Annotated in this window: 32 protein-coding genes, 1 pseudogene and 2 other annotated features; of the genes and pseudogenes, 11 read left to right on the top strand and 22 right to left on the bottom strand. The window is 37.4% G+C overall.

Annotated features, from left to right (window positions below; translation table 11 throughout):
• Nucleotides 1-115 precede the first annotated feature (115 nt).
• The 21 genes and pseudogenes from FTV09_RS18040 to FTV09_RS04775 form a co-directional block, all read right to left on the bottom strand.
• Nucleotides 116-861: pseudogene (locus FTV09_RS18040) on the bottom strand (IS3 family transposase); the annotation flags it as partial.
• Nucleotides 470-586 (bottom strand) — a sequence feature (AL1L pseudoknot). (Overlaps the previous pseudogene by 117 nt.)
• Before the next feature lie 118 nt (nt 862-979).
• Nucleotides 980-2,899, bottom strand: coding sequence for a tetracycline resistance ribosomal protection protein Tet(M) (gene tet(M) / locus FTV09_RS04870; RefSeq protein ID WP_000691727.1), 1,920 nt, complete (start codon nt 2,897-2,899; stop codon nt 980-982).
• 15 nt (nt 2,900-2,914) lie between these two features.
• Nucleotides 2,915-3,031: a tetracycline resistance determinant leader peptide gene (locus FTV09_RS04865; RefSeq protein ID WP_001791010.1), complete on the bottom strand. Its 117-nt coding sequence runs from the start codon at nt 3,029-3,031 to the stop codon at nt 2,915-2,917.
• A 104-nt stretch (nt 3,032-3,135) separates the two neighbouring features.
• Nucleotides 3,136-4,355 (bottom strand): IS3 family transposase gene (locus tag FTV09_RS04860; protein ID WP_180057021.1). Its coding sequence is split into 2 segments (ribosomal slippage): nt 3,136-4,079 and nt 4,079-4,355, totalling 1,221 coding nucleotides; the frame shifts between segments, so codons are not numbered across the junction.
• Nucleotides 3,964-4,080: a sequence feature (AL1L pseudoknot), on the bottom strand. It overlaps the preceding gene by 117 nt.
• Nucleotides 4,356-4,495: 140 nt before the next feature.
• Nucleotides 4,496-4,978, bottom strand: coding sequence for a hypothetical protein (locus FTV09_RS04855; RefSeq protein ID WP_159123899.1), 483 nt, complete (start codon nt 4,976-4,978; stop codon nt 4,496-4,498).
• Nucleotides 4,979-4,986: 8 nt separating this feature from the next.
• The gene (locus tag FTV09_RS04850; protein ID WP_159123900.1) at nt 4,987-5,775 is read right to left on the bottom strand and encodes a hypothetical protein; all 789 of its coding nucleotides are present in this window, start codon (nt 5,773-5,775) and stop codon (nt 4,987-4,989) included.
• Nucleotides 5,729-6,301 (bottom strand): hypothetical protein, encoded by a 573-nt coding sequence (locus FTV09_RS04845; protein WP_159123901.1) that lies wholly within the window; start codon nt 6,299-6,301, stop codon nt 5,729-5,731. The genes FTV09_RS04850 and FTV09_RS04845 overlap by 47 nt, the downstream gene beginning before the upstream one ends.
• Nucleotides 6,302-6,573: 272 nt before the next feature.
• Nucleotides 6,574-7,005, bottom strand: a complete 432-nt coding sequence (locus tag FTV09_RS04840) for a hypothetical protein (protein ID WP_005005806.1) — start codon at nt 7,003-7,005, stop codon at nt 6,574-6,576.
• Nucleotides 7,006-7,014: 9 nt separating this feature from the next.
• The gene (locus tag FTV09_RS04835; protein WP_373687691.1) at nt 7,015-14,241 is read right to left on the bottom strand and encodes an LPD1 domain-containing protein; all 7,227 of its coding nucleotides are present in this window, start codon (nt 14,239-14,241) and stop codon (nt 7,015-7,017) included.
• 265 nt (nt 14,242-14,506) lie between these two features.
• Entirely contained in the window at nt 14,507-15,166 is a 660-nt protein-coding gene (locus tag FTV09_RS04830; protein ID WP_005028677.1) for a hypothetical protein, read from the bottom strand.
• Between the two features lie 83 nt (nt 15,167-15,249).
• A complete protein-coding gene (locus FTV09_RS04825) occupies nt 15,250-22,536 on the bottom strand; it encodes an LPD1 domain-containing protein (RefSeq protein ID WP_151532484.1) in 7,287 nt (2,428 codons plus the stop codon).
• A 208-nt stretch (nt 22,537-22,744) separates the two neighbouring features.
• A complete protein-coding gene (locus FTV09_RS04820) occupies nt 22,745-23,986 on the bottom strand; it encodes a hypothetical protein (protein ID WP_005028681.1) in 1,242 nt (413 codons plus the stop codon).
• Between the two features lie 12 nt (nt 23,987-23,998).
• The gene (locus tag FTV09_RS04815; protein ID WP_005028684.1) at nt 23,999-25,189 is read right to left on the bottom strand and encodes a hypothetical protein; all 1,191 of its coding nucleotides are present in this window, start codon (nt 25,187-25,189) and stop codon (nt 23,999-24,001) included.
• A gap of 5 nt (nt 25,190-25,194) precedes the next feature.
• The gene (locus tag FTV09_RS04810) at nt 25,195-26,031 is read right to left on the bottom strand and encodes a hypothetical protein (protein WP_005028686.1); all 837 of its coding nucleotides are present in this window, start codon (nt 26,029-26,031) and stop codon (nt 25,195-25,197) included.
• 12 nt (nt 26,032-26,043) lie between these two features.
• Complete coding sequence (locus FTV09_RS04805) at nt 26,044-27,006, bottom strand: hypothetical protein (RefSeq protein WP_005028689.1); 963 nt, start codon at nt 27,004-27,006, stop codon at nt 26,044-26,046.
• 25 nt (nt 27,007-27,031) lie between these two features.
• Nucleotides 27,032-27,832, bottom strand: a complete 801-nt coding sequence (locus tag FTV09_RS04800; RefSeq protein ID WP_024160804.1) for a hypothetical protein — start codon at nt 27,830-27,832, stop codon at nt 27,032-27,034.
• Between the two features lie 9 nt (nt 27,833-27,841).
• Nucleotides 27,842-28,270, bottom strand: a complete 429-nt coding sequence (locus FTV09_RS04795) for a hypothetical protein (RefSeq protein ID WP_005028693.1) — start codon at nt 28,268-28,270, stop codon at nt 27,842-27,844.
• A 68-nt stretch (nt 28,271-28,338) separates the two neighbouring features.
• Nucleotides 28,339-29,232: a hypothetical protein gene (locus tag FTV09_RS04790; RefSeq protein WP_005028694.1), complete on the bottom strand. Its 894-nt coding sequence runs from the start codon at nt 29,230-29,232 to the stop codon at nt 28,339-28,341.
• 2 nt (nt 29,233-29,234) lie between these two features.
• Nucleotides 29,235-33,677, bottom strand: a complete 4,443-nt coding sequence (locus FTV09_RS04785) for a hypothetical protein (RefSeq protein WP_005028696.1) — start codon at nt 33,675-33,677, stop codon at nt 29,235-29,237.
• A 312-nt stretch (nt 33,678-33,989) separates the two neighbouring features.
• The gene (locus FTV09_RS04780; protein ID WP_005028698.1) at nt 33,990-40,622 is read right to left on the bottom strand and encodes a strawberry notch C-terminal domain-containing protein; all 6,633 of its coding nucleotides are present in this window, start codon (nt 40,620-40,622) and stop codon (nt 33,990-33,992) included.
• 31 nt (nt 40,623-40,653) lie between these two features.
• Nucleotides 40,654-42,288, bottom strand: coding sequence for a hypothetical protein (locus FTV09_RS04775; protein ID WP_180057017.1), 1,635 nt, complete (start codon nt 42,286-42,288; stop codon nt 40,654-40,656).
• A 1,692-nt stretch (nt 42,289-43,980) separates the two neighbouring features.
• Between FTV09_RS04775 and FTV09_RS04770 the strand changes: the two genes are divergently transcribed.
• The 6 genes from FTV09_RS04770 (at nt 43,981) to FTV09_RS04745 (ending at nt 50,317) form a co-directional block, all read left to right on the top strand.
• The gene (locus FTV09_RS04770; RefSeq protein ID WP_005005780.1) at nt 43,981-44,457 is read left to right on the top strand and encodes a hypothetical protein; all 477 of its coding nucleotides are present in this window, start codon (nt 43,981-43,983) and stop codon (nt 44,455-44,457) included.
• A gap of 167 nt (nt 44,458-44,624) precedes the next feature.
• Nucleotides 44,625-46,415, top strand: a complete 1,791-nt coding sequence (locus tag FTV09_RS04765) for a hypothetical protein (protein ID WP_005005779.1) — start codon at nt 44,625-44,627, stop codon at nt 46,413-46,415.
• Nucleotides 46,408-47,010, top strand: coding sequence for a hypothetical protein (locus tag FTV09_RS04760; protein WP_005005776.1), 603 nt, complete (start codon nt 46,408-46,410; stop codon nt 47,008-47,010). Before FTV09_RS04765 ends, FTV09_RS04760 begins: the two co-directional genes overlap by 8 nt.
• 125 nt (nt 47,011-47,135) lie before the next feature.
• Nucleotides 47,136-47,981: a hypothetical protein gene (locus FTV09_RS04755; protein ID WP_024160863.1), complete on the top strand. Its 846-nt coding sequence runs from the start codon at nt 47,136-47,138 to the stop codon at nt 47,979-47,981.
• A 685-nt stretch (nt 47,982-48,666) separates the two neighbouring features.
• Entirely contained in the window at nt 48,667-49,797 is a 1,131-nt protein-coding gene (locus FTV09_RS04750) for a hypothetical protein (protein WP_005005771.1), read from the top strand.
• Nucleotides 49,798-49,804: 7 nt separating this feature from the next.
• Nucleotides 49,805-50,317, top strand: a complete 513-nt coding sequence (locus FTV09_RS04745; protein WP_005005767.1) for a hypothetical protein — start codon at nt 49,805-49,807, stop codon at nt 50,315-50,317.
• A 65-nt stretch (nt 50,318-50,382) separates the two neighbouring features.
• On the opposite strand, the gene FTV09_RS04740 is transcribed toward FTV09_RS04745, so the two are convergent.
• Nucleotides 50,383-51,036, bottom strand: coding sequence for a hypothetical protein (locus tag FTV09_RS04740; protein WP_005005764.1), 654 nt, complete (start codon nt 51,034-51,036; stop codon nt 50,383-50,385).
• Nucleotides 51,037-51,200: 164 nt separating this feature from the next.
• On the opposite strand from FTV09_RS04740, the gene FTV09_RS04735 reads away from it, so the two are divergent.
• Genes FTV09_RS04735 through FTV09_RS04715 form a run of 5 tightly spaced genes read left to right on the top strand, consistent with a single transcriptional unit; the run spans nt 51,201 to nt 54,359 of the window.
• Entirely contained in the window at nt 51,201-51,623 is a 423-nt protein-coding gene (locus FTV09_RS04735) for a hypothetical protein (RefSeq protein WP_005005760.1), read from the top strand.
• A gap of 5 nt (nt 51,624-51,628) precedes the next feature.
• The gene (locus tag FTV09_RS04730) at nt 51,629-52,138 is read left to right on the top strand and encodes a hypothetical protein (RefSeq protein WP_005005759.1); all 510 of its coding nucleotides are present in this window, start codon (nt 51,629-51,631) and stop codon (nt 52,136-52,138) included.
• 9 nt (nt 52,139-52,147) lie between these two features.
• Nucleotides 52,148-52,636, top strand: a complete 489-nt coding sequence (locus FTV09_RS04725; RefSeq protein ID WP_005005757.1) for a hypothetical protein — start codon at nt 52,148-52,150, stop codon at nt 52,634-52,636.
• Nucleotides 52,629-53,408 carry a M48 family metallopeptidase gene (locus FTV09_RS04720; RefSeq protein ID WP_005005756.1) on the top strand — a complete coding sequence of 260 codons (780 nt, stop codon included), beginning with the start codon at nt 52,629-52,631 and terminating at the stop codon, nt 53,406-53,408. Before FTV09_RS04725 ends, FTV09_RS04720 begins: the two co-directional genes overlap by 8 nt.
• Before the next feature lie 15 nt (nt 53,409-53,423).
• Complete coding sequence (locus FTV09_RS04715; RefSeq protein ID WP_005028393.1) at nt 53,424-54,359, top strand: hypothetical protein; 936 nt, start codon at nt 53,424-53,426, stop codon at nt 54,357-54,359.
• The last annotated feature ends 88 nt before the right edge of the window (nt 54,360-54,447 follow it).

The following is a 54,447-nucleotide window of genomic DNA, read 5'->3' as shown; positions in this document are numbered from 1 at the left end:
CCTTTTCCATAACGCTCACGACCGGGACTTTTGATCCAAGCCGCTTATGGTGGTTTGCTACCTGCTCCTGCAAGCCGATAGCGAGGGGCCATACCCTCATCTCTTACGCCGCTTGCTGCGGCACACTAAAGTCAGCCACCCACAGCTTGTTTGGGCTATCTGCAGTAAAGTTGCGTTTGACCAAATCATCGGGACTTTGTTGTCCTGGTCGCTGTTTGGTGGTGATTTTGCCTTTGCCTCGCCATACGCCTTGAATACCTAGCTGTTTCATAAGGCGTTCAACGGTACAGCGACCAAGCTTTGGCATGCCATCTTGCTTAAGCTTGTGCCAGACTTTACGAATGCCGTAACGACAGCCACTGTCTTGCCAAATCTGTTTGATTTGTGCCATGAGGTGTTTGTCGCTTTGTTTGCGTCGACTTTGCTTCTCTGGGTTTTCCTGTTCAGCTTTGACGCGATAGTAGCTAGATGGGGCAATTGGCAGTATTCTACAAATCGGCTCGACCCCATATTTTTCTTTTTCATCATCAATGAATTTGACCATCACTTGTGTGGGCGGCCGAGCTCCGCCTGGGCGAAAAAAGCGGCTGCCTTTCGAATAATTTCGTTCGCTTGTTTGAGTTCTCTGATTTCTCGCTCAAGCTCAGCGATACGAGCCGCTTGGCTTTCAGTGCTAACGGTCACAGGATTTTGCTTAGCTAGGTGCTTTTGATGCCATGAGCGTAGGGTTTCGGGTGTGCAGCCAAATTTGGGGGCGATGGCTTGGATAGCCGCCCATAATGAGGGATAATCTTTTTGTGATTCAATCAGTAATTCGACGGCTCTTTTCTTAACTTCTGTTGGGTATTGTTTGCTTTTCATAAGGGTATTGTCTCAGAGTTTTAGGTCTCCGACAATCCCGGGACGGTTCAAATCTTTATTAAAAAATATTTCATCTTATTTAACAAGAAACCATATTTATATAACAACATAAAATACACTAAGTTATTTTATTGAACATATATCGTACTTTATCTATCCGACTATTTGGACGACGGGGCTGGCAAACAGGTTCACCGGTAGTAACATGGTACCCTTTTAACTCTGTTAAACAAACACTACGTCCATTTGTAAAGAAAGTTAAATCACTACGATATTCTTGAATACACCGAGCAGGGATTTCTCCACTAAGAATGACCTCATTATTTTTCAATTGAGTGTCTACGATGTTCGCACAATATTTAGGAGCATCGTTGTATGCTCGTGAAAGATATTCCTGTGGCGCATAAATTTTAAAACTAAGATATGGCTCTAACAATTCTGTTCCAGCTTTTTTTAAGACTTGTTCCAATACAATAGGAGCAAGCATCCGAAAATCTGCTGGGGTACTAACAGGGCTATAGTATAAGCCATACTTAAAACAGATTTTACAATCCGTCACATTCCAACCATATAATCCTTGTTCGCAACCATAGCGTATCCCTTCCATAACTGCATTTTGAAATGATTGATTTAAGTATCCAAGAGAAACCGAGCTCTCATACTGCATTCCACTTCCCAACGGAAGCGGTGATACAGATAAACCAATGGAAGCCCAGAAAGGATTTGGCGGCACTTCGATGTGAATGGTATATTCTGCATTTTTTAACGGTCTCTCCATATAAATGACTGTAGGCTCTTTTAGTTCTATCTCCACATGATACTTTTCTTGCAACAGTGCACTAATCACTTCCATTTGTACTTTCCCTAAGAAAGAAAGTATAATTTCATGTGTCGTAGAATCCACGTAATATCGTAGAAGCGGATCACTATCTGAGATTTCCAAAAGGGCATCAAGCAACATTTCTCTCTGTTCAGGTTTACTCGGTTCAACAGTTGTTTGTAGTAGAGGGTGCGGATTTTCAATCTTTTTTCTCTGTGGCAATAGTTTTGTATCTCCAAGAACACTATTTAACTTCAAAAACTCATTTTGCAAAATAACAATTTCTCCAGAATAAGCTCTATCAATCTTACATAATTCACCATTTATTGAAGTATACATTTCTGTAACTTTTATTTTTTCTTTTTCTGATACTCTAACCGAATCTCGTAAATGTAGTACTCCACTATAAAGGCGTATATATGCAAGACGTTGTCTTTTTTTTGTATATTCAATTTTGAAAACATTTCCGCAAAGTTCAGACGGACCTCGATGTGTTGATGAATAAAATTTATTCGTAATCACTTCTATAAGGTTATCAATCCCTATATTGTTTTTTGCACTTCCGTGATAAACAGGGAACAGGGAACAATTATGAAATCTTATGCTTTCCTCTTGTTCGAGTTCCAATGCTTCTAATGATTTACCGGACATATATTTCTCTAAAAGGTCATCGTTTCCCTCTATTACCGTATCCCATTGTTCAGATTCGGTAAAGTTCGTCACACACATATTAGGATACAGTTCTACCTTCTGTTTGATTACAATTTCGGCAGAAAGTTTCTCTTTAATATCCTGATAAACCGTTGATAAATCAATTCCATTTTGGTCAATCTTATTGATAAAAAAGATTGTGGGAATCCCCATTTTCCTAAGTGCATGAAATAATATACGAGTTTGTGCTTGTACGCCATCTTTTGCAGAAATCAGTAGAATTGCCCCATCTAAAACTGATAATGAACGATATACTTCTGCTAAGAAATCCATATGTCCTGGCGTGTCTATGATGTTCACCTTCGTATTTTCCCACTGAAAAGAGGTTATTCCTGTCTGAATTGTAATTCCTCTCTGACGTTCTAAAAGCGTATTATCCGTCCTCGTTGTACCTTTGTCCACGCTTCCTAATTCTGTAATCGCTCCACTGTTATATAATAAGCTTTCTGTTAAGGTAGTTTTTCCTGCATCAACATGAGCTAAAACTCCAATATTAATAATTTTCATGTGATTTTCCTCCATTCAAAAACCCAAAAGGGCATAAAAATCCCAGTGATAAATACTTTTATCACTGGGATTTTTATGCATAACCATAGGTATACAAAGCATACAGATATTCTCTGGATACTTTAGAATCACATGATAAAGGTATTCTTAAACTGGGTACAAAAAACTAAGCCCTCCTAAAAAAGGACATCTAATTATGAACCGTACCGGGTTTGTCGGAGACTTTTTTATTTAAGTTAAGCCACCTGACCTAACGGGTTAATCTTATCATAGTACATTGCTTCAAACTCAAAAGGCGATACATAACCCAGTGCACTGTGTACACGCTTTTTATTGAACCAATCTACCCAGTTTAGTGTCGCAAGTTGTACATCTGCTAAACCTTGCCAATCTGCTTTTAAATATTCAATCACCTCTGTTTTGTATAAGCCATTCACCGTTTCAGCCAAAGCATTATCGTATGAATCACCAGTTGTACCGACTGATGCTCGTAAATTTGCTGCTTCTAAACGATTGGTATAGCGAATCGAAAGATATTGCACACCCCTGTCGGAATGATGAATCACATTCTTTGGCATGCCTCGATCGTGCAATGCTTGCTCAAGTGCATCGAGCACCATATCTGTATTCATCCGTGTAGATACTTTCCATCCAACAATTGCTCGTGAGAACACATCAATAATAAAGGCGGTATAGACCCAGCCTGAATGAGTTTGAATATACGTAAAGTCACTGACCCATAATTGGTCAGGTCGATCAGCACTAAAATTACGTTTCACTAAATCATCTGCTCGTTTTTGATCATCTCGGTTGCGGGTAGTTTGTTTGTTCTTACCACGCCAAACACCTTGTATATCTAGCTTCTGCATCAATCTAGCAACTGTACAACGTGCAATAACATAGCCTTCACGTTTCAATTTTTGCCAAACTTTACGTACACCATATCGACCTAAACTTTCCTTCCAAATTCGTTTAATTTGTTCAGCATGATGCTTATCATGTAGATCTCGTTTCGCTCGATGTTCTGGATTGTCAGCGAGATCTAAAGTTCGGTAATAGGTTGAAGCTGCGATCGGTAAAATCCTACAAATCGCATCAACACCATATAAGTCTTTATTGTTATGGATGAAATCCACCATTATTTGTGTGGGCGGTCGAGCTCCGCCTGGGCGAAAAAAGCGGCTGCTTTACGTAGAATTTCATTGGCACGCTTTAATTCTTTAATTTCACGCTCCATTTGCTTCATTTTTTCTTGATCAGATATCTGTTGTACTTTAATAGGATTTTGCTGATCTAAATGCTTTTGATGCCAGGCACGAAGTGTTTCAGAAGTACAACCAATCTTAGGCGCAATTGCTGTGATTGTAGCCCAAGTAGAAGGATAATCTTTTTCAGATTCAATTAGTAATTGAACCGCTCTTTCTCTAATTTCGGGGGTATAGGTTGGTTTTTTCATCGGAATAGTCTCTCAGAATATTGAGTCTCCGACAAACCCGGTACGGTTCATACTTTAAACCACACCCTTAAACTATTACTAACAAGCATATAAGTTTTAAGAGAGGGTTTAAAGTTAATTTTAAATATATTTAATGGAGTTTAAGACATCGGGCTTTGTAAGCGCTCTACATTTGATGAAAGGTCAGAAACATCTTGCTCTAAAGTCATTGCCTGGTCTATCGCACGTTTCATTAAATATTCTTGATTAATTTCTTTAGGCTCTTTACGAGTAGCATTCTTTTGTTCTTCTTCTAATTTGAAACGTTCAAAAGCGAAAATAGAACGAATAATACATAAGCTATCTTCAAGTAGGTCTGAATGCACTTTAGGAAAAATTAGATCAGGATCTAAATCAGATGCGACTTGGTTAAACAGCATAAATTGATCGCGATGTTCGATAAGAAATTCATCATATGTACCGAACTCAGATTCGATCATATCTGGAAAATTTGCGAGAGTTGAGACTTTCGTATCTTGTGATAACAGAATTGAATCACCTGATGGCGCAACTAAAGCATGAATAGGTTGTTCTGCAATAGGAGCCAACAACACTACAGTAAATGGGCGTGTTTGGTTTTTCATGGTTAGTCCTAATTAGTATAAAAAAAGCTTTGGCCAAAAAGTCTATTTTGAAATTTTGGTAGGTTAATGGAATCGAATGGAAGGTCCGTCTCTTTAGTACACTTCTGATTAATTAGATAAATGATATTTTGAAGAAGTGCAATCAATTTAAATGGACTGTTGTATTCATTGAATATGGGTGCAGCGATGCAAAGAGTCTTTTTTCTATCGGTTGATAATGCCCATGGGTTCACCAGGGTAAAGCTCACCTTGGCATTATTATGTTCAATTGGTCGTGCATAAATATCAAGAACATCGGATAAAGTAGATACCTTTAATTCTTTTGAAATGTCAGTAAGAATCTCACTGACTTGAAGCGCTGTTTTATCATGAATATCGCTTATAGTGATGCAAACACCACTATTACTATTCATTAAATTTGCATAAAGAACTTCAATAACCATGGACTCGTCTTTGGATAAATCCTTTAAATTGGCATTGACTAAATCTATGGTCCGATCTGATTTTTGTTCAAGTTTAATTTGAAGCAAAAGCGGTTCATTCTTTTTTGAAACAGGGAGTACTTTATAATCGCTAAGATTGTACTTTAACCGCTTCATTTCAGTAATCAGCGTTTCTTTGGCATTATCAAAAAGCTTCTGATCTCTCTTGGTTAAACCAATAACAAAATTTGTGGACATGAGTATATTCATGATCCACAAAGCAGTAGATAAGGATAAAACACTATCCTTAACAACTTCTGAATCTGAATCAGAAAACCCAGATATTTGCTTGATTTTGTCGGTTATCGAAATCATGTGAACCCTTGTTTAATTCGGCATTTTCATCTGAAACTTTGTCAAAAAGATTAGTTTGATTAAGTACGTCTTGGATATTTTTTTGTGGATCATCACTGAGTAAACATTGGAATAGGGCACTAATTAAATTAGCAAGTGATGTGCCATAGTCATTGGTACACTTGATTAACTGGCCAGCATCTAAGCAAATTGGTGTTTCATCATCATAAAGCAAGTGTAATTCTGGAGATTCAGCATAAACCAACTTTACATGAGTATCCGTGATGATTAACTCAACTTCTAAGTACTCATTATTTTCAACAAAATATTTAAAGCGCAACATCAATGCATCATCGCCACGTTCTATATATACAATTTGTCGATCGGTCGTATTGGTATGGGTGACGAATCTATTCTCTTTTGTGATCTGATCAATGTAGTTCAAAAAGATGGTTTTGAGTGACGCACTTAAAATACCTTTGGCAGCGAGTTCACTTTTCAAGTAAGGCAGAAAGTTTTCAAGATTTTCATGCAATGGTTTTTGCATTCGATCATCTCCAATGGGATTAATAAAAGGGCATACACATCAAATGTACAGCGACTCAATTATGACTATTTCATTACAACAGTTACTTAAAGGACTGCAGACTGTTTGACTTATAAAACTGATACTTTCGCCACACTTTTAATTCAGAAATATCTAACTTGTTTCTAAATCAATATGGCTTTATCTGATTATAAAGCCATATTGAAAGTTTAAATATTTAAAAATTATTTTTAGTATATACCTAAATCTAAGATTTAAAATGGATCTAACTTTTAACTGGCAAACTTTGTTGCTTTGGTTAAAAGGGTTAAGTCTTCATGGAATTGATTTTTTAAAAACCCATAGTTAAAAACGTAACTAATAAAGGTGAAAAACTCTAATTGGTTCGGTATTTTGTCTTCAAGAATACTGACCTCTAATTGTAATGTTCCTGTTGCACGTTTCTTAGAATGAAACTTAAGACCATCAAATGTTTGACCGTAATAAGTTGATATTTCCAAGAAAACTAAACGGAAAAAATAAGGGAAGATTTGAGAAACAACACGCTCAGGATCATCAATTTGAGTTAAACGTCTACCGTTGTGATATTTAAACTTAATACCATCAGCCATACTTTTTTCTACCAACAGGCGAATATAGGCATGACTACGAGTAATCATGCTTTTAAGTGGCGTTTTTGCTTCATGAATATTTTCGTATTGCATTTAGTTATCTCACATCTCAAGTCTTAATTGGTCAGCTTCATTTTCTTTTTCAATCGAAACTTCAGCAATAATTTTTTGGGTATTTTCGTTTTGCAGATCTTGATCAAATATTTCATTCACACAAGTTTCGACTAATTGTTCAGTCAAGTTTCTGCAGATCTCAAACTCTAAACCTTTAGGTTGTACGGTAGGGTAGCCGTCAATTAAAAATGAGTTTTTCATTTCATTTTCATTTGAAACTTTAGAGTACAAATAAGTCTCAAAATAACGGGCAAACATTTCGGTACTGGTCGCGTAATACGGCGTTGCACGATTTTCAGCACTGTCGATATTTAAACAATCCTTTTTATAACGCGATAGATTGTCACTAAAACGAATATCACCTACGTTAACTTCAACGTCTTGCGACTTATCAAAGAAGTTTTGCATTTGAGTATGAGGATTTTTAACTCCCTCAGGCATGTACTTCTCTACCAGGTTATAGAACTTGTATTTAGATGACTCTATCAAGTATTCAGATAGGTTTTGCGATAGTGTTTTTAAATCCACATTCGCTGCGTTCGCAACACCTGTAATTTTTTCTTCCAAACCGGTTGTAGGTAAATGATGTTCTGGCTGGCGCATATCATTAAGTTTTTGCTGATAGCGCTCAAACGACTTAAAGCTTATAGCATTAATGTCAGTGTTAATTTTAGAGACAATGACATCCACCTTGTCTTGAACTGTACCGAAGAAAGATAGGTTTGTATCAGCTTTATATTCACGCTCATACTTCTTCAAGTACTCTTCAATTTTCTCAAACTGACGGCGAATGAGATCTTCATAGTGCTTTTGGTGCCAGTCAAAGAAGCTGTTTAAGGTTTTGCGCGTAGAATTAGGATAATTCTCTTTATTCTTAATCACTTCATCATGCATTGAATCAGCAACAGTGTGGTACGCCTTGATTGCAGTCTCAGCATTCTCATGAAGTACTTGACCGTAATTTTTCATTGGCTGAACTGGCTCATTCATCATCGCACGATGTACCTTTTCAAAAGCACGACCGGACTCAGTAACAGGGGAGTATCCAACATCCAACATATTTGATAAGAAGTGTCGTGCACCTGGTATCTCAAAATTAGGAATGTCTTCATAATAGTCCTGAAGTACAGAACGATTCATTTGAGCGTGATTTTTATATACTTCCGCTTTTTCCAACATCCCTAAGTGTGCATCTAGCGCATGGCCATACTCATGAGCCAAACTTCCAGATCCGCTATCACGAGTTAAGTTAACCACGTTCTTAGACAGCTCAAAATGCGCTGCAGATCCTTTAATTCCGCGTGAAGCCAAAGCAACACCCAAGTTCAATAAACCATTGTTTGATTTAAAGCCCATGAGTTGTTTTAAGTCAGCCAATGAGTCATACACGGCATTAACCAACTGTTGAGCCACAGGACTAACTTTATTGCCTACTTCAACACCACGGATAGAAAAGTCATCTTTAAGCTTGAATGAATCCACATCGGCACCTTGGCGGTGATCAGGACCAGTACGAGAGTAATTTAACAATCCGTAAATGCTTGATTGGACTTTTTCAGTCACAAAACCATTTTCAAGTTTTTTCACTTCACTGGTAAATGACGGCAAACGTGGTGCTTTAGGTGTATTCACAGCTTCAGTCGTTGCTTCTATAACTGGTGCAACAGGATCTTTAACATAAATAGGCGCAGATTCAGCTTTAACTAAACCACTTTCAATCGCACTTTTCAGAACGTATGGTTCAAGCACAGTTGAATATAAGCCAGTACGTTGCATGTTGCTGATCGCATCGCTCACATCTTTAGTGACTTTCGACTTACCGTAAAAATCAAAGATCTTACCTGTTGATAGAATCTCACTGAGTTCTTTATCAATCGTTTTTTCGATGATTTTCTCAAGCTGAACACTGATACCGCCTGTATGTTCTGGCATAATGTAGTACTCATTCAAATTGCTAAGCAATTGGAAGTAGTTTTTGTAGTTGTTCTTGGTACCTTTACTATAAAGCCCGATATAGTCTTTACGTTGGCGATCAGTCATACCAAGACTTTCAGCAGATAAGCTTTTATTGTTTCTTACCGCATGAATCAACTCTTCTTGAGTATCTACCATCAAATTTCTGATGTTAGAAACAACAGCCACATACGCACGTAATTCTGTCGCACGTTGGCTATCAAGCATCAACGCATTTTTAGAGAATAACGGTTTAGTTGGGCAGTAGTCATACATTGCCTTTACGAATATTTTATCATCAATACCGAGTGGCGTATTGGTGTACCAAGCTTGGAATTCTTTATTTGCAACGATTTTTGCTTTTCGATAGTCCGTAGCTGTTTGATCGGCTGATGTCGCTGAAATATATTCCAATGAAATATATTCACCGTAGCGATCTTTATGTGCACCGCCAAACTTGGCACCTACATCACCTAAGTACGTAGCCGGGGAGTCACTTGGCTCTACCTTTACATCAACAGGCACATATTTGTCTTTTGGTACCAATTGATCGATAAACGTGAAGTCAGTAAACACACGGTTTTGAAGTTGTAAGACATCTTCAACTGAGCGCATACTTTTAACAGGAAAAACGCACAGAGACTTGTAATCACCGTGAATATCGGCTTTATCACCAAAAAGTTTAACCGATGCATATTCATTGTCGGTCGATGGCTTGATGGCCAAAAACAATTTGTGATTTTCAGTTTTGATATACGGCTTTATGTGTGCGGTTTGATCGTATAGAGCACCAAGCGTATTCGTAATCAAAGTTTGGAAATGCAAACTTGCTAACCGCTTATTCTCAAAGTCAGTTTTGTGTTTAATCTGAATTTCAGGCAAGTCAGATAGTGCTAATTGCTCTAAAGTGGTACCGAAATTAACCTTAGATTCGATAGCATTTAAGATTTCGTGACTATACTGGTCTACATCATCAAAACCAGTAATCAATTGATACTGAAAGTCATGAGACGGTATACGAAGAAGCACGGCAGTCAATTGAGGCTCATAGTCCGTATCAACCATAAACAATTGCGGTGTTTCATCTTGTTGAGATGATTTGTTTAGCAACTTGTATTGGTGAACTTTAGGGTTGGAACCTACAAAATGCTCAGCATAAGCCTGTTTAACCGTATCTTGTAAAGCTTTGACATGCTCAAGCATGACGGTATTGACTTCATTTAATGCGGTTAAGGATTTATATTTTTCTGCAAACGCCTCATTCACGGCGATCTGCTCTAACATAAATCTAGGCTGAATATCCTCAAGTTCTGGATTGCCTACACGCTTTAATACAACACTAAATTTAAGGTTATTAATGAATGGATCAGGTTCACCATTGATACCATTGCTAAAAAGTTCTTTAAGATCGCTTTTCTGCAGTTTAGAGCTCACCAAATCAAACGGATGAACTTCTTCAAATGCCTGAACATCAAAAACTTTGGTTAAGTTTTTAGGCATGATTGCTGTCTGGCCATCTACATGAGCGATAACATAGGTGTACGCTGGAGAGATGTTGCTCAGAAGCTCAGTGACTTCATTCGGTTTTTTCTCGTAGCTAAGATCCTCAAACTTTTCGTATGTTGCAGAATTAAGATTGCTGATGAAATCTAATTTAGAGTTGAAATTAGATGGATGATCAGAAATGTACTGGAACATCTTGTTTGGTAAAGACGTAAACACTTTATTGATTAAAGTTTGCTGACTGTCTTTAGCTTTGAAGAAGTTGAGATCTGACTCGTAATATTTTTCAAAAGTGAACTTAGCTGGAGGCATAAACGTCATGCTGTTGCGTGAAGTCGATAACTTAAACAAAGCATTCGCAGACGTTTTAACCGCATCTCTATCATTAAAGCCAGTAGCCTTATGCATATTGGCATCTAGGGAAACTGAATGCCCAATAAACGGCGCATTTTTGTCTTTATGATTGTAGAGGCGTATATACTGAAGATCATTCTTTTGAAACACGGTGATAAACATATCATGATCAGGGATCTTGATTGCGCCGTGGTGATCTTCATAGTGCTTTACAGCATTTTCTAGCTGAGTGTTAAAGTATTCAGATTCACTATTGAACTGTACGTTCTCTTCTTCAGCTGATAGCGAAAAATATTTAACGTTATTCTGAAAAGCTACATTAGGTTTGAGAAGATCCTTAATCACCTCAAATTCTTTTTGTACTTCAACATCAAATTTGCCAAAAACTGTACGCTGATTAATATCAATCAGGTTCAGATAGTTGAATAGCTGAATGTTGTTGTAGTTGTGGTTCGGTAGGGCAGTTTTGTTTAACTGGAGCTTACCATCTTCTAACTGCATGCTTTGGACTTGCTTTAAGTCATCTGCAGTCAGCTCTACACCAAAGACTTTCTTAGTTTCTTGTTTGAGCTCTTTATCTTCACCAGCAATCACTAAGGCAGCTATTTTTTGTGCCTTGTCATAATCGCCATCTTCTAGATATAGGGTTTTCTCAACAAAATACTTGGCAATGTTCGCATACGCTTGATTTGTTGCTTTGTAGCCATCGGTAGACAATGAAAAATGTTTGTTTTCATCAAATTCATTTGATTTAACGGTTTTAACTTTTAAATCGTCAATGTCACCCGTTGGTTTAATCTGAACATAGATTTCATCTGCAGCGAGATCCATATTCGAGACAAATAAGGTCGAATTTTTAGAATAAAACTGACGTTCGATACTCGACAACAGATCCTTTGCATCTTTGCGGTCTTCTTCCATGTCAGACTGCATATCTTCAGCAATCGACTTGATGTTTTCGCCACGTTCATCCTTTGTGATAAATGACCAGTCTTGTTGCGGATATTTGGCTGTTAATGCCTTTTGGAAGCTTTGAACCTCAACAAAGCGATTGAACTGACGGTCCAGACTAAACCCATCTGTATGTGATGAAGTTTTAGCAAAAATATCCTCAGGAACAGAATCAGATTTAGTCTTACGATTGAAGTTTTCACTTGCATTTGGCACCAATAAATTACGGAATAAAATCTCATTTACACCGTTCTTTAAGAATGACGCACTTTTAGTTTGTGATAGAGATTGTTTTAAAAATGCTTCATCAAAGTTTGATTCATCAAGAAGCCGAGTAAACTCTTCAAAATACGCTGAAGCTAATTTATCGTTATTAGCAAGATCAGCCGTGCACAGATCGCTTAACTCTAAACGCTGTGCATCTTGCTCTAGCGATAACGGCGCAGAAAAATCACCAGCAACAAAATCATTGATATTTTGCTCAACATAACTGTTCGTGCGTGACATCAACATATCAACTGCAGTTTCATTATTCACAAATTCCTGAAGCTCAGGCGTGTTAATTGAAACCAATTGATTGTCGAATTGCTTAGACAGTAATTTGAACAGATCCGCTTTGTGTTGATTGCTTTCTACTTCAGATTCAAAACCTACAAATTTGCCGTTTTCATCTTTAGCGTAGTAGAAGCTGTTTTTATTAAACAAAAAGGTATTTGTTGCAGACGTAATGCCAGATACCAAAGTTTCACTTTGCCATAAGACTTTTTTAACTTCATTGTACTGTTTTGAGATCTCAACATTGTGTGTGTCGATTTCGTCAGAGATCGCTTGAATATCATCTACGCTGAAGTTTTTTGTTTGTGTAGCTGAGCGCACGACATCTTGAATTTCAGCATATTTCTGATTTAGATAATCACTATATTGCTTCTCAATTTGTTGAGCTTGTTCAGTAGCCTTAGGAATGACATAGACATCCAAGATCTGTCTAATTTCAAGCATAGACGGCGCGAAATCACGCACCTTGTCATTGCCTCTTGCATCCAATAATTCTTCAGGAAACTTTAAGAGCTCTTTAAGTACGGCAACATCATCAATTTCTGGAGTAGGGAGGTCATTTGCAATGTTGAGTAGATCAGACTCAGTAATAGATGCCTTCTCAGTTGCCTCAAAATTAACATCAAGGTCATTCAAGATCTCGTTAACATTTGATTCATTGAGTTGTTCTTCTAGTTTACGCTGTTTGATTTCAGCAGATTGGTGATCATAGAGCGCATTAAACTTAGGAACGATGTTTACAGAGAATTCAGAGAACTCTTGGCTCAGATCGGCAAAGAAAACTTTACCTGTTGGCATCTGGCGTACCATTTGTTGTAAGACATCATGGCGAAGCATGGCAGCGTCATACACCATCTTATCTACAAGGCGTGTTTCAATACCTTGTTTAGACGCCATCCATGTGCCGTGTTCATCTTTATAAAAAGCTGGAATACCTTGTTTAGCTGATTCTAATAGCTTTGGATACGGCAATTGCTGTTGATTAAACACACGGTCTATCACAACAAGATCAGAAGCTAATTTTTGTACATAAGCATCAACATCTTTAAAGCTCATGTTAAACATTCTGTTGCCACGGCCATGCTCAATCAGCTGATTAAAAGTGGACTCGTATTCATGAGCAAAATGCACCAGGTTAATATTGTCATTTAACCCCAATGCTTCATACGGATCATGAGCAAAGATTTCAGGAATATGGCGCAAGTCATCAATAATCAGTAACGAACCATCTTTTTCGTAATTGACGGGTACTGCAAATGGAGACAACTTAATTTTGGCTAGATTATCTAGACTTTCGCCACTGGCCATCGCCGATTCTTCATCTAGATAGACTTTAGAGAAGATATTTTCATAGCCATAATCTTGAAGACGATTAAAAGGAATTTTTGAAGACTGAAATTGAGCCAAGTAGGATTTGTTCGATTCCTGAAGACTGGTTTTCAGCGTATCAAGGATATTAGATCCATTGTTTAGCTTACTGACATACACTTCAGGGAAAGCAGAAAGGCGTTCGGTCGCTGATGCGAAGTAACTTTTCCAGTTCGGAATGTTCTTCTTAAACGGTAGATTGGTGAGATAAATATCTTCTTGCTTAGTCGGTACTTTCATATCGTTGGTAAACGCTGGAAAGACCTTCTGAAGATCGTTTAGATCGATACCAGACTTTGCCGGGTTCTTATAGTAGTACGCATGAATACCATCATCATTTTGCACTTCATAAAAATGGGCATCCATTAACACTTGTTCAAATTGCTTAGAACTGTTTTGTTCAATAGATTTTTTGAATTGCTCAAATTCATTAACAACAAGCATCGCCGTTTTTGGGCGAAAATTGTTGGCTGGCGATACTACAAGACGCGCACCAAGACCAGTTAAATTAGGCCATTTAACTTCATTCACTTTATAGTCTCCTACTTGGTCACATAGCATGATCCAAGACTTTAAAACGACTCTTACGAGTACTTATATGTGCTTATATTAAACTAAAAAATTAACTTTGAGGGAGGGTTTAGGCGTTATTCTTTAAAATAGTATATACCGAGTAAATAGCACTGTTTAAATACCTATCATTTTTAATAAAACCATCTAAAACCGTGCACTATTCTTTCTTTTTTTATAAATAAAAATGCCACCGTATAGGTGACATCTTGCTTAAAGCTGATGGTTACATTTTAACAAATTCGTTTTTAGCGAGTTCGTCTGGTTGGGTGCCATCTTCTACACCTACAATAATTCCAGTACCACGAATAAAGTAGCCACTATTATTCGGATATTGGACCAAGGTAACATTATGCTCAAGGTTACTTTCTAAAAAGGTAGTGCCGTATCCCCAAAACTTATTTAATCCTTGCCATGGAGCATCCTTAATATAATTGTTTTGGGCATATTGAATGGTGTATTGACCAATTGGAAGAGATATATTGACAGTTTGCTTTTTGGGTACCTGAACAACGGCTCGTAACCTTTTAGTGGCCTTATCTCGAATGATAAACACAGTATCAACATTTTGAGATTCCATTGAAACAGGACCAAAATGTTGTGTGTTTTCCATACTGGAAACATTAATCACTTCTTTTTTAAATGGCATGGCTGCACTATTGGCTACCATTTTTTGATGTTCAGCATAGTCTTTTGCCATTTGTAGACCGTTTTCAGGTTCATTCGGTTGGCCTGGATTGGCTGACTCTACTGATTGAGCTTGTTTCGATATTGCCCGTGTAGCACTTTGAGCAAAGAGATCGACCAATCCGAAATGATTAGCCACAGATATAATTGCAACTGCTAGACCAAAACCAGCAAATTGCTTTGGAATTGCTATTGCCATAGTGCCCCCTGATTCCATTTATAAGATTTAAATAAAAAAAAGATGCCACCCACAGGGGATAGCATCCAAGATCTCAAAATTGCTTATAGTGCCAATTCAGGATCGCTATTCTTTTGTTTGCTTAATTCTGGATCTGCTTGTACTTCAATGTTGGTCATGAGCTTAGTCCAATATTCATCGTATTCAGCTTGTGACATCTCATTAATGACTTCATTCCATTTAACTAGGTTCTCATGTTGATCTGTACCCGGTTGGAAGAAGTGCATTGCATTTCTGACATACTGCTGATGATCAGCAAAACGCAGTTCAGCAATATTTTCCTGAATATAGTCCAGGCCTTTCACCGTAAATTCGCGAATCTCCTTCATGATTGCATCTTTTTCTATACCATGCGGTTGAGTTACAGAAGATGAACCACCTTCAGGACATGGGTAAACAAGCCAATCATTACGCAAGTTCATTTCTGCTAAGGTCACTTGTAAGTACTGCTCACCACTACGGGCAAACATTTCATGTGCGGTCGTCCAATACGGCTTCTTAGCACTTGTTAAGCCCTCTAATACCATCGCATTTTTGTAGAAATCAGTTTTTAGCTGAGATTGATTAGTTGATGTTAAGCGATCGTTCGTCTGTAAGCTTAAAGAAATTAACTTTAAGTGTTCATCTGACAATGGTTTAGGGCTGTTTTCTTTGATGAAGTCGAGTGCACATATCGCAAACTGACTACGCAACATTTGTCGATAATCACGGAATACAACTGATCTAAAGACTGTACTGTTCGCTGCACCAAGTACTTGCGCTGCAAAGACACGATCATGATCAATTTCAGAACGAGATTGCGAGATATATTTGTTGAGCTCAGTCCGTGGGATTGGATACTCATTTTCAGACAAGAACTTATGCAAGCCTTGGGCAACGTGCATATAACGTCTATGTTGTATGGCGTCCTTTTGGAAAAGTTCAGGATCTTCATGACGATTAGCGAAGTTAATCAATGAAGATAGTTCAGTATGCAACTTGCCACGTTCCGCAATAAACGTATTAATTTTCTCTTTTATGCTGTCTCTATCTGGCGTAAACAAATCAACAATGTCAGGTTGATCTACCAATGTTTTATCCAAAATCGTTTTGATGCTGGTTTCATAAAACTTGACTTGATTCTCAAGATTCGTGCGAAGTACTTCTATCGAGTCATCCTTTTTCATTGGCAAGTAATACATCGCTTGATTTACTTTGGCTGCAGCTTGCAACAAATCTTGGTTAATGTTGGCATACTTCTCAGACTTAATGTTATTCAATTCTGCAAAACGAGTTAGATAAGGCTGTACGTTTTCCATCATCATTTTTGGTTGATTGCGTGTCATCGCACTAAAAATGAGATGGTCATAGGCATGGAAAAATTCATGACCAAACGAGCCAAAACCTGAATTCTTGGTTAAGTTAATCACACGGTTAGATGGCTCGTAATGTGCCATCGCAGCGGAACGTCCACGCGAACCAAAAGCAACACCCAACATACCGTTAAAGCCAACAAATTTCGGATCTATATCAAGTGCCTTAGCAAGAGCGAAACAACCGTCATATGCGTTATTTAATGCGATTTGACGATCGCTCTGGTTCAAGTACTCGCCAAACTCTACGGCTTTAAATCCAAAGGTCGCTTGCAAGGTATGTGCTGTAACATCTTGGCCATTACGTGAAGCAATGTTTTCCGTCACAACCACATCACTGAGCTTGAATGCCTTACGCATAGTACGAGGCTTAGCATACTCTTTGAATAGGGCATCTAAGGTACTCGCCGTGTCATCTACAATGTTCGATACATTCTTTTCAGATAACGAGACTTCTTGAGTATCATCATTCTCTGCAGTTGCGTCTTTGGTTTTTTTAGCAGTTAACAGATCCATTACTTGTTCAGATAGACCAGCATCAGATCTGCTAAATAGCGTACTCGAATCTATAATGTTGCCACTTCTAAAAGTAACAGTCGCTTTTACTTTGTCTTGGAACGGTTTGGCATCAATCGCACTACGTATTTTTTTATAGATAGAGTAGGTGCCTTTAACTGGCGGTAACTCTTTCCGTAAATGATGAAGTGCTTCAGTGAGCGTTTTACGTGCTTCACTACTATCGGTTTTCGCCAATTCAGAACTAATAATCATGTCAGTGGCAGCATATTCAGCATAGCTTTCTACCAATGAAAATAATGACCGATCTAATGATTTAAACGCCGTGAACAGATCTTTGTCTTCATTCAAACGAACGTATAAATCACATGCATTAGGAATAAATTCACGAACTGTTTTTGCTTCCATTAAAGCATCACGCATACTTAAAACAGCGTCATAGTATCCAGCACCTACTTTTTTAAACTGTTCTTCAGTGGCATTTTCAAGCGGATAACGTGGCTGATCATTCGTCATCTTGCGTACAGCGTCAGTCAGCAAGTGAATGTAAATATCTCGACCAGCTTCTTTTGCTTGTAAAACCGATTCCTTTTTCCAAATTTTGTCACGCGTAATTAGGTTTTTGACTTGCAAAAGCGACATATCTTGAATCTGACTGAGCGATAAACGTGGACCATACAGATCCTTTTTCGCACCAGGCATTTTCATACCCGTATCTTCAATAAGTCCAACTTCAGAACGTGACTCAGTGGCTTTCGGTTTGGTTGTTTTTGGCTCTTTTGGTGCTTCAGCTTCAGGCTTACCCTCAGACTCAAACAGTGATGTTTGCTCTGGAGCAACTGGCTCAGTCGGCTCTACAACTTCTACCGTTGCTTCCTGTACTTCTGGTTCAGTAGGCTTTTGAACTTCAGGTTCAGTTACGATCGGTTCTTCAACCAATGGTTCTTGGGCAACTTCTACAACAGGTGCGCTTTGAACCATATGTTCAGGTTTATATACTTGATCGCGAGACTTAAATAATTCTGCTTTTTTGAATGATTTTGCAAAATCAGTAATTAAGAAGTTCTTAGAGTTCGGGTGCTTTGGCGTAGGAAGAATTTTATAGCCTTGATCAACAAATTGCTGATGTTCGGCATTATTCACAATGGCCAGTTTTAACGGAGATTGATCATCGGCAACTTTAATCGCGAGATCGAACCGGTCTTTAGATTCAAGTAGCTTTTCACCAAAGGTAAAATCAATTTTATTGACCAATGTTGAAATATTAACAGCCACAATCTCATTAAGGCCTTTAACATCAATATTTTCAAAACCGGGTGATAATGGCACCTTGATTGTCTGCAGTATGTTTTCACGTAACCCAAGATCATTTAATACTTGGTCCACAAGATGCGCTTTTATCCCGTTTAACTGGAAGTCTTTAAACAATCCACCACGCTCGTTGAATTTAGCAAACTGCTCAACATTATCAAAAACCCGTAATTGATCATGCTGTAAAACTGGTGTGTCTTTATCTATGACAGAAATCACTAAATCAGCACCGTCATTGGCCACAATAATTTTGGAGCCGTTTTCAAACGCTTGATCCATTTCTTTTTGATGGATGTAGTCGGTAAAGACGTTCATCAAATCAACATTGGTCATCACATCATTGCTTTTCACAAAATCGATTAGATCTTGTTTCGCCGTTGGATCGATGTATTGATTATCGGCATCACGCAAAGTTAATGCCTTGTAATCGTCCAACTCAGGGTTAAACAATACCTTTTCTTTAAGGTGTAGGTTTTCGATCGACTGGAAGATCTGATAGCGTTTTTCTAATGAGTCGATCAAGTACTGCATTTGCTCTTGCGTACTTAAAACTGAATCATTGCTAAGCGTCAAAGCTTTAAACAGCGCCTTATCGTCTGCAGCTAAGTCATTCAGACTTGATTTAACGATTAAGCGATCGGTAGACGGAATCTGTTCACCGCTGAAATATAAGTTAATCGCACCGTGCTTTTGTTCATCAGCTGGTGAAACCGTGAGATAAAAATTTATCTCAGGAAACTCAAACTCTTTGATACGTTCTGGATTGGTGATAATGCTTAAAAGAGATCCCGTTTTTGTCTCGAGAGATTTATTTTTTAGTGCCGTCCATTCTTCAATAGAACGATTTTCAAATGACTGCAGTAGGGCAGAATTGATTAAATCACGGTTGAGGTTAAATCCATTCTTGAGTGAGTCTGGAGTCGATTGTAATGCTTCAAGCACAAGCCCATGTTTAAAGAGATTGCCAAAGTCATTTTCACTGTTAACATCGGTCTTTTCAAGTGGCAAGAAACTTGATGCATGCTCATAGACATTCTTAACTTCAATATCAAGCTTTAAGCCTTTTTCATATTTCGGTACCGCTTCCTTGGTCAAAATACGATTAAGAATTACATTCTTAAGGTCATCATAGGTCAGCTTGTTTTTGCTGATCGGATTAGAGCTCAGGATATGTTCAAACGAAGAAGCACCATTAATCATAATGGTTTTTTGCTTTTGTAATGAACTAACCTTTTGACCTAGATCCATCGGCAGTAAGCGAATGAAGTTCTGATCAGATGCTATCGTACTGCTATACACCGCCAAAGAACGTGCGCTAACTTCAGGCTCAACCATCAAAGCGTTACCTTCAGCTAGGTAGGTTTTTACCGCTTCTTCAGTCAACGTGACGACATTTTCAATTTTCGAGTCTTTTGGCGCCGTGACTTCATTGTAGGTCGGTGTTAGATAACCTAGTGCCATCAAAATATGCTTGTGCTCATTATTAATAATGGCAGTAACCGCTTCAGATTTAGACTCTTCACCCACGGCATTTTGATAAAAGTCTTGTAGATAGCGCTTATACGCCATACTTACCGCGACCTTTTTATTTAAGGCAAAAAGCTGTTCTTGTGTATTTGAGTTGAAGTGGTCTTTATGTATCACCTTAGGCAGATAGTTTTGAAAGCTGTCTACCACATAGATTTCATCTTTTTCGAGTGTTTCTTTTAAAGACAAAACTTCATTGGTCGCAGCAAAAACAATCGCGTTGGCCAGTGCATTACCAGGATTCGTGCGTACACGTAATTCCTCATTTATCGCATGATTGAGTTGCGACCTAATATCAGGTAATCGGTTAAGGATAGGGGAGTCAGGATTGTTGCCAATATTGCTACTCAGCTCAGAAAGCACATGAGCCACATCGATACGCTTATTAAAACCCTTGTAGTTACCGTCCTGTTCTAACAGGTTATAGAATCGCTCTAAGCTTTCATCCGATAAATATTGTGATGCAATGCTATGGGCATCACCATCACCAAGCGCCGTAAATTGGCTATTAATACTATGCAGTTGTTGAAGAATACGAGGCATTTGCTGATGAAATGAAAAGTAGTTTTTACCTACATTTTCAGCACTGGTCGCAATCATGTCCTCAATACTGTTATCCAGCACTGATACAGCATTCGAGAACACCATATCGTTAAAATCTGGCATTGCAGATTCTTGAGATGGTGAATATCCCAAAATAGAATATTCAAACTTTTCGACTGCAGATAACTCTTGATCTTGTTCATCATAATAATGAACCACATCAAACTGGTTAACAGCTTCATTCCAAAGCCCGTTAGGTTCTTCACCTAGATCAACGTTGAAATGATAAATGTCAATGTCATTTGAGGTGTGAGTAGCTTCAAACTCGTTCGCCTCATCCAATAGACGTTGCATTTCATCTTGCAATTCATCATCGGTGACAACGCTTTGTAGGAAGTTATCCAGATCCGTGCCGTATTCTTCACGGTCTATCACTGAATCAAAAAAACTATCATAAAGATTGTTCAGACGCGTAGAAGCAATGTTTAACTGACTTAATGCCAATTCCATTTCATAAGCTTGATCGTCATAGGCTTGCTGATCCAAAACATACGCATTTTCAGTAGCAACAGCGACTTGAATCGCAACCGCTTTTTCAATACGCTCACTGATGGTATGTGTTGCTTTCGCTTCAACAATCGCTTGACGTTCTTCTTTGAGCTTTGCAATTTTTTGTAGGTATTCTTGCTTAATTTTTCGCATTAAAGCGAGTTTAGTCAAAGAGTCCTTAATGACTGGTTCTGGAATGTTCGGCTTAAACTTGGTGTGTCTAAAAAAGTGATCAATTCGATTGAACAAACGTTTTACTGGAACCTTAGGTTCAGGCGGTATGGTTTGCTTAATTTGATTGAGATCCAAGCTTTCTAAACTTGTACCGATGTCATCCAAACTTTCATAAATTAATTCACGATCAAAACTGCTATCACCAATTGAGTAGGGATCAAATGTTCTTAAATTATTAATATTATTTTGAACGCTTTGGATCAGGTCCTTAATCTTATCGGCAAGGTCGAATTCTTCTACATCTAAAGTTTGGTTGTTGTATTCCCAAACTTTCCAATCATTGTCCACCAGCTGTAACGCAGTTGTTTCTATACCAAATGGTGCCAATGCTGACGGGATGCTGTTTTCTTCGTATGAATACAAACAGTCATTGATTTTCGTGACTAAGGTTTGAAGCTTGATCAATCCTTGGTGATTAACGGCATGATCATCCGATCTAAGCGCATTCACAATTGGATCAATGCTCGTATTCAGCCCCTTATTCAGCTCTCGAATATCAATAAATTGCTTCGGTAAGCTGTTATACGCTGGCCATGCTGGATGTGAAGATATTTTATAATTGGTCAGCTCAGGAATTTGCGTAATATCTTTTAGGGCAAGTACTTCACCGCCTGAATTAACCGAAATCACTAGCTGTTTGCTTAGTTCAATAGGCTCTATCGTATCTTCTATGAGTCCAGCATTTAGCGCTGCTTCTTTATCAACATAATAACGAGTCAGTGTTTTATCTGCTTGGTACCCGTAATTGTCTAAATCAGCCAACGGCAATGGATCTACGGACTGCAGTAATGTCGGTAGCTTATTCCAGCCTAAATCTGCTTTATTGAATTGTTTAACCGCACCCATAATGGTTGTATTTGGGGCAAACGGTTTTTGCTGTTTTGCTTGGTAAAGCACAACGGACTTTTGATTATTGAGTTCAAATAGGGATTGCCACTGGTTTTTTTCAGCACTACTCATTGGGTTTTGCAGATATATATCTGACATATCCATTTCAATGAGGTCATTTTTAGAGTCGTAAGGAAAAACAGATTTTATGTCAGCAAGAGAGAGACTATCTTGCGAACTCTTATACATAAAACTAAGGTCGTTATTTTGCTCATTGGTGATATAAACAAACTTTCCAGTCTTTTTTAAACCTGTTAAGAAGCTGTTTAAGGATGTGTTCAACTTTTTCTCTAAAAGCTCAACATCTTTAATCTTAATAATGGCTGCTTGGTTTCTTAAATCAGTTTTAGGGGTTACTACAAGTTGAGCGCCAAAGCTACTCAGATCCAACCATTTCTTTTTAGTTGACATATAAACTCCATGGCAATATGTATAAGCATCTTTTAATTAAAATATCAAAGCACCATCGGTTACTTTTGAACGGTATATACTAAAGATTATAAGAGAATTTATATAAAGAAACTATCTAAAAGGGTTTTAAACAAAGAAAGGGATGGCTTAAAACCATCCCTTTTTTTTAAGTTTTTTTCATTATCAGCCTGATAATGAAAAAATCAGGCTATTTACTTGCCATTGCTTGTGAAAGTGCAATCCTACGAATGTTACCCGTAGACTTAGAACGATCAGTCACTTCAATTGAGCCGTCAGTTAATTTGCTTTCAGCAGAAACTAGCGCAGCCAATACCGCTTCTTTACGTTCATTTGACTTGTATTGTTGATATTGCAAGTTCAAGCGTTCAGTACTTTGAATTAAACCATCGACCATCAAACCACGTTCATCTTTAATCGCTTGTGATTTAGCAAAGTCTTTGTAATCTTGCCCTGAACCTAAATAACGAGAGACACTTTTTTCCAAGTGTTGCATCGGTGCAAGTTTGGTACTTGAATCATGACTATTGGTACCACCACCAGCAACAGGGGAGTATTGCGCTTGAATTGCTTTCAAAGAGGTAATTGCTGGAGAAGTTAAAGCATCTTTCGCCAGTTTAGCCATCACATAATCTTGACCAGCAGATGTTTTCGCAATTCTACCGTCAATTGGAGCATCAGGTAGACCAACCATGTTGTTGATCAATGCATTTTGAGCACGAGCCATCGCCGTGTCTGGCGCTGCAGTCGTGAATAAAGTTGAAGCTTGTAAACTTAGACCAGCATTTTCACCAGCAGCACCACATAGTCCAGACGCAGCCTGAGAAGTGGTACAAAACTCATTATGAGCTTGTAACATAGCTTCTTGTGCTTTGTGAGGGTTCATGTAGACACCAGGCGCAGCAACCACTTCAGAGCCAACTTTATTTAAAATTGAACTATCAGCAGATTTATTGTCTTGTTGAGCTTGTTCACGATCGCCTAAAACTTCACACGCTTTAAATGCTTGGCCATGTGCACCAAACTCAAATTGAGCTTTTTTCATTTGCTCACTTTGTTTAACAGCTTGGTACGCCGTTACAAGACTTTGTGCGTTTTTATGTGCGTTATCTGAAATACCTTGAGCAGATACAGCCTCTTGTTTCGTCAGGATCTTAATCGCTGCCGTCACATCATCTTGTTGCTTTTTAATGCCCAAAGATAAGTTTGTGTCCAACGCACGTAACGCAGCGCTTTCCACCGCATCAGCCTGTTGAATAAGCATATTCAAGGTATTTACTGCCATCGGGTTGCCCACGGAAGCACAGTAATAAGCAGATGCAGAACCGCTAATAATGGCGAGGGTTAAACCGAGTGCACTAATTTTTGAACGAGAGCCGTGCGCTTGTGGCGCTTTCATAACTTTACGTGATGTTCTTTTCGGAGTACGCATTATTTAGTCTCCTTAAAATTGAGGCATAGTTTGTGAAAGCTTAACTTTCACTGACTGGCCGTATTTCGTTTTCACATCATCTTTTATCGGCTGAGATTTCGCTAAAAGTAATGCAGACAATAAACCTTCTTCACGCAAACTTTGCTTGTAAGTTTGAAGATCTAAATAAACAGAAACGCCGTTAATGATATTGGCTTCTTTAAGTAGACCGCGTGGATCTTGCATCGCCATCGCCATTTGCCATTTTTTAGCTTCAGGACCACCGTAGTAACGTGCGATTGTTTGGTCGATCAAATCGTTGGCAGACACCATTTTGCCGTCAATATCTTTGAATGATTTTGTATTTTGCGCGTCAATAACCGCCAAGCTATACGCTGGCATAGCAAGTAAAGCTGTTTTTTGGTTGGTTGCTTGCAAATAATCTCGACCAGCTGGAGTACGTGCCGTTGCATTAGACAATGATTTATCTGGTGTACCTAAAATGTTTTCACGCACGTAATGTCTTGCAAGAGCTTCTTTTGAGCCAGGTGCAACAGACTTAAACAGTAGGGAAGCATTGGTATCGCCACCCGGTAATTTAGACAACGTACATTGACCAGCTTGTGCTTCAGCAACCGTACAGAATTCAGCTTTATGCACGTTTAGGCGTTGATTAATCACTTCCTGTTGAGAGCCAACTAATTTACCGCCGACTTGAGAAGTTTGAGTCGCCATATCAGCTGCTTGATCAATCACTTGACCAGATGCACTCGACATATTTGTATTTTCAGCCAAAACCTCACAAGACTTAAAGCCTTGACCAGTATTGGCGCCATAAGCAAATTGTGCTTTTTTCATGGTATCTGACTGTAAAAGCGCTTGAATACCAGAGGCAATAGTTTGGGTGTTTTTAGTTGTCGCATCGGTAATTTGGTTAGCAGCTTGCGCCTTTTGCTTCACCGCAACTTTAAGCGCTGCAACGATGTTTTCAGTCGAATCATCTAACTTTCTACGGGTACTTTGAGATACTTGTTGAATATCATTTGCTTGGTTGCTTGCATGCTTAGGAATCTGAGAAGACATCTCGCTCATAATCGTACCCAAACCAACCGTAGCCCATTCAGCAAAAACAGGACTACTAATCACCAAAGTTGCACCTAAAATGACAGGTACAAACTTTGATTTTCCTTTAGGCTGTCTTAAAGTATTTTTACGCTTTCTCATAGTCATTACTCAAAGAATTTGGCTGAAGCATTGGAGTTTGGTGTAGTGCGTTGCATCACATTATTAGCCACCGAATAGTTAGCCAGTGATGAAAGAGTACTTCCAGCCATGTATTTATTTTGAAAATCAACGCAAGTTGATGAAGAGCATTCCATCAATCCGACTGGAACAACGTTGTTAGATGCAATTGACGAGTAGTTCAATGCAACAGTCGCTTGCTGTTCAGAAAGTCGAGAACGAGAAAAAACAAAAGCAGTATCAATGTCGCCATACTGCAGACCATTTGGAATCAAATTACAGACACCCATTTTTGCTTCTTCTACGCCACACGAGGTCGCCAAGTGAAACGCATATGGTGAGGTTGCTTCATCTGTTGAATTTGAGAAAAGTTTCCCTGAAACATCTTGCATGTATTTAGAAACGTTAAAGTCTTTTAAGTTTCTATTGAGATCGGTTTGTTCACGTTCTTCAAGAGCCGTACAAAAAGCTGAATCAGGGAGGGCAGCATTCGTACCAGAATTTAAAATCGCTTTTTTGATCTCAATATTTTTATCGACACTTTGAATACCAGCAACGATCATTTCTGAATCACGCGTTTGGTTATCAACAATTTGATTTGCACTGACCGCTGTTTGTTGAGTAGATACACGCACAGCAGAACGTACCATCAATTGCTGAGCTTGTATTGCAAGCTCAGAAAGGATAGTGCCAAGACTAAAAGCATTGGTAAAAAGTGGTACGGATAATAGACCAACCGTTAAAGTACCCACCGCAATTGCTTTAACAGGTGAAAACTGATTAACAGTAATTCTTCTTTTACGCAGATTATTTCTATTTTTCATACCACCCCCAACTTAAGAGAAAAAGTCTTTAATTGATTGGGTGACAGAAGTAGATTCTGAACTTGAAGTTTTTGCGTTAGACGGTGTGCTAGTACTGGCTTTTTGATCAGTTGAATAAGAAACTGGACTAGTCGAGCTACTACCATTGATTGTATAAGTATCTCCACCCTCAAAAGCACCGCTAGGCATAACTAGACCAGGATCAAGTTTACCAAGTTGACCATTCACAGCAGTACCAAGCGCACCCGATACATCAGTATATTGACCAGCTTTGTTGATTTCACCTATAACATCATTCAATGGGCCAACAAGTTCAGTACTTGCAGTTTTCATTGCGTCACACGCTTTTTTAGTCGCGTAATCGACAACCATTTGTTGCGCTGCATTGATGATTGTATCAAGTGATGGAATAGTCACAGAAAGGTCAATGATTTTACCGATGTCAGCAAAACAGCCACCTTGACTAGCTGGACTGAACATTTTGTTAATATCGATTGGACGACCCCAAACCGTCATTTGTAGATCTAAGTTGTCTTTAACGACTTTACCGATCCCATCAGTTGCACATGATTCAATATTGGTTTGAATGTTTTGAGCAGCTGCTTGTTCACCTTTTTTAACCGCCATGAAGTTGTTTTCAGCAGCAGTAGAGTTGAATGACGAATTAGAACTGGTAGACGAATAATATCCGCTATTTGAATTCGACAAAGGCGTATCACCACCAGAGCTACTTGCAATGGTCGATGATGTTGCGATGTTTAAGTTACCCATGTTTTGAGTATTACTGGTAACAGAAGCAACGGAACTTTGTTGAACTGCAATAGCACTTGAACACCCAATAACGGTAGCAACAAAAATGCTTAAAGCACTTTTAGTTTTAAAAGCTGGCTTAACATTTTGTAGATTAGGGTTAGTCCTTAAAGTCTTGCCCCGAACTTGTTGTAGCCTTTTAGCTTTCTTGTGATTGTTACGCATATCTAGCCCTTTAAAAGAGTTATGATTAATGTTTTTTAGAAGCAAGTTCGCAAAGCACTACAACATCTTTTACTACAGCTTCACTACTTAAATATAAGGTAGCTATAAGGTGTTTTAACTCATATATCCTTTTAGCGAACTTATATATAGAATCATAATACCATTCTTCACCATATTGTAGTATATACTTCTCATTGGTTAAACATAGTTTTATGAATTCTTTTAAAATAGGACGCTTAAAAATAATAGCTGTCGTAATATATATAAACTGAGTACTAACCAAACACATTAAAGTATTAATTAGCTCTACTTCCTCTTTTAAGCATTCCTGTAAAACCGATGGCTTTAGGGTTTTAGAAAAACCTTCCTCAGTCACAATATCTTTTAAAAAACCTGAATCCGAGTACTTATTTTTCAGAAAATTACTTAATTCATGCACGTTCTTTAAGTAAATATTGATCTGATCTTTAGACGCAGTTTTGAAATGTTCCTCTACACGTTTTGGATCGTTTAACGTGATGTCGAGCATTTCAGATTCATTGTTTTTTTGATTTAAAAGCACAAAAGCGGTGAAGCTGGTAACTTTGCGTGTTTCGCCAAGATAGCCACTACTGCAAGCATTCAAAAAAACAAGGCAATGCTGTTCAGTAAGATACAAGCCGTATTCTTTTGGTGTACCTGGTTCAAAGAAATTGAGTGAACGCTTATCAAAATGAAAAGTGTTCTCTAAGGTCTGACAAAAGTAGTTAATTGAGTGTACAAAAGCTTCTGGTACAAAGGTTGTAGGCTCTTGAGACAATGCTATGTTTTGGCTTTCTATGCTCATTCCCACGATTTAGTCCTCTTTGAGAGGTAGGGCGTAATAGCCCATTTGACTTAAAACACGTAAAGGAATATCAAAGTTAAGACTTTGCGTTAGACCAGATTTAGGGTTAAAGGTTTTAGCTGAAGCTATAAACAAAGTTTGCTCATTAATAAACACTTGAATGCTATTCGTGACTTTTTGTTCATCAAGTATGACGCCACATACAATATCTAATTTCACATCAAACGTATAAGCATCCATTTGAACGTCTATTGATTCCCAATCGATCGTCATGAACAAGTTTTGGTTTTCAAATTCCAAATTACCTTCTTCAAGAGCTTTATGGATTAATCCCTTTTCTAATAATTCCAAGTAAAACGCATGTAAAGGCGTTGCATCTGCAAAACCATGAGGATTAAACGGCGTTCTTGTCGGTTCAGTGATTTTAGTTTGAATCATGTTTAACTCCATTAAAGGGTATTTAGATTCTATCTTAAAACACCCTAAATGTTTTTATTTAAAATTAATTAAAACCCATTGCTATAAGTTGAAGCGCTTTCTTTAGTTTTAACGTTTTCAAGATTGCTTTGCGTAATAGTATCTTTGTAATGCTGACTAAACGTATTTTTACCCGTTTCGTTTATGTTCTTAAGCTCATTTTTAATGACCTTAAGATAGTCTTGATATTTTGGTGACTGTTCTACATAAACTTCGGTCGCTGCAATTGAGAACATGTTCTTATCATTGGTTGCGATCGGAAATAGGGCAGTATAGGAAGCATCTTGCTTGAGCTGGTCTACAGTTGTTTGTTGCTCAATGATCTTCGCCTGATAGTCCAACAATGTTTTATTGATGTTTTCATGACTATGGATAACGAAATTCAACTGTCTGTCATTCGGACGTTCAAGGGTAAACGGCTGATCGATACCAGAAAGCTTATTACAGATCTCCATATTGTATCGGTAGGCTTCAAACGAGTCTGAAAAGTGATTAAAGTCTTTTCGGAGAGCATTATTGTTTTCTAAGTCTTGCTGAAAGTCTTGAAAGCATTGCAATACATATTCATCTTCATTTTTTTCAACGAATAATTGAGCGATGTTGGAGCACTGGTGCCGTTCGCAGAGATCCGCAAGCTTTTGAATGCTTTTAACCTCATTTTTCTTTTCTAAGATATTGCGTAAATGTAGCTGAGTTGCCCGATACTCTTGCATCAACATATTGTGATGCTCGACAAATAGCTCATAATCGCTTTTAAGGTACGGACTGGCACCTTCAATCTCACGCTCTACCTTTTCATGCTTAGAGTTGATTTGAACACGCTCACGCGTGGTATTCACTGTATTTTGACCAAAACCACCTAAGATTTTATCAAAAGTAATCATCGCATCGATGTCGCCAGTTACGTTTTTATAGAGATCCATGATTAACGCCCCAATGTTTGATCATTGTCATGATCGTTTCTACGTGCGACTTCTAAATCTATATGCTTATCAAGGTCACTCAAAAATTGAGATGTCGTATTTTTCTCAAGCTTTACTTGGTCTAAGTAGTTTTTAGTATTGAGATTCAAACCATCTTGGAGCGCTTCTAAGCGTAGGCCAGTTTTATCAAAATCAGCTTCAAGGATCTGATTCACTTCTTTGATTTTTTCCATGTCTTGCTGTTCTAGACGGTGTAACTTCACATCCTCATGAATCGCAGCGATATAGTGATCGGTTAAGATCTCTTGCTTTAAGTGCTGAAGCGCAATTTCCACGTTTCCTGTTTCGGCAATCACGGCGTTGAAGCTGTCAAAGATTTGACCTGTTTCAGCCGAGTTTCTAAATTCAACAATACGAGGCTCAACACTATTAAGGTTTACAAACTTGGCATCACCATACGCAGTAGGTAGTACTAGATGATCATCCATACATTCAAAAAGTTGCTTATATTCAGCATTCATAAGATTTGATGCTGCTTGAAGCTTTAAATCTTGTTGTAACGTGTCTAGGCGTTGGTTGAGATGTAGAAAGCTTTGAACATACATCTCGTTTTGAGAGTTTTCAGGCGCAACAACGGTTGAGGCCATACCTTTAACAACATTTTTCAGTTGCGTATTTTGAATCTGATCAGCAATTTGATTAAGCGCGTTAATGTGATCGGCTTTCACAAGGTTATTGTTTTTCAGTTGTTCAATAAATTGATTTTGTTCAATCACTTTTTCACTTTCCTTTTCGCTGAATAACGAATCTTTAATTTGTTGTTTCACCTGGTCCAAGTTAGAGAAGAGGTGAAGTACTTCTTGTTCATTGCTGTTATTGACTGCATTTAGCAATGTAACAAACACATCATGGCTGATTAGTTGTTGCTGATTATTTTCCGCATTCTGAAATTCAGCAATTTGACTACGGCTAATGACTTCAACACCAACATCATTGATATAGCTTGCGCCAATCGGGGAGAGTTGATTATCTGGAGCTTTTACGGCGTAGTACTCGCCTGATTTGCCATCATCTTTGGCGCATAGACCAATATATGTATTGCCATCTTGCGTAATGATTTTTGAACCGATGCTATTGAGTGCTGCAGAGGGTTGTAACGTACTCAAAGTTTGAATCAATTCTTTTTCGCGATTTTGATGAATTGCATTACTTACTGCCTGGTAAACTTCAGGATCTAAATAAGTCACCTGATTGGCAGATTCTTCATTGAGCGCCGTGACAGTATTCCACTCTAAAATATCTTTACGCGGTATCGTTGTAATACCGGCATTAATAATATCTTCCGTGGTAATTTGACGATCAAGGTTAGTAATGGCCACGGCGTTGTATTCGGGTGCAATTGATTTATGACCTTCCGAATCTGAAGTCAGTACCACGAATTGACCGTAATCCGTTTTCACCATGGCACCTACAACACTGAGCTTGCCTTCCAAAATCATTTTTGAAAGTTCAAGTTCACGTTCGGCAGATCTGGCATAAGTATTAGTCTGTTCTGCAGTATTGTTGATGGTATCGGCTTTGAGCTTGTCTAAATATTCACTTGAAAATTTACCAAGCGCATTTAACTCGTCTATCGGCTCGACAGACTCCAGCTCATACAGTGGAACGGTAGAGGATTCATTCACGATGTCTTTAAGATAAAGCACATCTTGTTCAGTGATATTTTCGAGATCTTCAATCACCGAAAGAGGCACAACGATCGCACGTTTATCCAGATTATCGGAAGCTATATCCAAAACAACCATATTGGTTTGGGTTGTTTCATCTTCATAAACCATACCGACAAACTGTTCAATTTCAGCATAAGAAACATTGTTGTGACGGTCTTTAAAGAATGCTTCTAAGTCAGAATCATGATCAACATAAATACTGTCATAAGGGTTCATTGGTTTACCGTCATTGTTTTGGTCTTGGCTTTGCGGTGCTGATTGAGTTGCCGACTGTTCTGCAGTATTGCCTTTAAACTTACCCAAAAGGTTTGAAAGTTTAGATTTGACTTTCTTTACTTGATCCGAAATTATTTGACCTGATTGATAGGCACGTTGAATAAACTGATCTTTGTATGAAGCTTTGGCTTCTTCAGTCATTTGTTCTGGATCTTGCCCTAATGGATATTCGGCACCAAGGAACATACGTGCTTGTTCTAAGTACTGAGAACAAATGGGTTCAAAAAAGCGACCTTCAAACTCATGGATCTTTTCAGACTTAATGCCTTCATGCAGTTCTTCAATTGAGAGAAACGTTACTTTGTCTTCAATCGCTTCTAAATAGAACGGCGTAATCGGGGTAGGTGCATCGCTACCTTCCACTTGAGGCGGTAAATCTGCTTCTTTAACTAGTTTGATAAATGGGGTAGAGGATTCAACACCTTCGACAGAATCCTTACCGACTACATCAATCACGATGTATTGTTCACCGTCAATGGCATAGACTTTACCGACATTTAGATCGAATTCTTCTAAGGTAACGCCGTCACGGTCTTTATTCAGTTGAGTGGTATATGGATCGTTTAAAAGAGGCAACATTTGCTCTTTAGAGATCGGTTTTAAAATATCGGCATTCTTACCAAGTTCAGTCAATTTTGATTTATCGGCTGTATTGGCAAGCTGTTCGGGTTGTTGTGCGTCTGGATGGTTACTTTTAACGGTAACATCAGGATTGATTGGTTTATCCCAAATGTTTTTCAGGTTATCAAGGCTTTTGTTCTTGTTGAACATGGCCATAATCGCTGCAATGATCAACTTGATTGTTTTCTTAACCAGTTCAATCATGACTGCAATCATTTTTGCACTGAGCGCAGCGAGTTCATCAGCGACCGTTCGTGGATGGCCGTGGCTATTTTCACGCGCTAAAGGAGGACGTTCGTTACCTTCCTCATTTCGCATATCCTTAAAGCTTTTAGAGGCAACGCTACTTGCAGCCAAACTTGCTTTGTCTTGTGGACCACCAGCAATGTTTAATGTGCTCTTTGGTGTACCTTTTGGTGCATTCGGATCAGCTGATTCAACATCTTCCTTTACTGTCTCTTTAGTCTTCTGATTTTCTTTATGTTCTTTCAAAAGTAGAGCAGCTTGTAACTGGTCGCTATGTTCACGGGTTTCTAATAACTGAATTACTTCCTTGGTTAACGTGTCCGTATTGAATTCAAGATAGTGAATCTCAAGTTGTTCAAGTCGAGCAGCTGTATGGTCGCTATTCACACGCCATTGATCCATGACGATAGATTTTGGCACTAAGCCAAGTTCTTCAGCTTCAATCCCACGAATTAAGCAAAAGTCACGCACTTGGCGCATCAATGCGTTAATTTGGTTTTTATCGGTTAATTCACCTGAAAAATAGGTATTCGGTGCACCCGTAACTTCGTTGTAGATCTGCTGTTTTGCTTCACGCACGACTTGGTTTTGGTTAATCAGGCCTTCAATCGCGAATTGACGATTACTCAGGAAGTTGAGGGCATTTTCTTTAGTTGCACCCTTCAGGCTTAAACCATAGTAGGGCTGAGTGATAAAAGATTTTGTCTCAAAGTTAAAGAGGGTTTTTTCAGCCACTTGAACGGCTTCAAATGGATTCTCTTCTTTGGAAAGGAGGAAATCAGGATCATTGTCTGATAGGTATAATTTAGAGTCTGCAGTTGTATAAACACGGTCTTCAACTGGCAATGAACTGTTATTTTCAGCAATATTGCCTAATCCTTGGTCCAGTGCGTTTTTAGTCTGGATTTTATTCAGAGCCGCAATAAACTTAAGATCATCATCATTCTGCAGATCAAGCCCGATGTCTGCAAAGAATTCTAATTGACTGGCTGGCTCTCTTTGCTCAAGTGCATCAAATACTTTACCAATCAGAACAGGATCAAGTTCAGCTAAATCATTGACAGTGACAGCGGAAAGATCAAACGTGTTTTCAGGAATGATGGACCGTTCATTCTCGTAATTCGGGTAACTACTACGCTCATAATCACCTTCGTCAAAAAACATCGGTTCATCATCGTTCAACCGAGTATCTTCAAGAGGGGGAGCGTAATCATAATCTGGGTGCCCAGGAGGTACAGAGTTACCGCCCATAGGCTGATCATATTGTTCATACTGATCATACTGATCATACTGATTATTTTGATACCCATCATCTTGCATGACTGGCGGTTCTTCCATTAATGGAGGTTCAGATAGGGGATCATTGGGATATGGTTCAGACTGGTATTGTTGCGATTGATCTTGTGCAACATTGTTTTGTTGTGGCGTAGGCTGGATGGATTGAAATTCCACGCCGTCCAAACTTAAATCATCCCACTGTTCCAGGCCCTCATTGAAAGTTAATGATTGGCCGTCTTGCAGTTGATCAAGTGTTTGCTCGTCAAAATTATCTTGTTTAGGGCTTTGGTCCATATTTGATCCTTATGACAGGTGGCCTTCCTGGTTTTAAGAGTCCTTTTTAGAATCTGTATCAACATTCCAAATAAAGTCTTCTTTAAAGTCAGAATTAAAACCAGTTGTGATGTCTAATTCACTGTCAAAATCCACTAAATCTGAGTTATTAGAAGATTCCTCTAAGGGATTAGAGTTGCACATAAAATACCTGTATTTGTTTTTTAAAACGTCAATGTGATCGTCACGGATATGATACATGGTATATACGAACTAGACCACACGTAATTGTTATTCACGTATGGTCTGGTATATACCTTTTAAGGGAGGGTTTTAGAAAGATAATTGCTGGATTTCTTGATCGTTATCTAAGGTTTTACCCTTAGGTAACTCAGCCTTATAAGCTGGCTCTTCTGGAGGATTAAGCATACGGTTAATTTCATTTAAAAAGTAATCATTACCATCAGGAAGCTTAGATTTTAAATCCAAAAAGGCAGCTTCAATTTTGGTTGTACTGTCCAGCTCGTCAACAAAGCGTTCAACATCCTTGAGATCAAGCGCAAATCTAAACTCATTACGGCCTGGCTCAGTAAAGTGGATGTTCAACGATTCATCTGTTTTACCGCCTTTAGGATCATGGAATACGTTGGTATTCGACATAAAGCGATTGAACTGTTTTGCAACAGATTTCACCGTCACATTAAAGCAGTCTGACCCGTTGTAGTAGAACTCAATACTTGCTTTCTTGTACGGGAAATTAACCTTAGTACCCACATAGTTATTGCGGTTGAAATCAATGTTTACAGGCAATTGATTAAAGAAGTTCGCAATCTCTTTAACTTGCTTAAACGTCACTTGGTTTTCAAGAGAGCTTTCAAACAAGTCAGTTGGTGTATTTGATGGCAATAATAACGCACGGTTACGCATACCATCAGCATCGGTAAATATAACGGTTGAATGTCGTAGATCTAGTGAGCTGACAATCTTATGTGCCTTGAACATATTGCCCGTTAAGGTAATCGCTTGTCGTGTGACATCACCAGACGGCGCTTTCTCAAAATAGGTACGCGTATAACGGGAATAATTGTTTTGTTCAGTAAATAAGTTCACCAAGGGTTGACGATCCTCAACATGACGTCTATTCACATCAGCATAAGAATAAAATTCAGGATTGAAGCGTTTTAGGATAATACGTCCTTTTTCACTCACTGGAGCTACCCAATCCAAGTCTTGCTTGGCATTTTGCATGGTGTAATTGATCAGTGGAACTTTAAACGACTTCTTATCACCAGGGTAAACCAAATCAAGCTTAACCGCATTCGGTGTGATTGCACCTACACGTAACGGCGGTAGGTCTAGACGTAGCAAAGCACCTGTTTTGTGATCTGGCGTCACTTCATCATCAAAAAGACTAGGTTTTGAGATAAGGAACAATAACCCATGCGCTGAATGACCTTCTTTTTCGTTCCTTTCCATAGAACGAGCCAAGAATTTTAGATCCTGAACAATTCGATACATGCGATCAAAGTTAGAGGTCAAAATAGGATCATTGGCAAGATAAACCGCTTCAGCTACTTTTTCAAAAGCATCTGCAGAGTGATCATCAGGTTTACGAAATTGAATATCATCAATGTGTTTTACATTGGCTTCAACAACACCGAAATGATCAAATACTTCGTGTCGATAATCACGAATCACTTCACCACGCATTTGCCCATTTTTGAAAAATAACTTTTGCTTAGCAAAGCCTTCATATTTTTGGTACATCAATGCCTCAAAGTTATAGGCATAGTGTAGTAGTCCGTGTACCGTTTCATTGATGTTTTCATTGATACGTTTAAATTGACGCACCAGATAATCATCACTTTCTTTGAACATGAGTTTTAGATTGTCAGCACGTAATGGCTCAACATGTTCAATGTATTGCAGACCTTCAAAACGCACAGGTAGATCAAAGGTATTGATCTTGGCTGCTTCTGTTTCTGAAGTCACGGTAAAGAAGTTGTCCTTCACTTCAAACTCACGGACTTTTTTAGCTTTCCAGTCTAAAAAGTTGGTCTTGAGAGGGTTACGACCCAACAAGTCTAATTCACGGATCTTATCGTTATAGTCAACAACCAAGTCTTGATAAACCTGTTCTTGCTGACTAATCGGCATCAAAATCAGTTTAGATAGCAACTGGTTCACATGATAGTTTTGCGCCGTGCGATATGATGGTCCTTTTTCATCATCCGAAATATCAATATCAAGTGTGTTCGCCAAGTTTACGTTATTTTTTAAATAGTCCAACGCTACCCGGTTGCCAATGTAGTTGAGCATGTCAGGATAATCGTTTTCGTTAAACTTGGTTTCTGAGTTGGCAGAGACGTTCGCTGATAGGGTAGACAGTTTACGCATCATCATTAAGTGCATACGTGTTTCTGCTGGAATACCCGAATCTACTGTCGTCATAATCGGATGTGATTCTTCACCACGGCGACCCACACGACCGATCATCTGAATCGTATCGGTAGAGTTCTCAGGTTTTTGCAAGAAAAACAACTCACGTTGGCGCAAGTGATCCGATGGAATTGTAGGATCAGGGTTTTTGGCTGCATGTAGAGAAATACCCGTACAACCAGAGCGAGTCACAATAACAACATCGATTTCACCAGATTGGAATTTTGATTGAACCAAAATCTTACCTTGTGTCGTATTGTTCTCTTGTTTATTAACCTTCCATTTGCCGTCTCTTGTTTCCGTTAAGTGGATCTGACGGCCAGAGATTTCATCAATCTTGAAGCCAGCTTTTGTCACCTTGTTACGTAGTACGTCCAAAGGCATCAAAGGTAGGTCAGGGAACTTTTGAATCTTTTCTTTGATACGATCCAAAATGATTTTATACGGACTTACCACTGGATCGCCGTTTTCATTAAATGTCACTTCCGTACTGAGCTTCTTAACGAACGAGTTACCGTAGTTATCTTCAGCTTTCACCACATCGATGCGATCTAACATCACTTCAAGCAAGTCACGGAATTGTGGGAGTTCATCTAAAACAGAAATTTGACTTTGCAGATAGCTACCGCGCTTATATTCAAGCTTAGTCAATTCCTTTTGAATATTTTTCGCTGCTTTTTCATCGCCAGCGTCACGGTTTTCTTTGATCATGAGTTTTTGAAGCTCATTTTCAAGAAATTCAATTTCTGACGATACCGACTTGAAGTTATTAAACGCTTTTTCTTTTTCAGGCGAATCAGCGGTAACGTCTTGCGCCGTATCTGCTTTTAAAATCGCTTCCATGCGACTTTGCATCAAAATGTTGAATAGACTCTCACCCGTATTTTCCAAACCAATCACGGGCTTTCTACCCTCATGTAATGCCTGAATCACAGCATCACTTGTAGAGTCAGTTTTCAATGCCAATAGGAATTGCTTTTGGATCTGGTACATTCGAGATCCAAAGTTCATCACACTCAAACTTAAACGGTTTTTCGGATCGTCTGAATCCTGATGAAAGTCTAAATTGGCAACAGCATCATCATCATTGGCAATGTTTTCTAGCGCATCGAGGCGAATATCTTTAGAAAATTTCACCATGTCCGTCAAGATGTCAGAAAGAACATCTGAGTAATTGTGAAATTTCTTAATTTCCTCTTCAGTTGGCACAAAGGTTTGAATGGTAATGTGCGAGAGATCTTGCTCTCTACGAATCATGGCAGAGCTGTCTACCAAACCTTCAGAAATAAACTCCAAAATTGGACCATCTGCATTATCGATAACCTTTTGTAAGTCATTACGAGATACGGATCGAGGGAACAATTTATGGAAGAATTCAAGATTTTCAGGTTTCTTAATTGCCGATGCAGACTGGAAATTAATTAGATTGGTCTGATCAATAACATCTAAGAAAAATTGACTTGTAGCTGATTTCAAGGATGCTGCACGGTGCGTTTCATCCATCACCAAAACAGTGTCTTGATTAATAAAACGAGTCAATAACGCACGTTTCCGGTTTGGTCGGTTAAATTGGCTATACGTTGCCAATACCAAGTCATGTTGCGCTGGAATATCTTCAATTTCCTTAGGTAGATCTTGGCCAGTGAATAAAACCTCTTCAGTACCAAAGCGGTTAATCACAGCATCCGAGTTAAAGATAAACGGATCTTTAAAGAACTTGTCACTGTCTGTAGCAACAATATCACGCCAAATGTCGTTCAAGAGTTGCGTTGTATCTGTAAGGAAAACAGGGGGCTTTCCTCTTAACGCACTATATCGTAAACACGCAGCTGCAATACGACCTTTACCTAAACCCGTCTGGTCGCCAATAAGCACAGGTAAGTTTTGGTCAAAACGTAAAATGATATGGGCAACCGCATCGACCTGTTCACATGCAAAAGCGGACTTTAGTGCATCAAAATTGTCATATTGCAATTTCTTAGCGACATAGGCATCAACAAGAGTAGGGTAGTTACCATTATCGACTTCAGCTTGGAAATTGATACCCCCAAAACCTAATACATTTTGGATGTGTGTAGTCAATTGAGCATTTGCCTGATTAATCGCTTTAATCTGGTTTTTAGCCACTAAAGCAATTGGCTCAGATGCCATAGACATCGGTATATACTTAACTTGGTATATATTTTCCGGAGTTGGTTCTGTTGTGTTTTCAGCATTAGGAACAGGAACAATCGGCTGTAAATTTGATTGGTCAGATTCAACAGTCGGTTCTTCTTTTTGCTCAGTACCGATCGCTAATTCAGAATTTAACTTAGCAATCTCTTCAGCAGTTAAACCCGGTTCCTGTTTTACTTGCTCTACCGCTGGTTCTTCAGCTGGTGTTTGTTCAGGTGTTTCACCCTCATTGGTCGCCGTGGTATCACCTACTTGAAGATTAACGTCATCGTCAAGGTCTTCATCCAGATTTTGGTTCTCGTGCGGATTCTTTACCTCAGGCACGAAATCATTGTCATTTTCATTTTCAAACGTTGGTGTAGCTTCAGTTGGTGTAGGTACATCATCATCTGAACTGGTTGTTTGCGTACTAACTTCAACGGTTCCGAAGTCAAAAGAAACTTTATTCGGTTTTGATTTAGGTTTACGACCAAACATCGGTTTTGGTTTGACAGCTTCCTCTTGCTTAATCTCTTCTTCTTTAGCGACCACGACTTCATCAAACATAGTGACTGCAGACGTAGGCGTTACACTTGATGCAATATCTTCAAGTGGCGAAACAGGCTGTTCATCACCTAGACTGGCAAACAAATCGTCATTTTCTTTTTCAACAGGCTTAACCTCAACAACAGGTTCAACCACTGGTGCTTGTTGTGCTTGTTGCTCAACTGGAGTCGGAGTAGTTGGCTTGAAGTATAGATCCTTATTCGGATTCAAACGATTATAGATTACGTTATTAGCCCATCCCCAAAGTTCGTCATAGTCCGTAATGACTTTCAACTTATCTGGTACCACAGAAGATTGGTAAGTTTGTAGTAACGCTTGTTCGTTTTTACGATTGCCTACCACTAACATACGAACATTTTGATTAGCGCCGTTTCGTGCATATGCATTGCCGTGGATTTCTACAACCGCCTCAACTTCATAATGCTTATAGAGATAATTAAGTAAATTCTTTGATTTACGCTCAACCGTACCATCTGAAATCTGTTTATCTGAGCCAATAATGAAAACTGAACGCCCTTGATCGTTTCGTGCGTTTAGTGATTTAACCAGAATGGCATGGTCCAATTTATCCGTACTGAACCAGACGTTTTCTGATGGATCTACCAATAATGGGTTTGGATCTACGCCGTTACGCTGTTGAACCAAAATTGGTGCAACACGTTCTAGTTTATCCATAGCACCAAAAGGAGGGTTGGCAATCACATAGTCAACTTTTTGCTTAAACGTTTGCTCAAAATCAATTTGTGTAGCATCTGCAGTAACAACCGTGCATTCATAATTTTGAGTCAGTGCTTTTGTACGTTCAGCACGTTTGGGATCTAACTCAACCGCATAGACAGAAGCATTACGCTCTTGGGTTAATAAACCGATTAAAGATCCATTACCCACAGTTGGCTCGAGCACGGAAAAGTTTTGTTTTGTTCGGTTATCACCCTCAATCAATAAGCGCTGAGCCACAAGTGACATCGGGATTGGAGTCGAATATTGCTGTAACATACGAATCGTATTGTTTCGCATGGTCTTAGTCGGCATGCGATTGTATAACGCTAAACTCGTTTTAAATGAGCTCTCAGTAAAATCAAGCTCACCTAACTTTTCGACCATCACTGTTTCAAGCGCTTCTTCTGCAGTATGGATCTGTTTATCTGTTACCTTGGATACATCAACGTCAGCATTTTTGGCTTGCGTGATTAGAGCTAAAAACTTTAAAAAGTCCTGGTGATTATGGCTCTTTGTTTCATGTTCTAATTGATAGATATAGCCTCTTAAGCATTCTTTTAAATCTTTTTGCTTGGTCGCACGTAAGTACAGACTAGACGGCTGATCATTAGGACCTTCAGGTATTTGCGTACCTTGGGCATTCACGTAAAAACGGTTATGAGCTGAAGCATAGATTTTGTTGCCATCAGAGTTATAACCGAGTGGAGTTGCACTATTCAACGCAACGTTCAATCGTTGTGGCACCAATGTTTTTGCTTGGGCATTGAACAAATCATGCAATTCTTGGCGAGTCGCAAGCACACTACGGATAAATTCTTTTGGAATACCCAAAACTTCATGAAACAGTCTTGGTTTGATCGTTTCATTCAAATTGTATTGATACAAGTGACCGTCAAAGTGAGGATAAGCCTCAAACTTCATCGGTGTAAAACCAATGTTATTCAAATTTTCTTTAGATAGTTTTTTTTGAACGTCCAATAAGAGTAATTGGCTATCCGTCTGGCCAACACGCCGTACATCGAGATATACACCAGCTTGTGATAAGTCGATCCATTTAATTTTTTCGTTTAAATCATGAGTAGTCATAGCGAACCTGAAGAAGAATTATTAAATTTGATTAAAAAGTCATGTCGTTATAGACATCAGAAGTCGCAGCCTTTTCTTGGCTTTTCTTAACATCCATTTCTGGCTGTCTGACTTTCATCATTAACTCTTGTGGATCAGGTAAAAGATCGTGGTTGAAGTTCTTAGATAACGGACTATCGATTGAAGCTTTATGTTGCTGTACATGCTCTACCGTAATTTCTGAAAAGTTCAACGCATTCATACGGGTTTGAGTAAGTTCAACAGGCTCGATAAACGAGACAAAACAATTATTCGAGTTCCGTTGGTGTGGTTGAATAACAATAAACGCTTCAGCAAATTGCTGTTTTGCATGCGTCAATTTATTCATGGTCTGACGATCAACTTGACTTAAAAATTGAGGATTTAAGTCGTGCGGTTTTGGATTGCCGTAGTCATCGGTAAATTGATTCACTAGGGGAGGTGCACCAACACCACGAACACCCTCACCAGTACGTAAATCTATTTCTGGATCTACCTTGCGAAAACCAGCGTGAGGCGTTTTATTGTTGAAAAATTTCTTTAAGAACGTGTCTTTGTAAAGCGCACCTAGTTGTAGTTGTTGGCCATGATAAACCTCAGGCAGTAATTTTTGACTCACCAAGCCAGCGTAAAGACGTTTTAAATTTTGATTTTTTTCTTTGTCTACATCTTCATTGTAGAACACTTTAATTTGTCGATCGCCAAGTAATGCAAACAGGGCAATACGGGCCTGGTCCATAACATAAACGTTCTGAGCCTGTTTATCGAACTGGTCTTTTTCATGCTGGTTGGATGGTACAAAATTTGGATCAAAAGTTGCGGTGTGAAAGTCATTGCCGTTCAAAATATCTTTGATACTTTCAATCGGATCTTTAGCAACCCGATAAGACTTTTTAGTTTTATCAATACCGCCACGTTGCATCAACGGATCTGGCTTAGCGAATTGCTTAACACTTTCACGATCAGCACTGTCATAGGTTGGAATCAATGGGATTGTAGTTAATACAGAACCAGACTCATAGCGCACAACAATTTTTGAAAATGGAATGCGCTCAGGTTGGTTGTCAGTACTATTCGATAAAGATTTAACAAGAAGCTGTAAATTATTTTTAATAATAGCGTTATGAAGTGCTGGAGAATTAATTTTTACATTGGGCACTTGCATATGTGCTGCATCTTCAATGATTTGAGCTTTAACAAAGAAATCGCCGTTTTTTTGTTGATGCACATTGATAGAAGTGACTGCTTTGATTAATTGTGAATTCGGGTTGTTACTCATTACGTTGCACCACTGAGCAACATAAGTTTTATAACCGTCAAGAGATTCGTAGGGTGAGTCAACACATTTGTCAAAACAGATAATTCGACCACGGTTAGCACCGCGATTATGTGTGTCTAATGAAGTACGTTGGTTACGTCCAGAATCAAATTTTGCGTGGACTTCATCTACTGAAACATTCTTAGTATGATGCTTGTTGAGTTTATTAATGATCTTCGTGAATTCTTCAGATGAACTCATTCGTATGCGAACTGGTTCATTGGTAGACATATCAAAGCCGTATGCATACAGCTCGTCTTGTTCATCATGTTTGTAAAATTGATCTACAGTCATGACGATACGTTTAATCGTATTATCACTTTTACTCATTTCTTAAATTCCACGCTTTATATTTTTGATTGCTGGTCATTGACTCAAGCTATTTATAAAATACTACAAAACCTCATTGGTATATACTAAGGAGGCAAATAAAAAATTAAAAAATATATTAAAAAGTTTAAGAGTAAATTTTTAAAAAGAAATTTTTTGTTTATTATCTTTCTAATTAAGGGAAGTTAATTAGGGACATTTTTTATGCTTATTTTTCATGATATTACAGGATTAGTACGGAAAAACACAAATGGTACGAGCGAAAATCAAATTCATTTGAGCGCAAATTGAATTTGAATTTTTAGAAAATAAGGCGTTTTTAGCTGGTTTTTGATGTTTTTATCCACTTTCCTATTAAATTCTATCCACAAATTAAGTTCTTGTATATTAGAATGAATTTAAAAATATGAGTAAAATATTGTTCATTTTTTAGCTTTTTGCAATATTGGAAATTTGCAAACTAGCAAGTGTTGTAAGTCGCTGTTTATAATAAAATTAAATAGAATAAAAAATACTTCCAGCGCAAATTAAATTCATTTGAGCGCAAATTAAATTCAAAACGTTGCGGATAACTTCTCCAATTTCCTGAGAGCCTTGATAATAAAGACTTTCAGATTTTATGAGGAATAGCCCTTATATATGACCCAACGATCGCTATTTAGCTTGTTTTACGACAAATCAATAACTTACGCCATTAGGACGGAAGAAAGTTTACAACCCATTTATAAAAAACTTTCGCTGAGTTCAGACTATAACAGAAAATCAATGAGTTACGCCATTAGGACGGAAGAAAGTTTACATCCACTTATAAAAAACTTTCGCTCGTATTTTGACACAACTATAAATCAATAACTTACGTCATTAGGACGGAAGAAAGTTTACAACCCATTTATAAAAAACTTTCGCTGGAAGTTAGGTACAGCCAAAAAGTTATAACCTAACCTTAAAACATACTAAACATACTATCTATGATAGTTGAGCTATTGGATCTGGACAAAAAAGTAAAATCAATAACTTACGCTATTAGGACGGAAGAAAGTTTACAACCCATTTATAAAAAACTTTCGCTCGTATTTTGGCACCACTATAAATCAACAACTTACATCATTAGGACGGAAGAAAGTTTACACCCACTTATAAAAAACTTTCGCTCGAAATTTGCCAGCAATATAAATCAACAACTTACATCATTAGGACGGAAGAAAGTTTACAACCCATTTATAAAAAACTTTCGCTCGAAATTTGCCAGCACTATAAATCAACAACTTACATCATTAGGACGGAAGAAAGTTTACAACCCATTTATAAAAAAGTTTCGCTCGAAATTTGCCAGCACTATAAATCAACAACTTACATCATTAGGACGGAAGAAAGTTTACAACCCATTTATAAAAAAGTTTCGCTCGTATCTTGGCACCACTATAAAACAATAACTTACGTCATTAGGACGGAAGAAAGTTTACAAACCATTTATAAAAAAGTTTCGCTGGGTGCCTATCTTGAGCACATATTTATTTGATCAAGTATTACATTGGTTAACTTACATTGTAATTGTGAATATTACTCATATAAGGCACTGTTTTTCATAGTCTTATTTATTAAGAAATTACTGTTAAAAATGCTTTTAATCGTAGTCTAATTAACGAATTGATGCTATAATGTCTACTCAGAATGCCTATGGGAATTCGAGATATGCAATATCAATCATTTAGTCTTAGACATCAAAAAATACTCATTGACTTCAATGTGTTTAGCTCTGGCTCGTCTGATATTTTGCTAAAAGGTGTTTTATCTGCCGAATTGCTTATTCTAGTTGATAATTTAAATGCATTTTATTCTGCAGAAGACGGTAGATACGTTGTATCAGCTGAAAAAGTTAACCACGTTACAGGTCTAGATTTTAATAAGAAAACTATCAACCAGATCATGCGTGAAGCTTGTGATTTATCATTTATGATTGATACAGATGCGAAGCAAGCTGCAGCACCTATGATTGACGAAATTCAAATCTTATCAAGTGGCGATATTACTTTTAAACTCACTAAAAGCTTTGATTTTTTTAGAAATTCTCTTAGTTTTAAAAGCATATATGAGAAGCTACCATACAGGTTCACTACTTCTAAACTAGAGTTACCGCAGATCGGTCAACAAATAATGTTAATTGCGTAATTAAGCCTCTGACGAGGCTTTTTTATTGTCTAAAATTTAGTTAGTATATACACAGCTTTAAAGCGAAAAGACTACAACGTTAGTTGGGTTGCAAATATATTTTTATTTTTATTTTTTAATTCAATCTCAGGCAATGTACGTTGTACGTTGTCTAAAGTGGAGCAGTTATGCAAGATTCTTCACAAGTCTGCATAAGTAAAGGAATTTCAGAAGATGAAATTTTTGGACTATCGCAGTCAATCAAAGACTCAATTATTAATGCCGAAACAAAAACCATGGATCTCTTGGGTTACGGCAACAAAATCAGTAATTTCATAGTCGAATGTTATCTAGATATTCCAGTTGTTGATCAATTCATTTTTTACTTAATGTTGGTGAATGCCAAAAATAAGTATGCACATCAGCTGCAGCGCGTTATCGCTGAAAAACCTGAATTATCCCAAATTGAAGCATTACAACTAGCGAACAACTTTGTTCTGAATTTTGAATACATCCGTCAAATTCTTTTATTCAAAAATAAAGCTAATTACCTTAGCAATGGCCGTATCAAATCTTTGGCATGGAATACGCTAAATAGTGTTGGTAAAGTGATGCTACCAATGAGCTCTTTACGCCAAATGGACAGCGAACCATTTTCAAGAAATGACGTAGACAGCGTAACTCATAAAAGAATGTTTGCCAGTACGGGCTATTTTGAATTAGATAACAATGCGTTTATTTGCTATCAGCTTGAAGAAACGTTGATTGCCAATCTATCTGAATTAGATTTTGATAAAAAGGGGCGCTACACAGTTCTCGACACTTTAACGGTTCTTGGATTTAAGGACCGTTTTGATCTTTATATGTATAACTTGATGAAGATCAATGAGTTTCGTGGCGAAGTGGTTATTCCTTACATTGACTTCAAAGCATTAACCGAGTTTTCAGTAGAATTTAAATACAAAGCAAGTGATTTTTACCGTAAACGACTTCTTGTTTCATTAGAAAGACTGAATAACAATCCATCTATTGAATTATTTATTTCTGTTAAGTATGAACCATGCAATAAGCGTACACCAGATCGTGACAATTTTTGCAATTATCGTTTTCAGATTCAGTTGAAGTCCAACTATCGTAAAGCGCTTAATACATTAAATGAAATGTGTGCAAAGGTTCAGGATGAACAGGGCAATGAGCTTAAAATCAGTAATGCGCTCTTCACTTCAGCAATTCGATTGAATAATGGTGAACCTGAAAAAGTAATAGAACTTGTTAAGGATCGTTTAGCTGCTTATACAACTAAGAATGGACCATCATATTTAGCTAAAAATCTTAATTTGGTTGCGTCTTATGTTACGCGAGCTCTAGAAGATCTATATAAAAGTAATCACTTCTTTGAAAGATTCCTAAACGATATGAAGCAAGCAGATAATTTACTTTATCTGAGAAATCGTGATAAGAAAGTTGAGATCGAAAACAAAAGTGCATCTACTTTCTCAAGCGAATTCATTAATATTCGCGACAAAGTTGATGTTACCACTTGTGAAATTCTTACAAACGCTGAGTACATTTCAAAGAAAACGGAAGCTACTGTAATTATTGATTATGCTTTCATACGTAATTCTATTTTTATTACACATCCTCATTTGCGCCACCAGCGAAATGCAGACGAGAAAAAATACATAGATCTCGTGTGTGAAAGCACAAAGCTTTGCCAAATATTCTTTGGTACGGGTAATGAAAATAAAAAAACGTTAACTCAAAACTATTTAACAGAACTCCTGTTTGAACATTTTTTTGATGATAATTTCCACTTGAACTCAGATGTATTAAAGAATCTTCTAAAAAAAGATAAGGACTATTGGGTACAAGAAAAGCAAAAGACATTTATGCGGTTGTGGAAACTTGCAAATGAGTTCAGTTTAAAAGCTATTAGTCCAGCGAACTACAACGGTAAAGAGAGTTCAGACAATGAATAATAAACTTTATTTATGTGCAATTTTTACGGCTACTATATTGAGTAGTAGTGCAAATGCCGATTTTAGTGATTGGTATAAAAAAGCAACTTCAAATGAAGATTCAACTCAGCAAGTGCCAGCTCAACAACAGCAAGCACCTGGTCAAATTCAACAGCAAGCACCAGTTCAGGTTCAGCAACAGCCGATACAGCAAAGACAATATAATTCTAATCGGAACACCACAGCTACGCGTTACCAAAACAATAATGCAAATGTCACTGGTGATTCTGGCCTTGAAGCACGAATGAATAACTTGAATTCGACCATTGAGAATCTAAACAAGTCATCAAAAAGTGGTGACAACCTCACGAATAACTATCTAAATATTGTTCAATTCATAGTGATAAACGAAGAAACACGTAAATTGGATGGTAAAGACAATACATCACTGATCAATAACATGTTGGCTGGTATTGTGAGTTGTCAGAATAAATACAAAGTCGATGTTATACAAAAAGTGAATAATCAACTCCCAAGAGATGTTGCTAACACCGTACAACGGTATTTAAGCCAGAATGGACGCTCTATTGGTGCAAACGGCAACTGTTTATACTAATTAAACCCCCTTTTAAAACCGTCCTTAAAAGGCGGTTTTTTTTATTCTTAAAACATACCTATTTATTTTAAAACCACATTCTATATACTACTAACAGTTTAATGAATATTAATGTGGGTTTTATCATGATCAGTTCTAAAACAATATATGAACTATATCAATTGCTGAATCAATCCGAAGTACAAGAATTAAAATCATCTATAACTGAGACTTTTGGTGCAGATGTGGAAAGTGAAGTTGATAAAAGCCCGGTCTTACAGCAAAAGATCAATTATTTTATTTATCAATATATACATCTCAAGCATCCAGAAAGAACAGACAAGATCTTATTCGATGCAAATGAGTCGGCTCACGAGGTTGTAAAAACAGAACACCTTAAAAGTGAGCCAGTACCCTTATTAAAAGATTTTGTATCAAACAGCAGCAATAAAAGTTTAGCACCTGAAGAACAAAAAGATGTAATTGCAGTCACTTTACCAGCCGAATTATCTGACATTCCTGTTGAACCAACAAATCAAAACCATACAGGAAATAATGAAGTAAAACATGACTATAACATTATCCTTGATGGTCGAACTAAGCTAAATATATTGCTCGAAAGATATTTAAGTGGTGTTGATGATGTGGCTCGTGAAATCATTGTGAAGTGCTTTCTTGTTATCTCTATATTTGTAGCACTGATCTCTCTTGTTATGGTTCTTCTGAATACGACCAATATTAACCAGATCCAAGAAATGTATGATATTGGCCATAAAACATTCCTATTCCAATATGCTGAAGTCTGCAATGTAAATGTTGAAGTTGCAAAAGCGAATCCATGTGTTATCTCAGAAATCAATAAACGTATTTCTGAACTATCAAATAGCAGATTTTGGAACACGTTCGGGGTGGTGCTTTTCTCACTTTTATCGTGCTTTTTCTTCTACCATATCTCTACTTACCGTGATTCTAAAGATAAGCACAACGGCTAGTCTTAAAAGGAGGGTAGGGTGTTTTAAAATGGTCTTAAAAGGCCATTTTTTTATTTTAATAACAAAGTTTTATAGTTGATAAAAGGTATTCTAAAAGTATAATAGATACACTCTTAAAACTGGAATGCGTTGTGCTTTTTAAAATTCCAAAAACGGGTGAGATTGATTCAAGTGAACAATCGATGACAGGCCTGGTACTCAAATCGGCATACAACTTAGTTGCCATTTTCAATATTTGCTACATCTTTGTAGTTGTATTCTTTGTGTTTGAAATGTTTTTAAATACAACGATATACAAGATTAAATATCTACCAGAAACCCTCAATACTCCATCATATATATTGCAAATCATCATATTCATTTTATGTTTTTCTTCACTTCTGTATGCGATAAACAAAATGTTTGATGAAAAGTATATCCCTACACGCAAAGAAATCTATCTATTCCTTATCTCTTTTACTATCAATAGTTTATCAATGTTTAATTTTTTAGCTACCAAATAACACTGTAATACCAAGTTCCCACCGTAGCCTAAGCAAAAGTTACCTGTTTTTTTGGGTTTTAAAAGCAGTGAACAAGGGCAGAATTAAAACACAAAAAAATAAAATTAATAGTTTTAAAAAATATTTTTTAAAACTAAATCAGTGATAATATGTAACCAACGTTAAGTTTAAGAAAGTATATTATGTCTGATATTCGCAGCATCTATTTTTACGGTAATAATAAAAGCATCAAATTGGGTAAAAACCCAATCTTAAATACTGTCTTTGAAATTTTTCCAGCCACTAAAACCCCTTTAAAGCGGATTCTTAATCATAACCACCAGTGGGTTAGTAATTGCGCTTTTTACGTGCCTAACGATGTGAAAAGTGAATGGGTTAAAACGGTAACACTTTCAATTTTGACAATCTCAATTATGGCTTCCTTCCGTAATGCAATTGCACAGCAAAAAGGGTTGTCACCAAACGATGAAGCACTTGATGAAGAGGTAGAGAACCTTGTGCCAGATTCGTTATTCAATTCTGCTATTGAATTATCGGATCTTAAAAAAAGTTTATTAGAAGTTCTGCCAAATTTAATGAGCGAATACCTTGCACAAAACTTTGGTGAATACGAAAGCATTATTACAAACGGTGTAGCTAAGCTTTTTATTGATAACCATGAATTTTTGGATAAGCAACTTGATTCTGATGCTGGAACAGATAATCAGATTTCAATGTTAAATTTTACTGACAATGCAGATGAATTATTTCACACAACAAACTATATTTTAGTCCGTATTGCTGATTCAAATGAAAACTTGAAAATCAACTTTACTAACAGCAAACCACATGCAGAACACTTAGGCCGAATTCTGCATACATTGTTGGGGGATGAAAGTTTTGAGATCTCAAAAGGTTCAATTGAGATACCTAATGACGAAGATGGCCAAGAAATTTTCATCTTTGAAAAAGAAACGAACTTTATTGATTTTTACAATTCATTATTGCTGGAAGTTAGTTTTTTTCTAGATCATGCAACAGTCTTAGAGCATATAGAAAAGTATGCACCAATTAACCAAACACTAAGCAGTTTGAGTGAGAATTTAGAAAAGAATATTAACTTTGTCATTTCTTCATTCAAAGAAACTCGCGATCTATCTGCATATTTAGAAAGCCGTGCTCAAATCATAGGGTTAATTCATGAAGCTGCACAAATCGCCAGCATTGAAATACAGCCAGTTGCTCAGGCTAAGGACCTTAAATCGTTAATTGAATCGCATCACCTGGTTACTTTTAATGATAAAGACACCTTTAAACAATTTAATTTATTTTGAGGTGAATATGAAATTTGTTATTAAAAATGGCATTGGTACACGTAAAGTCGAAGTGGATCTCGCATTAGATATACCATTGGTGCTACAAAAATCCATTTCTGTAATTGAGTATGAAGATTTCTTTAAATATTTTAGTGAGCAACATTTTCACATTTGCAAATTTAGAACGTTGAACTTTAAAGATAATAGCGTAGAGGGAAGTAGTAAGGAATTAAATCGCTTTATCTGGCTTGCTATGGCACATCAAGCTTATATGGAGCGTAAAGCTTTACTACCAAGTAAATATATTGCGGATCTAGAAGCTTCAATTTCAAGCATGTTTAATTTAGAGAGCGAATCGCGAGAATGGTACCGAGCTATTCACAAAGCCATAGATGCTTACCTTAAATCACAATTTCCTGAAGCAATAGAGTTTTTACCTTCCAACATTGCACCACTGGATGAAGTGACTAAAATTCTTATGCAAGAAGTACAGCCAGTGATACCAGTTGCAGACGAGCCAGCGAAGCTTTATAGCTGATTCTAGAAATAATTAAGACATAAAAAAACCATCTAAAAATTAGATGGTTTTTTTTGTTTGTGTTTTTATAATTTTGCGAATACTTCAGGATTGTCATTCATAAACTGTTCAATGAAATCATTGTCTAATTCGACATGTTTTGGAAGCTTCTCATGTTCACGAACAATGGATTTTATAGATTCAATATTTTGCTGATTGAAAACAGGTGTTGTACGGCTCTTATAGCCAGTATCAGCCATCGCATAGCGATCATCAAACATACCTGAAGAGGTATTAGAATCGACTTCTGAGTCGCTTATAGATAGTGTTAAGTTGCGGTCTTCAGCTAACTTTAAAATGAATTCGTCAGAGATAAAGTTACGTAGCTCATGCAGCATAGATTCAACTTTATTGTGTTTAAAAAGCACCTTTGCAATTGAACGACAAGATAAGAAACCTTTTGTGATGTTTAGATCTAGTAATTTTTGAGGAATGATTGGATCGCTTTTCTTGTTGCTATTCGCGATCTGTTCAACTTCTTCATCAGTCATAGAAGCTATAATGTTTTTAAAGAAATTGCCATATTGAAACTTTTCAATTTTCTCCAGCATTGTCACTTGTTCTGTATCTAATAAGCAAAAAGAAATAGGTTTAAGCTTGCGTTGGTCGGTTTTGCTTAAACTGCCATTTTGGTTTAAGCGGTTCTCTTTGGTTTTAGCGTTAGTTTTAGAGTTAGTCATTTTAAACACCTTTCAATATGTTTTAAACTTTGGTTAATACCAATAATCATATTATAAGTGGTTTTAGCTAAAATACAAAAAATGAACATTTTGTTTTTTTAAAAAAATCTTTTAAATGTTTTTCGTATATACTATAAGAATATCTATCTTAAAAGGTATAACTCGTGATTAAAACTGATACAGGCGATACGGTTGGAGGGGGTTTAACGAATCCTCAGGATGAAGTTCTAGCATTGTTAGAAGAGTGCTTAAACTCTGAACAATATACAGCTCGTATTACTTATATTTGTGAAGATGGCGGTCAATTAGTAGGTAAAAAGGCAGCTTTAAAGATTTTAAAGGAACAAGAGGACAATGGTTTAATGCTGGTTCCAATACCAGTCTTAGGAAAACAACTAAGAGTCTGGAGTGGTTTAAGTAAAACCAAAATGTCTAGTCACACAGGATTGTACAACAATATACAGTGGTCAAAGTTTGAAAGTGGCGAAAAGTTAATAACAAAGCAAGCGTGGACATTACTTCAACTTAGACTTGGGGTTCATCCAAAATACAAATTGGTTTTAAAAAATGAATTAGATGTCGAGTGAATTATATGTTAGTGAAATTAGCCCTTAGTGGTCATGCTTCTCCAGAAGCTTTAAGTAAATTTGAACGTATCAAAGCGTATGTGCCAGATAGCGCACCTGTTTTGGTCACATACTTTAATAAACAAGTTTTATTAAGTGATCTACTGGTTAATTTTTCTAATTTTTTACCATCGCTCGAAATCACAAAAGATAAAGACATGCTGGTTACGATTAGAGGAAATGAAACACCTTTAGTCGAATTTATTGTCAATTTAAAACTATACAGCATGAAATTAGGCAAACTTTTCTTTGAATTTGAGAATCAATTTAAAGAAAAAGAGCAAGACTTTAAGGGCTTTATTAAACGTCACAAACTTAAAGGTTTTGATCATGCCAATTTTGTTAATTACGTGAAACTAGGTGCATATGATAGTGCTTTAGACATTATCAAACACCAGTACGAAAGCGTTAAAAAAACATTCTTTGTACTGTTTAAAGATCGTTTCACCCTATTAGAAAGCAAGGGTTTTATTTAAGGATATTCTATGGAAATGTTAGATCCATCAAACACAAACCCTGGGCTCTTTTTAGTCATAATGGCTACGGCAATTGGTACCATACTTTTTGGTTTTTTAATTGTCGCTTTAATTGCACGATATAAGTTCAAGATTAGAGTTACGGTATCTAGTTTTATAGCTGCAGTTACTTTATCTGTATTTAGCTTTATATGCTTTGGTTCACTTGGTCCGATGGAACCTAAATACAGTACTTCAGTTGTTCAGCTTTATGCGTTGGGCTTACTGGCTGGTACTTTAATATTAAATATAGTTCTTCTGAAATTATTCAGCCCTAAAACTATTGAACAGTTAGCTTTGAAAGGTTTTAATAAGTCAGAAAATGAACAAAAAGAGCATTACAAAAACATCTTAAAAGAGTTTAAATGTATTACTGATTTGGAAGATAAAAACAAGCTTAATAAGCGCAGTTTTAACTTGTTAAATGTTTTTAAACATAAAGGAAAACAAAATGTTTGATTTTAAGATGAAATCTTTGTGTGTTTTGGCTGTTGCCGGATCTCTTTTAACTGGTTGCGTATCTAGTACTATTGATGGAATGGGTTCTAAACGCAAACAAATCATGTTGTATTCTGAAAAAGAATATCTTCAGCAAAGTACTCAGTCTTACAACAACATCATCACGACTGCTAAACAGCGTGGATTGATTGTGAATAACGCTCAAGTAAATAGAGTAGCAAAACGTCTTATCGCACAAGTTCCACATTATCGAGCTGACGCAGCAAATTGGAATTGGGAAGTTAATACAATCCGAGATAATGAAATCAACGCGTTTTGTCTATCTGGAGGCAAGATCGGTGTGTTGACTGGTTCTATCACAAAAATTAATGCAACTGATGATGAATTGGCTGCACTGATCGGCCACGAAATTGCACATGCTTTACGTGATCATGGGCGTGAAAAGGTAAGTAAAAAGCTTTTAACTGGTTTAGGTGTGCTTGCAGCTAGTTCGGCTGGTCTTGGTGACATGGTTGTATCTGGCACAAGTTTACTAGGCGATTATGGGGTTAACTTACCTGGTTCGCGCAAACTTGAAAGTGAAGCGGATCTTCTAGGTGTTGATATTATGGTTCGTGCTGGTTACAACCCACAGGGCGCAGTCAGCTTTTGGAATAAAGTAGTAGCCCAAGAAAAACAGGGCACTAAAATTGATTTCTTATCAACGCATCCTACTTCAGAAAAAAGAATTGTAGCGATCCAAGAATACATCAACCAAAATTACAGGAAATAATATAAGGAGCTGGTTATGGATATTTACACAGTTATCCGAGTGAGCAAAAAGTTGTTTGACCACGGTTATGTTGTAATACCAGAACACAAAGTAGATTTTAAATCGGCTTTACTGCTCTTAAATGAACAAACCGTTGATGATCGATTTCTAATATCTAAAGATATAGTAGGTGCTGAAATCAGAGGGAATTTTGCCTTAATTGAAAAGGAGGGGAAGTTTCAATTGTTTACCAAAGGAATAGATTACTTTTGTTTGAATGTTGAGCCTGAAAAATCCAGTACTGATCCTAAACCTGAAAAAGAGGTAAAAAAGAGTAAAGTAGTTCTCAAAAACCGTTATTTATATAAAAGTGGCGTGAAGAAGATAGGGGAGCTGGACACGTACAAGAAAAGAAGCGTCAAGATTACGAATGTAGGAAAACCATTTGTACTAAAACAAAAATTGCATGACGTTCCAGATTGGCTTTTTGAAAAGCTAAAAGACCAAGATGTATGTTGGATCTATTTTGAATATGCTGAAGAACAATTATCAGAGGCACCAATAGAAACTGCACCAATCAATTTAAAAAGTGACATTGAAAGTTGTGTTAAATACTTTAAGTTACATGGTGAAAAAACAAGAAAAAAACCAATTATCAATGCTGAAGCACCAGGTAACGTAAACCTATTCAGATATTGTGATTTACGGCGCATTGATCAGGAATTAAAAGTCTTATTTGTTTGTAGTGAAAACTATCTTTGGTTACTGGAACAAAATAGACAAGATCCACTACCTAACATCAAATTAAACAATATTAGTTTTGGCGGTTGGATCATTCCCAAGACGACAAACCAAGATATGTTGAATAAGCTAATAATGTTAGATAAAGAATTAAAAACGAATCCAGATGCTTATCTTCTAAGTGTACGAGAGAGAGATGGATCCGTAAATTTGAACAACTCCTATAAGTGATATTCTGCTCCTCAAATGATGTTATAAACATCAATATATGGAGTATTTTATGGCACGTAGACCAAGAAGAAATCATTCAAATGATTTT

Source organism: Acinetobacter sp. YH12227, from assembly GCF_013417785.1.
In the GTDB taxonomy this organism is placed as follows: Bacteria; Pseudomonadota; Gammaproteobacteria; order Pseudomonadales; family Moraxellaceae; genus Acinetobacter; species Acinetobacter gandensis.
This window is presented reverse-complemented; position numbering and strand designations above follow the sequence as displayed.

Coding starts and splice junctions, on each gene's coding strand:
- FTV09_RS04845 (WP_159123901.1), bottom strand. CDS start 6,301: ATGCAAAAACCATTGCATGAAAATCTTGAAAACTTTCTGCCTTACTTG.
- FTV09_RS04855 (WP_159123899.1), bottom strand. CDS start 4,978: ATGAAAAACCAAACACGCCCATTTACTGTAGTGTTGTTGGCTCCTATT.
- FTV09_RS04795 (WP_005028693.1), bottom strand. CDS start 28,270: ATGATTCAAACTAAAATCACTGAACCGACAAGAACGCCGTTTAATCCT.
- FTV09_RS04810 (WP_005028686.1), bottom strand. CDS start 26,031: ATGAAAAATAGAAATAATCTGCGTAAAAGAAGAATTACTGTTAATCAG.
- FTV09_RS04765 (WP_005005779.1), top strand. CDS start 44,625: ATGCAAGATTCTTCACAAGTCTGCATAAGTAAAGGAATTTCAGAAGAT.
- FTV09_RS04785 (WP_005028696.1), bottom strand. CDS start 33,677: ATGGACCAAAGCCCTAAACAAGATAATTTTGACGAGCAAACACTTGAT.
- FTV09_RS04800 (WP_024160804.1), bottom strand. CDS start 27,832: ATGAGCATAGAAAGCCAAAACATAGCATTGTCTCAAGAGCCTACAACC.
- FTV09_RS04850 (WP_159123900.1), bottom strand. CDS start 5,775: ATGATTTCGATAACCGACAAAATCAAGCAAATATCTGGGTTTTCTGAT.
- FTV09_RS04840 (WP_005005806.1), bottom strand. CDS start 7,005: ATGCAATACGAAAATATTCATGAAGCAAAAACGCCACTTAAAAGCATG.
- FTV09_RS04745 (WP_005005767.1), top strand. CDS start 49,805: ATGAAATTTGTTATTAAAAATGGCATTGGTACACGTAAAGTCGAAGTG.
- FTV09_RS04770 (WP_005005780.1), top strand. CDS start 43,981: ATGCAATATCAATCATTTAGTCTTAGACATCAAAAAATACTCATTGAC.
- FTV09_RS04790 (WP_005028694.1), bottom strand. CDS start 29,232: ATGGATCTCTATAAAAACGTAACTGGCGACATCGATGCGATGATTACT.
- FTV09_RS04715 (WP_005028393.1), top strand. CDS start 53,424: ATGGATATTTACACAGTTATCCGAGTGAGCAAAAAGTTGTTTGACCAC.
- FTV09_RS04775 (WP_180057017.1), bottom strand. CDS start 42,288: ATGAGTAAAAGTGATAATACGATTAAACGTATCGTCATGACTGTAGAT.
- FTV09_RS04755 (WP_024160863.1), top strand. CDS start 47,136: ATGATCAGTTCTAAAACAATATATGAACTATATCAATTGCTGAATCAA.
- FTV09_RS04725 (WP_005005757.1), top strand. CDS start 52,148: ATGGAAATGTTAGATCCATCAAACACAAACCCTGGGCTCTTTTTAGTC.
- FTV09_RS04720 (WP_005005756.1), top strand. CDS start 52,629: ATGTTTGATTTTAAGATGAAATCTTTGTGTGTTTTGGCTGTTGCCGGA.
- FTV09_RS04780 (WP_005028698.1), bottom strand. CDS start 40,622: ATGACTACTCATGATTTAAACGAAAAAATTAAATGGATCGACTTATCA.
- FTV09_RS04820 (WP_005028681.1), bottom strand. CDS start 23,986: ATGCGTACTCCGAAAAGAACATCACGTAAAGTTATGAAAGCGCCACAA.
- FTV09_RS04760 (WP_005005776.1), top strand. CDS start 46,408: ATGAATAATAAACTTTATTTATGTGCAATTTTTACGGCTACTATATTG.
- FTV09_RS04825 (WP_151532484.1), bottom strand. CDS start 22,536: ATGTCAACTAAAAAGAAATGGTTGGATCTGAGTAGCTTTGGCGCTCAA.
- FTV09_RS04815 (WP_005028684.1), bottom strand. CDS start 25,189: ATGAGAAAGCGTAAAAATACTTTAAGACAGCCTAAAGGAAAATCAAAG.
- FTV09_RS04830 (WP_005028677.1), bottom strand. CDS start 15,166: ATGGCAATAGCAATTCCAAAGCAATTTGCTGGTTTTGGTCTAGCAGTT.
- FTV09_RS04805 (WP_005028689.1), bottom strand. CDS start 27,006: ATGCGTAACAATCACAAGAAAGCTAAAAGGCTACAACAAGTTCGGGGC.
- FTV09_RS04730 (WP_005005759.1), top strand. CDS start 51,629: ATGTTAGTGAAATTAGCCCTTAGTGGTCATGCTTCTCCAGAAGCTTTA.
- FTV09_RS04750 (WP_005005771.1), top strand. CDS start 48,667: ATGTCTGATATTCGCAGCATCTATTTTTACGGTAATAATAAAAGCATC.
- FTV09_RS04740 (WP_005005764.1), bottom strand. CDS start 51,036: ATGACTAACTCTAAAACTAACGCTAAAACCAAAGAGAACCGCTTAAAC.